Source organism: Allobosea sp. TND4EK4, from assembly GCF_900156025.1.
GTDB lineage: Bacteria > Pseudomonadota > Alphaproteobacteria > Rhizobiales > Beijerinckiaceae > Allobosea.
This window is the reverse complement of the sequence record NZ_FTMO01000011.1, coordinates 56,400-98,584: the sequence shown is the minus strand read 5'-3', so window position 1 is coordinate 98,584 and position 42,185 is coordinate 56,400. Positions and strand designations below refer to the sequence as shown.

Sequence of the window (42,185 nt, the reverse complement as noted above, 5' to 3'; positions counted from 1 at the left end):
TCTCCCTCCTGTCGCTCCACCCGCCTTACACGACGGCACCCCTTGACGCAAAAACATCTTTCTTTCGAAAATATGTTGTGAGATATAAATCGGGCCGTGATCCGAATGGAGGCTGTCATGTCCAATCCGAGAGAGAACCACCGCGAGGACGTCGCCGGTCGCGCGAATGTCGAGGATACGCCGGAGCTGCTGGCCTATTACGACGAGCTCGATAAGCTGGAGGCCGGCGCGCTCTGGACCGTCGCCAACAAGATCGAGCCCTGGCAGCCCAAGTCGAAATCCGTGCCGGTGCTGTGGCGCTACAAGGATCTGCGCGAGCATGTGCTGCGCTCGGTTCAGCTGGTGACGCCCGAAAAGGCCGGTCGCCGCGTGATCTATCTCAACAATCCCGGGCGGCAGGACGTGTCCGCCGCGGTCGGCTGGCTCTATTCAGGGCTGCAGGTGATGAATCCCGGCGAGGTCGCCTCGGCCCATGCGCACTCCGCCTCGGCGCTGCGCTTCATCATGGAAGGCTCGGGCGCCTACACCATCGTCGACGGCCACAAGATGACGCTGGGCGCCAACGACTTCGTGCTCACGCCCAACGGCACCTGGCACGAGCATGGCGTCTCGGCCGATGGTACGCCCTGCCTCTGGCAGGACGGGCTCGACATCCCGCTCGTCAACACGCTGGAAGCGAATTTCTACGCGGTCCATGAGGATCTGCAGCAGGCGGTCGGCTATCCCGTCGACGATGCGACCGGCAGCTGGGGCAATCCGGGTCTGCGGCCGCATGGCAAGGACTGGGACAAGCCCTATTCGCCGCTGCTGAAATACGAATGGGCGCCGACCTACGAGTCGCTGCAGCGCTACGCCAAGGTGACCGACGGCTCCGCCTTCGACGGCGTGCTGATGAACTACGTCAACCCGGTCACGGGCGGGCCCGTGATGCAGACGATCGGCGCCTCGATGCAGATGCTGCGCCCGGGCGAGAAGACCAAGGCCCACCGCCACACGGGCAGCTTCATCTACCAGGCGGCCAAGGGCAAAGGCTACTCGATCATCAACGGCAAGCGCTTCGACTGGCAGGAGCGCGACATCTTCTGCGTGCCGTCCTGGGCCTGGCACGAGCACGCCAACGCCTCGGGCAGCGAGGATGCCGTGCTGTTCTGTTTCAACGACATGCCGGTGATGAATTCGCTCGGCCTCTATCGCGAAGAGGCTTTCGGGGACAATGGCGGGCAGCAGCCGCTCGCAGCCTGAGGAAACGACCATGCGTCTCGTCACCTATCGCAGCGTCGTCGACGCTGCGGCCCGCCTCGGCGTGCTCGAAGCCGATCTCGTCATCGATGTGGAACGGCTGGGGGCCAAGGCCGGCCATGCCCTGCCCGCAACGATGCTCGGCTTCATCGATCTCGGACCCGCCGCGCTCGACGCGCTGCGCGACGCGCTGGATGCCCATCGCGGCCGCTGGCCGGTCGGCGCCGCCCTGCCCGCGAGCAACGTCAAGCTGCTTGCGCCGATCCCCCGCCCCCGCAAGAACATCTTCGGCATCGGCCTGAACTATGTCGAGCATGTCGCGGAATCGGCGCGCACGCTCGACACGTCAAAGGAGTTGCCGAAGCAGCCCGTGATCTTCTCCAAGCCTCCGACCAGCGTGATCGGGCCGGGCGATGCGATCGAGCACAATGCCAAGATCACCCAGCAGCTCGACTGGGAGGTGGAGCTTGCGGTCATCATCGGACGCACCGCCAAGCGGGTCAGCGAGGAAGACGCGCTCTCGCATGTCTTCGGCTACAGCGTGATGATCGACGTCAGCGCGCGCGACAACCGCCGGGCCGGCCAGTGGATCTACTCGAAGGGGCAGGACACCTTCGCTCCCTTCGGCCCCTGCATCGTCACCGCCGACGAGATCGGCGACCCGCACACGCTCGATCTCTGGCTGACGGTCAATGGGCAGACCAAGCAGAGCTCGAACACGAAGCACATGCTGTTCAAGATCCCGACGCTGATCTCCGACATCAGCGCCGCGATGACGCTGGAGCCGGGTGACATCATCGCTTCCGGCACGCCGGACGGCGTCGGCGCCGGCCGCACGCCGCAGGAATGGATGTGGCCGGGCGATGTGGTGGAGGCCGGCGTCGCGCGCATCGGCACCATCCGCCACCCGGTCGTGGCTGTCTGAGCCGCCGCCGCCTTCAACAAGGGAGCGGCCTCCGCCGCTCCGGACCAACCAGAAAAAGGGGACTTCACCGATGATGACGCTTCCGATCACGCGCCGGCTCGCTGTCGGCACCATCCTCGCCACGGCCCTCGCCGGGCCGGCCTTCGCACAGGACGGCAAGCCTGTCCGCATCGGCTTCATCACCACGCTGTCGACGCCGGCGGGCTATATCGGCGAGGACATCCGCGACGGCTTCCAGCTCGCGATGAAGGACGGCAAGCTCGGCGACGCGCCCGTCAAGCTCGAGATCGAGGATGACAGCCTGAAGCCGGCCAACGCCAAGCAGGCCGCCGACCGCATGGCGCAGTCGGGCGTGAAGCTCTTCACCGGCGTGAATTTCTCGAACGTGCTCGCCGCCGTCGTGCCGGGCGTGCTGGAATCGGGCGGCTTCTATGTCAGCCTCAACCCCGGCCCTTCGGTCTTCGCCGGCGAGAAGTGCAACAAGAATTACTTCGTCGCCTCCTATCAGAACGACGCGTTCCACGAGGCGGCGGGCCTCTCCGCCAACCGGCTCGGCTACAAGAAGGTCATGCTGCTGGCGCCGAACTATCAGGCCGGCCGCGACGCGCTGGAAGGCTTCAAGCGCACCTTCAAGGGCGAGATCGCCGGCGAGATCTACACCAAGCTCGACCAGACCGACTTCTCCGTCGAGCTGGCGCGGGTGCGCTCGGCCCAGCCGGATGCGATCTACCAGTTCCACCCCGGCGGAGCCGGCATCAACTTCGCCAAGCAATATGCGAATTCCGGACTCACCAAGACGGTGCCGATGCTGATCCCGAGCTTCTCGATGGATGCGCGCATGATCGGCGCGACCGGCGAGGCTGCCGACGGCATCTACGCTTCGGCGATGTGGACCACCGAACTCGACAATCCGGCCTCGAAGGCCTTCGTCGAGGCCTTCCGCAAGGCCTATTCGCGGACCCCGACGATGTATGCCCAGCAGGCCTACGACACCGCCAACCTGATCGGCAGTGCTCTGAAGGCCGTCGGCGGCGACATCGGCAAGGAGGCGGAGTTCCGCGCCGCCCTGCGCAAGGCCCAGTTCACCGCGGTGCGGGGCAAGTTCTCCTTCGGTCCCAACCAGCATCCGATCCAGGACTACTACCTGACGAAATTCGCCAAGAACGGCTCGGGCGAGATCGTCCAGACGATCGTGGAGAAGGTCGCGCAGGATTACGGCGACGCCTACGCCGCGCGCTGCAAGATGGACTGATCGGCGGCTCGACAACGCTTCGCGCCGCCGGCCGGGCCGGCGGCGCCCTTCCCCACCTGATGGCGGCTTCGCGATGATCCTCCTGATCGAGCAGCTTCTCAACGGGCTGCAATACGGCGCCATGCTGTTCATGCTGGCCTCGGGCCTGACGCTGATCTTCGGCATCATGGGCGTCATCAACCTGACCCATGGCTGCTTCTACATGGTCGGGGCGTATTGCGCCGCCTTCGTGGTGCTGCAGACCGGCTCCTTCCTGCTGGGGGCGCTCGCGGCCCTGGCGGGTGCCGGGCTCTATGCGGTCGCGGTGGAGCTGGCCGTGGTGCAATGGCTCTATCGGCGCGATCATCTCTACCAGGTGCTGGCGACGCTGGGTCTCATCCTCTTCACCAATGAGGCGGTGAGCCTGATCTTCGGCCGCCGGCCGCCGCTGATGGATATTCCCCCCTTCCTCCAGGGCTCGGTACCCGTCCTGCCGGGTCTGGAATATCCCGTCATCCGCCTCGCCTTCATAGGCATGGGCGCGCTCGTGGCCCTGGGGCTGTGGCTGCTCGTCAACCACAGCCGCGTCGGCATGCTGGTGCGCGCCGGCGCCGACGACCGCGAGATGGTCTCCGCCCTCGGCATCGATATCCGGCGCCTCTATACCCTGGTCTTCGGCCTCGGCGGCGTGCTCTGCGGGCTGGCCGGCGTGATGGCCGCGCCGCTTCTCGCCATCGAGATCGGCATGGGCGAGCGAGTCCTGATCACCACCTTCGTCGTCATCGTCATTGGCGGGGTCGGATCGGTGCGCGGTGCGCTGGTCGGGGCGCTCCTGGTCGGCATGGTCGACAGCCTCGGCCGGGCCTATATCCCGCAGCTGCTCCAGCTCTCGCTGCCGCCCTCCGTCGCCGATACGCTGGGCGCCGGCCTGGTCTCGGCCAGCATCTATGTGCTGATGGCGCTGGTGCTGCTGGTGCGGCCGCTCGGCCTTCTGCCGGCGCGGAGCTGAGCCGATGCCTTTGACGCTCCGACAGGCCGCGATCGCGCTCGGCCTCGCCCTCTTTCTGGCCGTGCCTCTGCTGGCGGAAGCCGGCGCCTCGCCTGCCCTTCTCGGCCTCGCCAACCGCATTCTGATCTACGCCATCGCCGCGGTCAGCCTCGACCTGATCATCGGCTACGGCGCGATGGTCAGCTTCGGCCATGCCATGTTCTTCGGCCTCGGCGGCTATGTCGTCGGCATCGTCGCCTACCATACCTTCGGCGGCGAGCCGCTCCTGGGACGGTCCGGCAGCAACGCCGCCCTCCTGGTCTGGCCGCTGGCGCTGGCCGCCTGCGCCCTGCTCGCGGTGCTGGTCGGCGGGCTGGCGCTGCGCACCAGCGGCGTCCAGTTCATCATGATCACGCTCGCCTTCGCGCAGATGGTGTTCTTCGTGCTCGTCTCGCTGCAGAGCTATGGCGGCGACGACGGGCTGATGCTGGAGCGGCGCAACATGCTGCCCTTCATCGACATCTCCAAACCGACGACGTTCTACTATCTCTGCCTCGCCCTGCTGGTGATCTGGACGGTGCTGTGCAGCTTCATCGTGAACTCGCGCTTCGGCCTCATCCTGCAGGCGCTGCGGCAGAGCGAGCGGCGCGCCGTCAATCTCGGCATCCGGCCCTTCCCCTTCCGGCTCGCCGCCTTCGTCATCTCGGCAGTGGGCACGGGGCTCGCCGGCGTGCTCTGGGCCAACTATGCCCGCTTCGTCACGCCGGACATGGCGGCCTGGAGCAAGTCCGGTGAGTTCATGGCCATCGTCGTGCTCGGCGGCCTCGGCACGCTGCTGGGGCCGATCGCCGGGACGGCCGTCTTCATCGCGCTGGAGCAACTCCTGTCGATCTGGACGGAGCACTGGATGATCGTGATGGGGCCGATCCTGACCCTGATCGCCCTGTTCGGCCAGCGCGGCATCGCCGGACGTGTGTTCGGAGGCCGCCGTGACTGAGACGACACCGGCCGCGACCCCGATCCTGTCCATCGTCCAGCTGCGCAAATCCTTCGGCGCGCTGGTCGCGACGGACGATGTCTCGCTCGACGTCATGCCGGGAGAGTTGCACGCTTTGATCGGCCCCAACGGCGCCGGAAAATCCACCCTGATCACCCAGATCTGCGGCGAGATCAGGCCCAGCGCCGGGCGCATCCTGTTCGAGGGGCGCGACGTGACGAGGCTCCCCGCGCCCGCCCGGGCGAGGCTCGGCCTCGGGCGAACCTTCCAGATCACCCAGCTCTGCAACGACTTCACCGCCATCGAGAACGTGCTGCTCTCGATCGAGGCACGCCATGGCGGTTCGTTCGACATGGTCTTCAACCCCCGCCGGAACCGCGCCAGCATGGCGCTGGCGGAAAGCTGGCTGGAGCAGGTCGGCCTCGCCGGCCGCGGCGAGCGGCCGGTCTCCTCGCTTGCGCATGGCGAGCGGCGCCAGCTCGAAATCGCGGTGGCGCTGGCGCGCGAGCCGCGCCTGCTGCTGCTCGACGAGCCGATGGCCGGCATGGGGCCGGAGGAATCGGCAGCGCTGACGCGGCTGCTGCTCGGCCTGAAGGGCCGCTACGGGATCCTGCTGGTGGAGCACGACATGGACGCCGTCTTCGCGCTGGCCGACCGAATCAGCGTCCTGGTCTATGGACGGGTCGTCTTCACCGGCGGCGTCGACGCGGTGCGGGATCATCCCGAGGTTCGCGCCGCCTATCTGGGGGATGCGCAGCCATGCTGACGCTCGAAGCTGTCGAGGCCGGCTATGGCCGCAGCCGCGTGCTCTTCGGCCTGTCGATGACGGCGCGCGCCGGCGAGGTCGTTTCGCTGATCGGCCGCAACGGCATGGGCAAGACCACGACGGTGCGGGCCATCATGGGGCTCAACCGGCCGACCGGCGGGCGGATCGATTTCGACGGGCGCTCGCTGTCCGGCCTCGCGCCGCATGCGATCGCCCGCCTCGGCCTCGGTCTCGTTCCGGAAGGGCGGCGCATCTTCCCCTCGCTGACGGTCGAGGAGAATCTCGTCGCCACCGCCCGCGCCGGCAGCGGCGGGGCCGGTGCCTGGACACTGGAGCGCGTCGTCACGCTGTTTCCGCGCCTCGGCGAACGCCGGCGCCAATCGGCCCGCACGCTCTCGGGCGGCGAGCAGCAGATGCTGGCGGTGGGCCGCGCGCTGATGACCAATCCGCGGCTGCTGGTGCTGGACGAGGCGACCGAGGGGCTCGCGCCGCTGATCCGCGCCGAGATCTGGCGCTGCCTGCATGAGCTGAAGCAGGCCGGGCAGACCATCGTCGTCATCGACAAGAACCTCGGCGAGATGGCCGCCCTGGTCGACCGCCATCACATCGTCGAAAAGGGCCGGGTCGTCTGGTCGGGGACGCCGGGCGAGCTCGACGCCTCACCCGAGCTCGCCCGGCGCTATCTCGGACTCTGACGGAGCGCATCATGGACGCACAGCCGGTTCTCTATCGCGGCATGGACCGCGCCACGCTGGAGCGCGAATACGATGCGCGCGGCAGCGTGCCCTCTTTCGACGCCGAATATGCCCGCTACGTCGCCGGCAGCGAGCGCGCCCGCGCCGAGCATCGCCGCCTCGCCGATCTCGTCTACGACGAGGCCAGCGGCGAGGCGCTCGACATCTACCCGGCCGAGCCCGGCGCCCCTCTGTTCCTGTGGATCCATGGCGGCTATTGGCGCGCCACCTCGAAGGACGACAATGCCTTCGTCGTGCCCGGCCTGAAGGCTCAGGGCTTCGCCGTCGCCGCCATGAACTACACGCTGGCGCCGAAGGTCACGCTCGACGAGATCGTCCGCCAGACGCGCGCCGCCATCGCCTTTCTCGACCGCGAACGGGCGCGCTACGGCTTCGGAGCGCTCGCCGTCGGCGGCTCCTCCGCAGGGGGGCACCTCACGGCCATGCTGCTGGCCGGTGGCTGGCAGGCGGGCCTCGGGCTGCGGGAGGACGCGATCACGGCAGCACTCGATCTCTCCGGCCTTCACGAACTGGAGCCTCTGCAGCACACGCAGGTGAATGGCTGGCTCGGCCTCGACGACGCGATGATCGCGCGCAACAGCCCGATCCGGCTCATCCCGGCGCAGAGCCAGGTGCGGCTCGTCGCGTCGGTCGGCGGCCTTGAAACCAGCGAGTTCAAGCGCCAGACCGAGGATTATCTGCGGGCCTGGACAGAGGCCGGACACGCCGGCGAGCGCATCGACATGCCGCACCACAATCATTTCGACATTGCGCTCAGTCTCGGGGAGTCCGAGAGCCGTCTCGCCCAAGCCATGGCGGCCGCTGTCCGGTAGCGAAGCGGTCACCCCGCGCCGGGGAGGGCCACGAAATCCCGGTGCATCGGCGTGAAGACATCGACGGGAACGCCGGCTTCGTCATTCACCGCGCATGGATCGCGTCGGGCGGCTTGGTGACGCTGTCGCGGGCGAAAAGGCGCTCGGTACGCCCCGAAATGGCGATGTCGAAGACGCCGCCTTCCACCATGGAGCGCTGGCTGTGCGCCGGGCCGACCGCGCCCGCCTCGAAGCGCACCCGCACCATCTGACGTCGCCGCAGTCGATCAGGATTTGGCGGGTCACGCCCTCCCCGGCTGACTCCCAGGCAAGGTCCGGATCATGCGCGAAGGGCTGGTTCCTTGCGATCCATGCCTGTTCCTTCTCAGCGCGCCAGCCAGCCCCCATCGACGGGCAGAACCACGCCGTGAATGTAGGCCGAGGCGTCGGAGGCCAGGAAGACCGCAGCGCCGCCGATCTCCTGCGGGTCGCCCCAGTGCCCGGCTGGAATGCGGGCGAGGATCGCCTCGTTGCGGACCGGGTCGGCCCGCAGGGCCTGCGTGTTGTTGGTCACGAAATAGCCCGGCGCGATGGCGTTGACGTTGATGCCCTTGGCCGCCCATTCGCAGGCGAGCAGCCGCGTCAGGCCGGCGAGCCCGCTCTTCGAGGCGGTATAGGAGGGGATACGGATCCCGCCCTGGAAGGAGAGCAGCGAGGCGATGTTGATCACCTTGCCGCCCTTGCCGTCCGCGAGCATGCGCTTCGCCACGCCTTGCGTCAGGAAGAACGTCGACTTCAGGTTGACGTCCATGACCGCGTCCCAGTCGGCCTCGGTGAAGTCGAGCGCGTCGGCACGGCGGATGATGCCGGCATTGTTGACGAGGATATCGAGCCGCGACCCGTCGGCCTTGGCGGCCGCATCGGCCTCCTCGACGATCCGGCCGATGGGCTCCAGCGTCGCGAGATCGGCCGCGATCTCATGGAAAGGCCTGCCCGTCGCGACAACCAGCGCCTTCGTCCGCGCCATGCTGGAGCGGCCGACCGCGACGATCCCCGCGCCGGCCTGCGCCAGCGCCAGCGCGATCGCCTGGCCGAGCCCCGTATTGGCGCCGGTGACGATGGCCGTGCGCCCGGTGAGGTCGAACAGCGCCGGCATCAGCGCAGGTCCCCCGTCGCGACCATGTCCATGTCGGTGTAGTCGACATTGTCGCCGCCCATGCCCCAGATGAAGGAATAGGCCTTGGTGCCGGCGCCGGAATGGATCGACCAGCCCGGCGAGAGGATCGCCTGCTCGTTGGCGACAACGAGATGGCGTGTCTCCTGCGGCTCGCCCATGAGGTGGAAGACGCGGGCGTCGGCCGGCACGTCGAAATAGAGATAGATTTCGCAGCGCCGGTCATGGGTATGCGAGGGCATGGTGTTCCAGATGCTGCCCTCGTCCAGCGTGGTGACGCCCATCACGAGCTGGCAGGTCTCGCAGACGCCGGGGATGATGTACTGGCGGATCGTGCGCTTGTTGGCCGTCGCCTGCTCGCCGAGTGCCAGCGTCCTGGCGTCGGCCTCACGGATCAGCTTCGTCGGATGGACGGCATGGGCGGGCGTCGAGAGCAGGTAGAACTTGGCGGGGTTCGAGGCATCCTCGCTGGCGAACGAGACCTCGCCCGCTTCCTTGCCGACATAGAGCGCGTCGCGCTTGGCCAGCGCGTAGTCCCTGCCGCCGACCGATACCTTGCCCGCCCCTCCGACATTGACGATGCCCAGTTCGCGCCGCTTCAGGAAGGCGTCGGTGCCCACCGCCTTGGGTGCCGGCAGGACGATGGGCGCGGATGCCGGCATGGCGCCGCCGACGACGACGCGGTCGAGATGGCTGTAGGTCAGCGTGACTTGGCCGGGGACGAACAGCGTCTCGATCAGAAAATGACGGCGCAGTTCCGCGGTGTCGAAGCGCTTGGCGGCCTCGGGATGCGAAACCTGGCGAATCTCGATGGTCATGGTCAGTCCTTCAGTGGAACCGGCGCGCAGCCGGAGCGGCAAGCCGCGCCGTTTCCCGACTTGTCGCTGGCGCGCCGACATACGCTCCTGCCTGCGCCCATGGTTTGTTGCGGCAGCGATTGTATGGTAGTATGTTGCGGTATGGTACACAACGGGCTTGGAGGTTTTCGGCTTGAGCCTTTCGTTGATGTCACCTGCCCCCGCCACGGGTGCTTCGGCGGCCGGCCGTGTCGAAGCCGAATTGCGGCGGGCGATCGTCGCGCTCGAACTGCCGCCGGGCACGCGCCTGTCGGAACAGGAGATCGCGCTGAAATACGGGGTGTCGCGACAGCCGGTCCGCGAGGCGCTGATCGGGCTGGCCCGGACTCGGCTGGTCGATGTCCAGCCTCAGCGCGGCACGGTCGTGGTCAAGTTCTCGGTCCGCAAGATGATGGAGGCCCGCTTCGTGCGCGAGGCGGTCGAGGTTGCGATCGTCCGGCAGGCCTGCCAGTCCTTCGCCGCACAGAGCCGCCAACGGATCGACGACCTGCTCGACATGCAGGAGAAGGCCGCCAGCCGGGACGATCACGGCTCCTTCCAGCGCTATGACGAGCTCTTCCATGTGGAGCTGACCGAAGGCGTCGGCATGCCCCTCGCCTGGGAGGCCATCCGGGATATCAAAGCGCATATGGACCGGATCTGCCAGCTTACCCTGCCGGGCGCCTCAGTGATGCTGACCCTGGTGGAGCAGCACCGGAGCATCATGGCGGCGATCGATGCGCGGGACGCGGCGCAGGCGGCGCTTGCGATGCGCCACCACCTCACCGAAATCCTCCGCGCGCTTCCGAAGACGGAAGCGCGCTATCCTGATCTGTTCGAGTGACCGACCGGCGGCCAGAGGCAGGGCCCGACGCCGCCCGGCGTTTCTCTTACGATGGTAGATCGACAGGCAAAGCTCGGGGAACCGTTCACTGCCCCGGAATGCGGCGGCGTGCGAGATGTTCGCTGGCTTCGGCGGACAGCTTCACGACGGCGCCAAGCCGCGCCGCCATTCGATCCGCCGTTTCCAGAGCCTCGCCAATGAGGGGCGACTTCCCGTACAGCGAGCCGGTGACGTCGCGGACGGCCCATTCGCCGTTGGACGGGCATACGGTGAGAGTCTGGGCCATGCGTCTTCTCCAGGCGAAATTATGTAACCCGGAGAGGAGCGAGATAGTTCCTGAAGGATGTGGAAGGTCGGAGACCGGGTCCCGCAGCCTCATCCCCCTCGCGCGCGCAGTCGGGCGCGATCGCGATCATCTATCTGGCGTCTGGACCATCCGACACCAGACGGCCGGTGATGGTCAGATGACGGTCGCTATATTGCACGACGAGCAGCTCGATATCGGCGCCGTCATCGCATCTCATGCGCAACGGGCCGGTATAGGCGGCCGGATCGAGCCTTGACGTATCCAGATGCAGATGGCCGGAGCGGACATCGCCGAAGCTGTTGCCGAACCGGTATTCGAGAGGCAGCTTGCGCCCGTCCCCGATGATCAGAAACCCTTTTCCAGTACGCATGACGGCTCTCCGCCTGGGCAGCGTCAAGACGCGCCGCCAGTTGTCATTCCACATGGCGATGGAGACAACGCCCAGCTATCATGGCAGACGCAGCCCGCCTGTCGCTGTCATTTGCTAGTCGTGGCCGAAATTCGTGCAGTCGGCGTCGATGCTGCGCCGGATCATCGAGCCGTGCCTTGCATGCCCCCCGTTGCGGGGCGCCTTTCCGAAGCGGCGTGATCGACCGCCTCGCGCCGGCCAGCCTCAGTTCTTCATGTCCTTTTCCAGCGCCGCCAATGCTTCGGGGAGACCTTTGGCCGACAGGGTGACCTTCACGACCTGCTGCGTCTGCGCCCGATAGGTGATCGCCAGATCGGACGTCGCGGCAAGCAGCGGCGCGAAGACGCTCTCGGTCACGGTCGCCGCGGCCGAGCACAGTGTCGGCCGGCAGGCGAAGAAGGAGGCCTCGAGGAGCGGAGGGCCGTCGCCGATGCCGAGCTTGGCTCCCGTCGGCAGCCAGACAATGATCGGCAACTGAAAGGCGATCTGCCAGCCGGCCTTGTCCGGGTGGCGACCGAACGCCAGGATCGCTGCGGTACCGCTGGCGCCGTTCTCGCCCTTGACCGTGGCCTGCGCCGAGACCTCGCACGCCTTCACGGTTCGGGTTTCGACCCGGCGACTCTCGCAGCGCAGCAGCCAGTCTCCATAGCTGGAGCTCGTCGTCGACACCTCGCCGCCCGCCCCCTGCGCCGAGGCCGCCTGGACAGCGAGCATCGCGAGGAGGCCGAAGCCTCCGCACGGGAGCCATGACAGCAGCGCGGCGCGGCGCGGAAGCTGCCTCCTGAGCCGCCTCACCATTTCACGCTGAAGCCGGCCTTCATCGACTGTTGCGTCGCGTGGGCGCTGAGATTGGCGCGGTAGTCCACGAAGAGATCGGCATTGCGCGACAGCTTCACCGCAATGCCGGTGCCGAGCCTGGCGCCGGTGCGACCGGCCGTAGCCGACGAGGTCGGGAAACTCACGCCGTGCAGGCCGGGCCGCATGTCCGTGCGGGCATCCGCCAATTCCTGCGTCAGGTAAGCCTCCGCATAGGGACGGATCTGCAGCCCGTTCAGCACGAAGCTGTCCTTGATACGCAGCCCGACCCGCCCCTGGACGGCGTTGCGGCTTTCGCCGCCATAGGTCAGCGCGACCAGATCGGAACCGCTTTCGGTGAGGCCGGAGCGCCCGACATAATCCCACGCCACGCCGGCGATGGCATCGATCGATGTCGTGCCGAGCCTGAAGCCATGACCGGCCTCGACATCGGCCGAGACGCTGAAGCCGCGACCGTTCGACTTGAGAAGGTTGGCACCGTTGAAGAGGTCGACGCGGCGCTGAATGTCGTAGCTGTCGACGCCCGCCCCGGCGATCACGTTCAGGAAGCTGCGCCCGAAGGCGAAGCGGCCATAGCCGTAGCCCTGGTAGCTGACGGCGTCGCCCTGCCCCAGCGCGTTGGCGTCGGTCCGCGAAGCGGTCACCGCGAAAGCGCCACCGACCAGAGCATTCGCACCGATCTCCCGGTCGAGGCCGAGAATGAAGGAGCCGATCTTGTAGCCATAGCCCAGCGCCCGGGCATCATGACCGACATGGCCGAAGGAGCCGTATGTCTCGCCCCAGAACCGCGTCGCCGCCGTCAGACCCTTGCCAGCCTCGTCCTTGTCGTCCGCGCCGCGCAGGCGGCGACCGATAGCGTCGCGCGTGGTGCGATTGCCCATCAGCACCGCATCGAGCGTGTCGTTGTGGACCTCGCCGCCGATCTGCTGGAACGCGTTGGCGAGCCCCTGCCGGTTCAGACCTGCGAGGGCATTGAAGAATCGGCCGCGCGCGTCGAGGGCGAGCGATGCCGCCCCCGGCCTCACCGTATCGAGGGCCGAAGCCGCAGCCACGCCGTTGAGAAGGCCGCTGCCGGTCAGAAGGCGGCCATAGCTGTTGGGCGTCAACGCCAGGACAACCTGGTTGGACGAGTAGATCACGTCGAACCTGCTGTTCTCCGGCATGCCGTCGATGGGCTGCTCGATGGCACGGAAAGCGCCCGTGACACCGCCCTCGGCGGTAACGACGGCGAAGCGGTCCCCGATAACCGGGTTGAAGCTGTTGGTGGCCGCTCCCGTGATGCCGCGCAGGCGCGGTGCGATCGTACCGTCGGCCGTATAGACGCTGCCCGCGCCGGTGAGCAGGACAGTATCGAAATAGCCAGCCCCGGCGCCGACGGCGCGGCCGTCGATATCGAGCTCGATGCGGCTGTTCGCCGTCTGCGTGACGCTGCCGCCGAAGACGAGTTGGCCAGGCGAGTTGCCGGGCGACAGCGAGCCCGAAATCACGGCGTTGCCAAAGACCGCGCCGTTGCCACCGAGCGTGCCGGAACCGGCGACGTTGACGTCACCGGTGAAGCTCGTGTTCAGCGCGAGCGTGCCCTCGTTGACGCAGGCCCCGCCGGCACTCGAGCTCGCAGCGCGCATGTCGAGCCGGCCCGACCCGGACTTGATGAAGCAGCCCGACCCGCTGACCGCACCGGTCAGAACCACGCTGCTGGACCCGGTGTTGAAGGCCGTATTGGAGCCGGCGACGTAGACATTCTGCGAGACGGTCATGTCGCGCATGGTGTTGAAGCTGCCATTGTCCTGCAGGAGGATCTGGCCGCCCTGGCTGCCGATCGCCGCCTGCGACGCGACGTTGACGGAGCCGCCCTTCACCTCGATCAGCACCTGGCTGTTCGAACCCGACAGGGTCAGCGTGCCGGCGCCTGTCTTCTGGACAATGCCCGCGCCGGTGATGTCGCCGCTGATCGAGACGTCATGGCCGTCGGTGTCGATCGAGGCCTGTCGCGTATTGTTGATGAAGAAGCTGTGGGCGATATCGAAAGCGCCGAGAGTGCGGAAAGTGGTGCTCTCGTTGATGCGCACCAGGCCGCTGGCGGCGCCCAACGCGGCATCGGACGTGATCGCGAGCGTGCCGCCGGCGATATTGATGCCGTTCTGGCTGTTGTGACCGGTGAGGACGAGGATGCCGGTGCCCTGCTTGTTGAGCGTGCCGGAACCCGAAACCGTGCCGTTGAGAATGACGGTGTTGGCGCCCGTGTCGATGGCCGAGGAGCCGCTGCCGAGGACAATCGACTTGGCCGAGGTGAAAGAACCGCCGGCCGCAAGCGTCGCATTCCCGATCGAAACGCCGCCGGCGCCGAGATTGGCGTCGTTCGACACCTGCACCGTTCCGGCAGCGATGGCCAGCCCGTTCTGGGTGTTGGTGCCGCTGAGCACGACGGTTCCCGCGCCGGCCTTGGTCAACGCGCCAGGGCCGGAGAGATTTCCGGAGAAAGTGACGTTCTGTCCGTTGCTGTCGATCGTGCCATTGGCGGCTCCGACGACGAAATCGCTCGAAACCGAGCCTGTCCCGGCAGTCACCCTGAGCGTCCCGCCGTCGAAGGTGTTCGTCACAGTGCCGGCCGTGAGATTGTCGGTCGTATAGGAGGCTTGGGCAGTGTCGATGTCGGGAACGGCAGGCGTCGTCCCGCCGACGCCCAACTGGCCGTTGGCATCGATCGTGAACGTGCCGGAATTGATGGCCGGGTCGGAAGGCTGCCAGTTCGCCGTGAAGGACGAGCCGGCATTGTAGCCGAAGGTGTAGGTCCCGGCGGCAAGGTCCGTAAACGTGACGGACTGGAAAGCGTAGATCGAATGCCCTGCAATGGTGCCGGTGAGACCGCCATTGCCATCGGGCACGAAATAGTTCTGTCCGGCAACGAGGCCAGCCGGCAGCGTGCCGTCGGGCTGACCAAACGAAAACAGGGTGAAGGTCTGGGTTCCGACCAGATTCCCGCCGGAACTCAGATCGAGCGCGCCCTCCGCCGCAGAAAGCCCGCTCGAATGCCAGCTCCCGTAGAAGATTTGCGCGGTATAAAGTCCCGCACCACTCCCGGGATTGACCAAGAATCCGAGTGAATCAGTATGGGCCGCGGCGATAGTCGCGCAAACGAACACGCTTCCGCCCGCGATTGCACCCTTTAAATACTTTAATTGACTCGACATGATCTGCCCCGACGCGAATCATTCCGCGCAGAACCACAGAAACATGGTGTGGTATGCTCGCGGAAGAGTCTCTGCACGCAAAACGTGAAGCGTGGCAGCGGCGCAACAGATGCTGACGTGGGGGAATCCGGCTCAACCTTGCGGTGTACCGGCAGGTCGCGATCGGGCCCTGAATCCAAGCCCTCTGCGGGGTCATGCGACAACAAGATGCTTGCCGACTACGGCGCATCGGCGAGATGAGTTAGCCGACAAATTATCGCTTCCAAGCGGTCGGTGCGCGGCGTCTCGGGACAAACGCTCCCGCGCAATCGAAAGACAAGGCCAAGCACTCCTGCGTGGATTTTTGGGCAACACCCAATCGGCGGAGACGGCGAATGATCTTGCACGAAAATATTCGCCCCGGCCAAATAGAAACGGCCTTCAGAGAGACTATCTGCGGCGATTCTTACAGAAACAAGCGGCCTCACCTCTGAATTTGGACGCCGCGGTGGCAGCAAAATCTTTTCCAGATTTCTTCGACTACATCTGATCGCGCCGGTTTCGCTCGTCTGCCCAGGCGAAATCAGGCGGCCTTTTTCTGCATTCCCATAACGCATGTTAATGTCGGTCTCGACCAGTGCATCATGATGGTGCCATCCCAAAGGAGGCGCTCTGTGAATTGCGAAGCCCGGGGGGGTGTGCAACGAGACGAACTTGCCGAGAGACTGGCTCCCATAGCGCGACGCGTCAGCCTGCGCGCAGGCGCCGAGCTGCAGCTCGGCGATATGGTCTACTTTCCGGTCGATGGCGTCGCCACGATCGTTCTCGAGCGGGAAGACGCGCGCTTTCAAGTCGGATTTGCCGGTCGTGGCGATGTCATTGGACTGCATGGCCTTTTCACGGCAACCTTCCCGACCCTCCGGGCCGAGGTTTTCAGGCAGGGCTCCTTCATCTGTGTCGGGATCAAACCCCTCGCCCAGATGATGGCCTCCGACGAGAAGCTGAAGGAACGTCTTGCCGTCTATGCGCTCAAGGCGACCGCACATTTCCTCGACGAGGCGGCCGAAACGGTGGCGCTGACCCTGGAGCGGCGCGTCGCCCGCTGGATCGCCCGCTGCCAGGCGGTGGTCGGCAGCGGCTTCATCTCGGTGACGCATCATGAGCTCTCACGGGCTCTGGGGGTCCGCCGCTCGGGCGTGACTGTGGCTCTGCATGTGCTGGAAGGCGAGCGCCTCATCCGCTCGAAGCGCGGGCGGATCGAAGTCCTGGATCCCGTCGGCCTCATGGCGTTCGGGCAAACCGGCGCCGAAAGCCCGCCGCATCCCGGGGCACGCTCGGCGGGAGCGACACCCCGAGCAGAAGCAGCCTGCCTCGCGCAAGGCGTTTCTCCATGACGGCAGTCGGCCTCCATTAACATTGGGTTTGCTTATGCTGTTGGCTTAGCGCCTAGCTTGCACTCCGCTTCCGGGGTGACTTGATGGACAGGCTCGGCCCACTGCTCAAATCGCTGGGGGCTCGCGCCGTGCTGACGCCCGAGCAGGAAACACTGCTGCTTTCGATGCGGCGACATGAACGCGCCTACCGACGAGGCGCACCCATCATCATGAGCCGGTCCACCCTCACGGAATCCTGCCTGCTGGTCGATGGCATCGCCGCCCGCGAAACCGTCAGCCGCGAGGGTAAACGGCAGCTCAGCGCGCTGCATTTCGCGGGCGACTTCGTTGACCTGCACGGCTTTGTCCTCAAGGAGATCGATCACGGCGTGACGGCCCTGACGGATTGCACGGCTGTGTTTGTGCCTCACACCGAGATCACGCGGGTTATTGGGCAGTCGCCGGCGCTTGGACGGGCGCTGTGGATGCTGACGGCGGTCGATGCCGCGATCCAACGGGCCTGGATCGCCTGCCTCGGGCGCAGCCCGGCATTGACCCATCTCGCTCACCTGCTCTGCGAGATCTATCTTCGGCTCCACCTCGTCGACCTGGCCTGGGGCTATCGCTTCTCGTTAGCGATTACGCAGGTCGAACTGGCAGATGCGCTCGGCCTTTCGCCGGTGCACATGAACCGGACGATTCAGGAGCTAAGGGCGACCGGCCTCGTCAGCTGGAACGGTTTCGACGTGGCGATCCAGAGCTGGGATGGACTGCTGGCGCTCGCCGAGTTCGACGGAACCTATCTCAATCTCGTGCAGAGGTTTCGCTGACAACTGGAGGCCCCTGCCAGGCCGGAACAAGCCCCGGCCCGATCCGTTTCATCACCGAGCGCTGGGGGCGGACCTCATCGAACGGAGATTTCAAATGGGTTGGTTTTCCAAGGACATCGCCACGATGGACGATCTCTTCGTCCATACGCTGCGCGACATCTATTATGCTGAGCACCAGATCAAGAAGGCCCTGCCGGACATGATCGCCAAGGCGACGAGCCCGCAGCTCAAGCAGGGCTTCGAGATGCATCTGCGTGAGACCGAGGGCCAGATCGGCCGGCTGCAGCAGGTCTTCAAGCTCCACGGGGTCGAGGAGAAGGGTGTCACCTGCCCCGCGATCGACGGCATCATCGAGGAGGCAAACGACATCGCCGGCGAGGTGGCCGACAAGCAGGTTCTGGATGCCGCTCTGATCGCGGCAGCCCAGGCCGTGGAGCATTACGAGATCACCCGTTATGGCACCCTCGTCGCCTGGGCGAAGCAGCTCGGCCGTGACGATTGCGCCGCGCTCCTGAAGCAGAACCTCGACGAGGAAGCCGCGACGGACGAGAAGCTCACCAAACTCGCCACTGGCGGCATCAATCGCAAGGCCGCCTGAACTGACACCCAAAGGCACCACGCAGGCAACCCGCCGGATCGCTCCGGCGGGTTTTGGTCGCGTGGATACTGCGCCTGCGTCTCAGATGATCGGCTGACCGCCGGTGACCGCAATCGTGGCGCCGGAGACATAGCTCGAGAGCGGATCGGCCAGCATGACATAAGCTGTCGCCAGCTCGGCCGGTTGGCCCGGCCGCTTCATCGGCACCTGCTTGCCGAACTCGGTGACGCTGTCGCCCGTCATGGTCGAGGGGATGAGCGGGGTCCAGATCGGGCCGGGCGCCACAGCATTGGCGCGGATGCCTTTCTCGGCGAGCAACTGCGCCAGCCCGGCCGTAAAATTCTGGATCGCACCCTTGGTCGTCGCATAGGCGAGCAGGCTCGGGTTGGGCTTGTCGGAATTGATCGAGGCCGTGTTGATAATGCTCGATCCCGCCGGCATATGCGGCACCGCGGCCTTGGTGAGGTAGAACATCGCATGGATGTTCACCGCGAAAGTGAGCTGCCACTCCTCGTCGGAGATATCCGCGATGTCCTTGAACGTCGCTTGATGCGCGGCGTTGTTGACGAGGATGTCGATGCCGCCCAGTTCCGATACCGCCTTGTCGACGATGCGACGGCAATGCTCGGAATGCTGGATATCGCCGGGGACGAGCACGACCTTCTGCCCAGCCTTCTCGACCCAGCCGGCGGTGTCCCGCGCGTCCTCATCCTCGTTCAGGTAGGAGATCAGCACATCGGCGCCCTCACGTGCAAAGGCGATGGCGACGGCGCGGCCGATGCCGCTGTCTCCGCCGGTGATGACAGCACGTCTGCCCTTCAGGCGGCCGGAGCCGGCATAGCTGTTTTCGCCGTGATCGGGCCGGGGCGTCATGGCGCCGGTCAGACCCGGCATCGGCTGCTGCTGTTCCGCGAAGGGCGGCTTGGCATGGGCGGTCATCGATTTCTCCTTGGCTGACGGTCGGATGGCGTCACGAGCTCTTGGTCTTGTGCTCCGGCTTGCCCTTGCGCTTGGTCGAAGCCATGTCATCGAGCTCGCGCTCGCTCATCGACTTCTCCATCGATTTGGAGGCGCCCTTGAGCTCGGTCTTCTTCATATCGCCGCGCTTGGCGGCGAGAGCTGCGCCGGCGGCCTTCTGCTGAGCGGCGGATTTGGCAGGCATGGCGGTCTCCTTCCGGTGGACTGCTGTTCGTCAGGGCGGGGTGGGCCGGCCGGCCAGGACGGCTTCTTCGTCGGGATGGCGATGAGCCCAGTCCGCGATGAAGGAGCACGCCGGCACGATCCGCTCGCCCCGGCTGCGCGCATGATCGAAGACGGCTTTCGCCAGGCGCGAACCGATGCCCCGGCCGCGCAGGGCTGCCGGCACCTCGGTGTGCGAGATCACCAAGCGGCCGTCGATGCGGCGATAGACGGCGAAAGCCTCGCCACCATCCGTTTCCAGGACGAAACGATTGGAGGCGGGATCGTCCCGGAGTCGCTCGGCCGACGGAACCGGCGGCATGTCTTCGAAGCTCGGCATGACAGCAGAACCAGACGGGGCCCCTCGCGGTTCCATGTCCGGCGATGCAGAGCCGCAGCCGAACGATCCCAGGAAGGCCCCTCATGACCCAGTCCATCTTGCCCGCTGATCAGGCGCTGCCCGGCCTGGGTGGGGCCACCCGCTTCGAGGGCGCCCATTTCGATGACGCCGATGCGCTGGCGGAGCGCCTGGTCGGCTTCGCCCTGGAGAAGCGCATCCGGCTCGCCACGGCGGAGTCCTGCACGGCCGGGCTGATCGCCCACATGCTCTCGCGCCCTGCTGGCTCGGCCTCGGTGCTGGTCGGCGGCTTCGTGACCTATACCAAGGATGCCAAAACGCGCTTGCTGGGCGTCTCGCCCGACCTTTTCGGCGCAGCAGGCGCAATCGATCCGGACGTCGCCAAGGCGATGGCGCGCGGCGCCCTCGAGCGCAGCGGCGCCGATTGCGCGATCGCGGTGACGGGTGTCACCGGCTCCGAGCCGGATGAGGATGGCAATCCGATCGGCCGCGTCTTCACGGGGCTGGCGACGCCCCAGGGGACTTACGCGCTTCATTGCGAGTTCGGTGCACTCGCTGCCAAGGCTCTTACACATTTGGCGGTGCAGGCTGCCCTGCTGTTCGCCCTCGCCCGTCTCGGCGAGAGGCGCGCGAGAGATACCCTGGCCCATGCGGCCCAGGCCGGCAGGTAAGGGGTCGTTCCGGCGCCGACGGAACGGAAGCGGCAAGCGCTTGTTGTCACCCATATCTCCGCCGCAACAGAGGGAATCTCGAGCATGATGTTCGTCGAGCAGATTCGTGAAGGACTTCAGGTCGTCGGCTCGGACGAGCGTCCCATCGGGACCGTCGAGGCCATCGTCGGCCAACTGCTTCGCATCAGGGACGGAGATCCGGCTACGGAAGGCAGCCGGCACTTTCTCGACCTCGCCTTCGTCGTCGCTGTCGACGGCAACCGGGTCAAGCTGCTGCTGCCCGCGGCGGAGGCGAAGGAGAGGTGGTCGGCCGAAAGCGACTGACCAGGGCAATGACCAGGACAGCGCCAAGCCGCTCTGTCGGTCGCTACGCGCGCCTCAAAGCTTGAGGCGCAAGGACCGGCGCGGGTGCATCGCCCATCGTCCCCCGGACGCCGACCGGCAGCCACCACGGCGGCATGTCGAGGGCATGCCAAGCAGCCGGGGAGGATACCTCCTCGGCTGCTTGGCTATCTTGGACGGCTCTTCTTGTGTCCTAAACCGCAGCACGCCGTCTTGGCCTCGGCGCCGGTTCTGTGCCTTTTCTCGGGGCGGCGACAGCCTCAGGTCTGCGCTTCCAGCTCCGGCGTTTCCTCGCGTTCTAGATAACGCTCCGTCAAATTGCCGAGGTTCTCCAGGAGCCAGCGCGCCATCTCCTCCTCCTCGCGGAGGATGTTGGCGCAGGTCGTGCTCGTCTCGGTATCGCCGAGCTTGTCCGCTGCCGCGATCAGGACCCGGTAGGTGGCGACCTCCGGCTGCTCAAAAGCATAGCTGGCCATGGCACCCTTGATGATCTCGTCGCCCATCATCATCCCGCCGACGCCCTGCCCGAAGGCCATGACCTTCCCGGCGATGTCCTTCAACGTCGAGGTGTCGCCGCCGCGGCGCTCGATGCAGCGCTCGATCTGCGCGGCCTGGGAGCGGGTCTGATCGAGATGCATCTCGATCTTGGCGCGAACATCCGGATAGTTCTGGATCCGGCCTGCCATGGACGAGAGCATGGTCTCGGCCTGCTGTTCCATCGCATGGGCGTCTCGAAGCCATTCCATGTAGCGTTCTTCGGCTGTGGCCATCTTGTCCTCCTTGTCTGATGGCGGAGCAACGAGACATCGCGGCGTGCGTTCGGCGCGGTGCGGGAGCGTACAGTGAAGAACGGGCCGCGATCGAGGCGGCGACGGAACCGGGCCGGCCCCGATCCGTTCGCTCCCTCAGGAGGACCCATGTCACACCACATCAGTACTGCCGCTGACGCGCCTCTTGCCGGCAACAGCGACGCGCCGCGCGAGATCGACACGCCCCGCCGCCCCGGTCAGCCGGGCGAAGAGGCGGAGCGCCGGCCCGGGCCCAACCCGCGTTCGCCGAATCCGACCGGGCCCAACCCGCCCTATGACCCGGCCGACCACGGCGGCCCGGCTGCCGGCAAGCATGGCGACGGCCGAGAGGACCGAACCGAACACGAGAGGCCGGCGCCATGACCGAGAAGAGCAACGACGCTGACCGCAAGCTCCGGGAGGATGCCCGGTCGGGCACCCCCGCGCAGCGCGACGCGCAGGGACAATATGCGCCGAAGGGCGGCAAGCCGAATGCTGGAGGTCTGGACAGTGCCAACCCGGTGGTGCTTTCGGGCGACGGCGACGCCACGGTCGGCAGCGGTCACGGCCGTGACCGCGACCCCGAGGGATCGAAGTCAGGCTGACATTCGTGCTCGGCGGCTCAGGACGCCGCCGGCGCCGGCCCCTTCAGTCCTTTTGAAGCTTGCCGAGGAATTGGGGAACGCCTGAGAAAGGCAGATCGTCGACATTGAGATCCCCCTCCGGCATAGGCGATTTCGAGAGCGGCCCCTCCGACGCTTGCTCCATCTCGCGCGCGGCGCGTCCGATATGGGCCGGCGGCTCCATCTCCTCCTGCAGATGCCATTCGACTTTGTCGCGCGGCTCATCGGCGCGCCGCGCCAGTTCGGCCATCCAGTCCTCGTCCGGATAGCGGGCATTCAGTTTCAGGGCCCAGTCCCGACCGTTCATTGTCCGCTCCATTTGCTTCCGTTCGTGGGGAGAACGGCCCTGCCGGCCCGTCGGAGCGGGAATGTACGGCTGCGCACCTTCGAGGCCGGCGGCAGAACAGCAGCGGAAGCCGCCCGGTTAGTCCCGACATTTTCCGGCATCGCCTGAGCGACGATACAAGGGCCCGTTCGATGAAAGCACTGCGCTGGCACGGCAAGAGCGACATCCGTTGCGAAACGGTCCCTGACCCACAGATCGAGGATGCGCGCGACGTCGTGATCAAGGTCACCTCCTGCGCGATCTGCGGTTCCGACCTGCACATCTATGACGGCTATACGCCCACCATGGAGGCGGGTGACATCGTCGGCCACGAGACCATGGGCGAGGTCGTCGAGGTCGGCAGCGGCGTCAGCAAGCTCAAGGTCGGGGACCGCATCGTGGTCCCGTTCAACATCGCCTGCGGCGAGTGCTTCTTCTGCCAGAAGCAGATGTTCTCGCTGTGCGACCGCTCGAACCCGAAAGCCGAGGAGGCCCGCAAGCTGATGGGCCAGTCGCCATCCGGGCTGTTCGGCTATTCGCATATGCTCGGCGGTTTCGCGGGCGGGCAGGCGGAATATCTACGGGTGCCCTATGCCGATGTCGGTCATATCAAGATCCCGGACGGCATTCCCGACGAGCAGGTCCTCTTTCTCTCCGACATCTTCCCGACCGGCTACATGGCTGCCGAGAATGCCGAGATCGAGCCGGGCGATACGGTCGCGGTCTGGGGCTGCGGGCCTGTCGGCCAGTTCGCCATCCAGTCGGCCTGGATGCTCGGAGCCGGGCGCGTCATCGCCATCGACAACGTGCCGGAACGGCTTGCGCTGGCCGCCGGGATCGGGCGGGCCGAGACCATCAATTTTGACGATGTGAAAGTGTACGACCGGCTGATGGAAATGACCGCGGGGCGCGGGCCGGACCGCTGCATCGACGCTGTCGGGGCCGAGTCGCATGCCACAGCGACGCTCGACGCCGTCGTCGACAAGGTGAAGGCCAGCCTCTACCTCGGTACCGACCGGCCGCACGTCCTGCGCGAGGCGATCATGTGCTGCCGAAAGGGCGGGACGATTTCGATGCCGGGCGTCTATTTCGGCTTCCTCGACAAGGTGCCGATGGGCGCCTTCATGAACAAGGGCCTGACCCTGAAGACGGGGCAGACGCACACGCACCGCTATCTCGGCCCGTTGCTGGAGAAGATCCTGAGCGGCGACATCGACCCTTCCTTCGTCATCACGCACAGGGCGAGCCTCGAGGACGGGCCCGAGCTCTACCGCAAGTTCCGCGACAAGGAAGACGGCTGCATCAAGGTCGTGATGAACCCGTGAGGGCCAGTGCCGATGGCGTGTTCATTGCCATCGCACCAGCTTGGTTCGGACAACGCCTGCGCTAACGGCCACGCGCCAGCTCAGCCCCGCGGGCCGAAGGGCGGCACGTCGACCAGCGTCGCAATCAGCCGCAGGAGCGCCCTCTGCTCCGGCCGAGCCTTGCTGCCCTCGGCGAGGAATGCGCTAAGCTCGATATGGCTCAGTTGCCCGCCGGCGGAACCATTGGGCTGGTGGATGACGAAGGCATTGCCGTCGACCGGCTCCCGGCCCAGATACCAGCAATCGCCGTCCGGGCTGCGGTAGAGTTCGCGTCGTTCCGCCATCACGTCATCGCCTTTCGCACGGTCTCTACCGAGTCGCTCTCTCGTGTTCCGCTTCGCCGCGACGCTATTTGGAGTCGCGCAGGCTGTTGAACATCTGGGTGATGGCGTTGTGGCCACTGGGAGGCCGGACAGGCTGCGCGGCCTTGCCGGCGAGAACGATCTGGCCTTCGCCGATCACCCGCTCGCGGCCGTCCTTGTCCTTGATCCGGTATTGCGGCTCGCCCTGAAGAGTCGATGGCAGCAGGCGGGTGACGGCGTATGTCCCGACCGCGTTCTGATCGAAGAAGCCGAAGGAAAGCTCGACCTCGTCGCCGAGGGAATGTCGATGTGTCATGGGGGGCTCCGTCGCGCATGCAGCCTCGAGAGCTGAGATGCAGAGTAGCACGCCCGGGCCCTGCACGGGGAAGAAATCGGCGCGCCGCCATTATCGGCCCCCCGCGCGGGTCGAGGCCGCCCACCAGGGCGCAGGTGCAGCCGGGATGAACCGGGGCGCAGGCCCCTCTCAAGCCCCGTCTTTGAAGGAAATATCAGCCCCCAAAACACCCGAAGCCTTTTATCTTTCTGCCTCACGGAATAATTTCCTTGCATCCCAGAAATATATCTCTATGTTCATCTTATCGATATTGCTTGGTTGGCTTTTGTTTTTTTCGCGTCCTCGACGCGGCACTGATGATCCCCCTTTCGAAATCGTTCTGAACTCGTGCGGCATCCTGCCGCCGAGCGACAGAGTTCTGCCAAAGGAGGGTTCTCATGACCACCGGCACCGTGAAATGGTTCAATTCCACCAAGGGCTTCGGCTTCATCCAGCCGGATGACGGAAGCCAGGACGTGTTCGTCCACATCTCGGCCGTGGAACGCGCAGGAATGCGCGATCTCCAGGAAGGCCAGAAGATCGGCTTCGAGGTCGCCCGCGACAACCGCTCGGGCAAGATGGCCGCGGAGCAGCTTCAGGCTGCGTGATCAGGCCATTCATCGGAGGTGACCACGGATGTACTGGCACCTGCGACGAGAGCCATAGGAGAAGGCCGGGCCCATGCTCGGCCTTTTTGTTTAGGGCCTGACCGCTCCGCGCCCGACGCGAGCGCATCTGTTCGGCCGATCGGGCTGCCGGGACATCAGCGTCGGATTCCGGCCCCTCTGCCAACTCAAGGAGAAGCCACATGCTTCAACCGTCCAAGCAACGCATGACCGCGGACAACCAGTTCCTCAAGCTCCAGACCCGCACGCTCTCCCGCGGCAGGATGACGTCGGACATGGACAGCATCATCCAGCAGCGTGTCGAGAATACCGCCCGCCTGCGGGAACTGCGCCTCGCCAAGGAAGAGCAGGATCGCGCGATCGCGCTGGCCTCGCCGCCCGTCAAGAAGACCCGGCGCAAGCCTGCCAAGTAGACCGCATTCCGGGCGAGCGGCCACCGATGGCTGCCCGACCGCAAGCAGGGCTCGCTTGCTCCCTGCCGCCGCAGGCTGGAACGGCAGCGGATGCCGGCCCGCCGTCACCGCACGACTTGCCGGCCAGGCGCCGCCCTGCAGCCATGGCTGCTTGCCTAACCTCGCCGCGCATGCGCCTTGCGATTGCTCCGAAACAGTTGCCTTGTACAGTTCGCTATCGCGAATCGGAGGCGTTCGCGATCGCTCTTGGGGGGCCGAGGCTTGGCTCAGTCATCAGACACGATCCTCGTCTTCGGGTCGCTCAATGTCGACCTCGTGACGCAGGTCCGCAGCATTGCCCGCCCTGGCGAAACGGTGCTGGCCGCGTCCTATGAGACGCTGTGCGGCGGCAAGGGAGCCAATCAGGCCGTCGCGGCCGCCCGCGTTTCCGCGCCGGGACGCGTCGCCATGGCCGGGCGGGTCGGAGCCGATGGCTTCGGCCGGATCTGCCTGGACAACCTCGCCGCCAACGGCGTCGACATCGGCCATGTGATGCAAGCTGCAGAACCGACAGGTTGCGCCTTCATCTCGGTGGATGCGCGGGGCGAGAACGCCATCACCGTCGCAAGCGGGGCGAATGCCGCGGTCTCCGCGGCGGATGCACCGCTGGCTCCAACGGGCGCCACGCTGATCCTTCAGATGGAGGTTCCCCTCGCCGCCTCGCTCGCAGCGGCGCGGCAGATACGCGAAGCCGGCGGACGCGTCGTCTGGAACCTTGCGCCGGTGCCACACGAACTCGACCGCGAGGCGCTGCGCCTGCTGCTCGCCGCCGCCGACATCCTGGTCGTGAACGAGCATGAGGCGGTCGCGGCTGCGACATGCCTCGGCAACCCCGAGGCGGGGCTCGAGGCCGCCGGAAGCCTGCTCGCCACCACCGGGCACGTCACCTGCGTCGTCACTGCGGGAGCCAAGGGCGCCATCGCATTCCATCCCGACGGAAGCCGCATCGACGCAGCGGCCGCCGCCATCGAGCCCGTGGATACGACGGGCGCCGGCGACACCTTCGTCGGCATCCTCGCCGCGTCGCTGGCCGATGGCATGGACTGGCCCGCCGCGCTGGCCCGCGCCTGCAAGGGAGCGTCGCTCGCCTGCCTCGCCCATGGGGCGCAGACGTCGATGCCGACCGCGGACGCTTTGCTCCAGCGAGGCTGAGCCGATCGCGGCCAGGGGCCATTCATCGCGCCGGCAGGTCCGCGCGCAAGGGTTGCATTCGGCCCCACCCGGAATTATGGGCCGCATCAAGGCGTAGGAGAGCAGAATGCCTTTTCGCTCGTTGTCCGACCCGGTCGATCTCGCGCGGGCCCAAGGCGCGTTGGAGAAAGCCTGGACCATGGTGAAGCATGCCGAACCGGGCGCCGATCCCGAGAAGGAACGGCAGCGCCTGGCCTACATCGTCGCCGGCCTTGCCGAACTTGCGCTGGATGAGGACGAACTCGCCAACCGTGCGGCCGAGCGCTTCCGCAAATCCTCCTGACGCGTCTCCAGCGAGGCCCTTCTTCAGCCTCCCGGGCTCACCCGGTTTCGCCGCCGGTGCCGAAGCCTGTCCCCGTCACTTCACGGCGCCGGCGGTCATGCCGCGAATGAATTGGCGCGACATCAGGATGTAGATCACGGTCAGCGGCAGCGCCGCGATCGTCAGGCCGGCGAAGAGCATGCCCCAATCGGTGGTGTATTCGCCCATGAAGACCGAGAGGCCCTGCGGCAGCGTCTTGCGCGAATCCGACTGGATAAAGACCAGCGGGAAGAAGAAATCGTTCCAGGTCGGCACCGCATTCTGGATCGCGGCGATCACCATCGGCGGCACCGAGAGCGGCAGCATGATCGAAAGCATGATGCGCGGCTCGGAGGCACCATCGATGCGCGCGGCCTCCTCCAGCTCGACCGGCAGCGTGCGCAGGAAGCCGGTCATGATGAAGATCGTCGAGGGCAGGCCCATCGCCGTGTAGATCAGGATGAGGCCGATGCGGGTGTCGAGCAGGCCGAAATCGCGCATCTGCAGGAAGAGCGGGATCACGGCGAGCTTCAGCGGCAGCATCAGCCCGGCGAGGAAGAACATGAAGATCGCGGAATTGCCGGGGAAGCGGTAGCGCGCCAGCGCGTAGGCGCCCATCGTCCCGAGCAGCAGCGTCAGCCCGATCGATGTCCCGGTGATGACGACGGAGTTGACGAAATAGCCGGGCAGGCTCGTCTCGCCCCAGATGCGCCGGAAATTCTCGACATAGGCGAAATCCGGCGGCGAGAACGGCGCGTCAAAGATCTCGACCGTGGTCTTGAAGGCCGAGAACACCATGATGACGATCGGATAGAGCATCAGCACGGTGTTGCCGGCGAGGAGCGCGGCCGCGATCAGGCTGCCGGTGCTGCTGCGCGGAAAAAGCGGGTCGTTGACGTCGGCAGGCCGCCTCACAGCGCGATCTCCCGCTTGCGGAGATATTGCGTGATGACCGTCGCGAACGCGGCGATGAACAGGAACATCAGCACGGCCAGCGCATTGCCGTGTCCGAAATCCTGGATGCCCGCCGTCTGGTTGCCGAAGGCGGTGCGATAGAAATAGAGGCCCAGCACGTCGGTGGAGCCGTAAGGGGAGCCATCGATGCCGGCCATGATGTAGGGCAGCTCGAACCAGTTGAAGGCGCCGATGAAGAGAAGCGTCAGGGTGATGGTGGTCGAGGGCGTCACCAACGGCCAGACGACGCGCGTCAACATCTGCCAGCCGTTGCAGCCGTCGAGCTTGGCCGCTTCCAGGATCTCACGCGGGATGCGCTGCATGCCGGCGAGATAGACCAGCGCCGGAAAGCCGACCCAGTGCCAGGCATTGGCTAGCACGAGCGCCGGAAGCGCGGTCGTCTCCTGGCCCAGCCAGGGCTGGCGAAGGGCTCCGAGCCCCGTCATCTCCAGCAACTGGTTGACGATGCCGAAATTGGGATCGAGGAACAGCTTCCAGAGGAAGCCGACCAGCACGGTCGACAGGATCACCGGCATGAAGATCGCGACCCGGTGGAAGCGGTAGCCATAGGGCTCGCGATAGATGAGCCAGGCCAGCAGGAAGCCGGCCGTATTCTGGACGACGAAGAGCGCGACGAAAACGAAGAGGTTGTGGCGGAAGGCACGCCAGGTGAGCGCCGCGAAATGCTCGCCGAACAGCACGTCCCGGAAATTGCGCAGGCCGATGAACTCTCCCTGCGCCATGCCCTCCCAGCGGTAGAAGGCCGAGCTTAGCGCCAGGAGCAGCGGCCAGACCACGAAGACCAGCATCACCGCCATGGGCGGGACGATGAGGAAGGCGATCCAGGCGGCGCGCTTGCGCCGCTCACGGACTCTGAAGCTGGTCGTCATGCCATCAACGCTTCTGGCGGCAATCGGGGCGGCGTCGCGCTGCCGCCCCGGCTCGCTCATTTCCTGAACGGGGCGTAATAGGTGGCGATGCCCTTGGTGATGTCCGCACCGACCTCGGCCGGCGTCGCCTTGCCCGCCAGCATCTTCTGCACGCCCGCCTGCAGCAGCACCGAGCCGGTCGGCTCCTGATAGCGGAAATTGACAAGCATGATGTAGGACATCGCGCTGCCGTTCAGGGCGGCGACCTCCTTGAGCAGCGGGTTCTCGAAGCTGACGCCCTTGATCGGCGAGATGTTCTGCAGGTCGTTGGAAAAGGCCGTGCCGAATTCGGGCGTGCCGAGGAAGCGCAGGAATTTCAGCGCCGCATCCTTGTTCTTGGACGCCGCGTTGATGGCGTAGCCACCGTCGTAATAGAGCGCGACGAGCCGCTGGTCTCCGGCCTTGGCCACAGGGGAGGCGAAGAGGCCGAGCTTGAGCTTGGGGTTCTGGCGCAGGAAGTTCGCGATCTCGAAGGAGCCGCCGGCGAACATCGCCGCGCGCCCGGCGGCAAAGAGCTGCTGCGAGGCCGCATAGTCAACGCCGGAGAAGTTCGGCGCGAAATAGTCCTTGATCTCGTTGAGCTTGGTCAGCGCGCCGACGAAGCGGGCATCGGTGAAATCGGCCTTGCCCGCCAGCACGTCCTGCTCGAATGGCTTGCCGATCTGCGAGGCGAGCAGCGCGCCGACGATGGTCTCGTTCTGCCAGGAGGTCGCCGTGCCGTTGCCGAAGGGGGTGATGCCCTTGTCCTTCAGCGTTTTCGACACCGTCATGAGCTCGTCCCAGGTCGCGGGCGGCGTGACGCCGGCCTTCTCGAACAGCTCCTTGTTGTAGATGACCAGCATGGTCTGCGAGGCGAGCGGCACCGCATAGAGCTTGCCGTCGGCGCGCATCGTCTCGGCGGCGAGCGCGGAATCCGGGAAGTTGGCCAGCTCCGGGACCATCGTCTTGTCCAGCGGCACCAGATAATCGGGCTTGCCGACGCCGAGCGTGCCATAGGAGCGCGCCTGGACGATGTCCGGGCCGGTCCCGCCGGCCAGCGCCGTCGACAAGACCGTGTTGTAGTTGGCGGCCTCGAAGGCCTCGAACTTCACATTGATCTCGGGGTGCGTCTTGCGGAACGCGGCGATGAACCTGGCATAGGCCGCCTTGTCCTCCTGCCGCCAGCTCCAGACCGTGATGTCTTCGGCGCGCGCCGGCACCTGGGCCAGCAGCGTCGCGGCAAAGACACCCAGCGCCACCCTGGACAGCATCCGCCTGAGGCGGGATGGCCTGCGATTCTGATCCGACATGCTCGTTCTCCCTGTTTTTTCTTCGCTGCTATCGCCCGGCCGCAGGCTGGAGCACCAGTGCGGTCGCGTCATCATGGATCTTGACCCGGGCGTAGCGGCGCGCCTGCCCGTCCTCGCGCTCCAGCCGCCGCAGCTCCGCGATCAGGCTGTCGACGCCCCTGTCCTTCACGGCCCGCATGAGTTCGACCTCGCCATAGCGCTGCATGACGTCGACGAGGCGCATGAAGCCGTCCGAAGCCAGGAGCAGCGTCGCCTGCGCCGAGACCCGCTGCGAGACGAAACGCAGGCCCGGCCGCCAGGGCAGGCTGGGATTGATCGCCCAGTAGCCGCCCTCGCGGTTGAGCCAGCGGCGGTTCTCGATGATCTGCGCCAGCGCCTGCGGAGCAATGACGACGCCGTCGCTGTGGCCGGCGGCCTGGGCGGCCGCGATGGTGCGCGCCTCGAAAGGCGCGACGCGCTCATCCGTCCACCGCGTCAGCCGCCCCTCGTCCTCGACCAGGACGGAGACGTCGCCAAGCAGCATCGCTTCGACGCGGAAGAGTTCTCCCTCCGGCCGGATGCGCAGGAGCGCGAAGACGGCCGAGGGCCCCTCGCCCGGCGGCCGCTCCGGATGGCCTTCTCCCAGGGCTGCATAATCGGCAGCCAGACCGCTCTCCAGCATCTGGGCGACGTCAGGCAGCGACATGGCGTCCAGCGCGGCAGCACCCAGACGGCGGTCGGCGGCGCTCACCAGCCAGGCGCCTTCGGAGAGATCGGTCACGCGGGGCGGACCGGAGAAGAAGGCGGAACCGTCGAGAATCCAGGCGTGGGCGCCTTCGGTGCCGGCCAGATCGTCGTTGAAGGGCGCGCTTCCCCGTTCGCTCGCCCGAGCCAGCACCTGCCAGCCACAGCGGGAGGACCGGGCCTGCCCGTCATCGGCCCATGCGCGCGGAGCCGGCCGGGTCATCGCGGCGGTTCCTTCGACAGGGGTGCGACCATCAGCGCCTGCATGATAATACCACTATAGAACCAATTTAGACGCTTCAAGCCCGGAAACGGCAAATCCGGTGCGGCCGCAACCTTCCCCCTCCCCAGGGCGCGCGAGCGGCCATGGCATGAATTCTGAATAGCAGGGGGCTCGAGCCACGTTTCCCGGGCGAAGTGCCGAGTTTGCGGATTCTCATCGTCGACACCAACAAGGTCCGCGCCGCGATTATCGAGGAGGGCCTGCGCGAGGCCGGCTACACCGATCTCGTCCGCGTCGCCACCACGACGGGGCTCGTCGCCGCCATCGAGCAGCACGATCCCGATGTCGTCGTGATCGACCTGGAGGATCCCAGCCGCGACGCCCTCGCCGACATGTTCCTGGTCAGCCGCCATATCCGGCGGCCAATCACGATGTTCGTCGACCAGTCGGATTCAGCCTCCATCGAGGCTGCGGTCGAAGCCGGCGTCTCCGCCTATATCGTCGACGGGCTGAAGAAGGAGCGCATGCAGCCGATCCTGCAGACCTGCATCAGCCGCTTCAACGCCTTTCGGAAGCTGCGGGAAGAGCTGGAGGACGCCCGTTCACAACTGGAAGAGCGCAAGACGATCGACCGTGCCAAGGGCATCGTCATGCGCATGAAGGGCCTGTCGGAAGAGGAGGCCTATGCGCTGATGCGGCGCACGGCGATGAACGAGAAACGCAAGCTCGCCGACATCGCGCGCTCCCTGATCACCGCCGCGGAGATGCTGAAATGACGATGCTGCACCTGCGGGTCGGCTTCATGCCTCTGGTTGACTGCGCGCTGGTCACACTGGCGAAAGACGAAGGCTTCGCCGAGGAGCAGGGCCTGAATCTCGAACTGGTGCGGGAGGTGTCCTGGTCGAATCTGCGCGACAAGCTGAATGTCCGCCTGTTCGACGCGGCCCATATGCTCGGGCCGGCCGCGATCGCCGCAACCCTCGGCATCGGCGGCGTCAAGGCGCCGATGTCCGTGCCGATCGGGCTCAACCGCGACGGCGCGGCCATCACCGTGTCGCTGCGCCGCTTCGAGGAACTGTGCCGGCATGCACAGGGCGACATCGCCGACCCGGCCGTTTCCGCCAGGGCACTCGCTGCGATGGTCGCACGCCGCTCGGCCTCGGGCCTGCCGCCACTGACCTTCGCCGCCGTTTTCGGCTTCTCGATGCACACTTATCTGCTGTGCGAATGGCTCGCCAAGGCTGGCCTGCGGCTCGGAGAAGACGTGCGTTTCGAGGTGGTCCCGCCGCCGCAGACAGTCGAGGCGCTGACGAGCGGACGGGTGGACGGCTTCTGCGCCGGTGCGCCGTGGAATTCGGCCGCGGTCGAGGCGGGGATCGGCGCGATGATCCATGCAAGCGTCGATCTGCGCCGCGATTGCCACGACAAGGTGCTCGCCTGGCGGGCTGACGACGCGACGAACCGCCCGACCGCCGTCGCCAAGCTCAACGCCGCGATCCTCGCCGCCAGCGACTGGGCGTGCCGTCCCGGGAACGCGGCCCGCATGGCGCAGCATCTCTCGGCCCCCGACCGGCTGGGCCTGCCGCAGGCGCTGCTCGAGCGCATCCTGAACCGGGAGCTGGTTCAAGGCGGCGGCCGGCCGCCGCGCCATGTCGCACACTTCATCCGCTTCGATCTCGCGGCTCTTCGCCCGGCGCCCGAGGATGCCGACTGGGTCCTGGCGGGAATGGAGCAGGCGGGACAGACCCGGGTTTCCGAGGAGATGAGGGCGATGGCGAGAAGCGTCTTTCTGTCTCCCGCCTTTTAAAGCGGCATCAGGAGTTTCTGCCCAATCCCTGCTCAGACGGTCATTCGTTGTGCAGCGCAATGGGCGGCGTCTGGCGGACTGGCGTCCCGCAACTCATTGAAAATCCAAAGAGGGTTTTCGAGTCGGCTTTGGCACGATCCTTGATAGGATTGGTTCACGCGGCCAACGCTGCCCGCGCCATCCCCGATTTCGGAACACAGCAACGTCGCTGTCGAACGTGCCTGCACAGGGCGCATTCGCGCGGCGTTTTTCGCGTTCGGGATGGCGTACGGCGGAGCATCACAGCGAGGGTTTGATGAGCAAGGCAGTCGAGAGCGAAGCGACCACCATCCTGAGCCGGCCGGGCCGGCGGAGCCTGATGAAGCTGGCGGGAACGGCGGCGCTTCTTGCGGCAGCGCGCACGGCGCTGCCTTCGGGCGCCTTCGCGCAGACGGCCGGGCCCGAGGTCAAGGGAACGCGCCTCGGCTATATCGCGCTGACCGACGCCTCGCCGCTGATCATCGCCAAGGAGAAGGGGATGTTCGCGAAATACGGCTTGCCCGACATGGACATCGCCAAGCAGGCGAGCTGGGGCGCGACACGCGACAACATGGCGCTCGGCTTCAAGAACAACGGCATCGACGGCGGCCATATCCTGCGTCCGAAGACGCATCTCTATTCCACCGGCAAGGTCATGCAGAACGGCCAGCCGTTGCCGATGTACACTCTCCTCAACCTCAACGAGGACGGGCAGGCGATCTCGGTCTCGAACGAATACAAGGACCTGAACGTCCAGAAGGATGCCTCGCCACTCAAGCAGGCCTTCGAGCGCAAGAAGGCGGCCGGCAAGGAGCTGACGGCCGCCATGACCTTCCCGGGCGGGACCCACGATCTGTGGATCCGCTACTGGCTCGCCGCCGGCGGCATCGACCCCGACACCGACATCAAGGTCATCGTCGTGCCGCCGCCCCAGATGGTGGCGAACATGAAGGTCGGCACCATGGATTGCTTCTGCGTCGGCGAGCCGTGGAACGAGCAGCTCGTCAACCAGGCCATCGGCTACACCGCCCTGACCACCGGCGAACTCTGGTTCCGCCATCCGGAGAAGATCCTCGGCATGCGCGCCGATTTCGTCGACGCAAACCCGAAGGCGACGCAGGCCATCATCATGGCGGTGATGGAAGCCCAGATGTGGGCGGACAGGATGGAGAACCGGCAGGAGCTCGCCGAGATCGTCGGCAAGCGGCAATGGTTCAACGTGCCGGTCGGCGACATCAACAAGCGCCTCAAGGGCGACATCAACTACGGCAACGGCCGCGAGGCCAAGGGCACCAATCTCTACATGAAGTTCTGGGGCGAAGGGGGCTCGACCTCCTATCCCTGGAAGAGCCTCGACACCTGGTTCGTCACCGAGAACATCCGCTGGGGCAAGTTCGAGCCGACGATCGACATCAAGGCGCTGGTCGACAGGACCAACCGCGCCGATCTCTGGCGGGAGGCGGCCAAGACGCTCGGCGTCGCGGGCGCCCCGACGGCCGATTCGCGCGGCGTCGAGACCTTCTTCGACGGCATGAAGTTCGATCCCGCCGCGCCGATGGATTACCTCAAGGCACTCAAGATCAAGCGGGTGGCCTGAGCCATGGCCGAGCCGCTCGTCATCGTCGGCAAGGGCATGGCCGCGACGCGGCTGGTCGAGGAACTCGGCCAGCAGGCGCTCGGCCGCCATGCCATCGCGGTGATCGGCGAGGAGCCGCGGCTCGCCTATAATCGCATCCTGCTCTCCCCGTTTCTGGCGGGCGAGATCGCGGCGAACGACCTCGAGCTGAAGCCCGCCGCGTGGTGGCGGGCGCGCGGCGTCTCGACCTTCTACGGCAGGGCCGTCACGGCGATCGACCGGGCGGCCCGGACGGTGGCGCTCGCCGGCGGGCTCTGCCTGCCCTACGGCAAGCTGGTCCTCGCCACCGGCTCCAAGCCCGTCCGGCTCGCCTGTCCGGGGGCCGAGTTGCCCGGCATACAGACCTTCCGCGAGATGTCCGATGTCGGCGCGATGCGGCCGCAGGCCGAGCGGGGCGCCCGAATCGTCGTCATCGGAGGCGGGCTGCTCGGGCTGGAAGCCGCGACGGGACTCGCTCGGGCGGGCGGGCGCGTCACGCTCGTCCATCTCGCCGACCGGCTGATGGAGCGGCAGCTGGACGCCGAGGGTGCGGCGATGCTGGCGACCGCCATCGACTATCGCGGGGTCGAGATCCGCCTGAACAGCGCCACGGACCACTTCATCGGCACCGACAAGGTGGAAGGAGTGGTGCTGAGCGACGGCAGCGTCATCCCCGCCGAACTGGTCGTCGTCGCGATCGGTGTGCGCCCGAACGCCGATCTCGCCCGGGCGGCCGGGCTCTCTGTCGAGCGCGGCATCCTCGTCGACGACCGGCTCGCGACGGAAGACCCGGATATCTTCGGGCTCGGGGAGTGCATCCAGCATCGCGGTCAGGTCTATGGGCTGGTCGAACCGGCCTATGAGCAGGCCCGCGTGCTGGCCGCCGGTCTCGCCGGCAAAGACGCGCATTATGCGGGTTCGCTGCTGGCGACCAACCTCAAGGTCTCCGGCGTCGGCGTATTCTCCGCCGGCACCGTCGAGGCGGATGACGGGTGCGAGACCATCGTCCTGCGCGATCCCGATGCCGGGGTCTACCGCAAGTTCGTGCTGCGCGAGGGGCGCCTCGTCGGCTGCATCCTCGTCGGCGAGACCCAGGGCGCGCTGTTCTATCTGCGGCTCATCCGCTCGGGGCAGGACGTCTCCGCGCTGCGGACCGACCTGCCCTTCGGCGAGAGCTACTGCGTCCGGGAAGCTGCCTGATGCGGCACGACGCGCCCCTCGCCCCGACCGCGACCCGCACCACCTGCCCCTATTGCGGCGTCGGCTGCGGCGTGCTGGCGACGGCGGATGGCAAGGGCGGCGCCGCCGTCGCGGGCGACCCGGACCATCCTGCCAATCGCGGCCGGCTCTGCTCGAAGGGCTCGGCGCTGGGCGAAACGCTGGCACAGGGTCACCGTGTCCTGCACCCGCTCCGGCGGAACGCGGCTGGCGGCTACGACGCTGTGGGCTGGGACCAGGCGCTCGACGGGGCCGCCGAGGGGTTCAAGGCGGTCATCCGCGACAATGGACCGGAGGCCGTCGCCTTCTATCTCTCGGGACAACTCCTGACCGAGGACTACTACGTCGCCAACAAGCTGGCGAAAGGGTTCATCGGCACGCCGCATGTCGATACCAATTCGCGGCTCTGCATGGCCTCGACCGTCGCGGCGCAGCGGCGCGTCTTCGGCTCCGACACCGTGCCCGGGTCCTATGAGGACCTTGATGCCGCCGACCTGATCGTGCTGGTGGGATCGAACACCGCGTGGTGCCACCCCGTCCTGTTCCGGCGCATCCAGGAGAACCGGGCCGAGCGCGGGGCCAAGGTCGTGGTGATCGATCCGCGGGTCACCGCGACGGCCGAGGATGCCGATCTCGTTCTGCCCCTGAAGCCGGGCATGGACAGCGTGCTCTTCGCGGGGCTTCTCGTCCATCTCGCCGATCATGGCCTGATCGCGCGCGATTACATCGAGCGCCACGTCGCCGGCCTGGACGAGACGCTGGCGAATGCACGGGACATCGCCGGCAACAGCGCGGCGGTCGCCGCCCGCACCGGGCTGCCCGAGGATTCCGTCAAGGCCTTCTTCACGCTGTGGGGGCAGACGCCCGCCGTGGTCACGGCCTGGAGCCAGGGCGTCAACCAGTCGGCACAGGGTACCGACAAGGTCGCCGCCATCCTGCACTGCCACCTCGCCACGGCGCGGATCGGAAGGCCGGGCTGCGGACCGCTCTCGCTGACCGGCCAGCCCAATGCGATGGGCGGGCGCGAGGTCGGCGGCATGGCCAACACGCTCGCGGCCCATATGGGCTACACGCCTGCCGAAATCGAGCGCGTACAGCGCTTCTGGGGCGCGCCGGCCATGGCCCAGCGCGAGGGGCTGAAGGCCGTCGCGATGATGGAGGCGGTGGCCGATCGGCGCATCCGGGCCCTGTGGGTGATGGCGACCAATCCCGCCGTTTCCCTGCCGCGGGCCGACGCGGTCCGCGCCGCGCTTTCCGGGCTCGACCTCTTCGTCATCTCCGAGAACGTCCTCTCCAACGATACGCTCGCCGCGAAGCCGCATCTCATCCTTCCGGCCGCGGCCTGGGGTGAGAAGGACGGCACCGTCACCAATTCCGAACGTCGCATCTCACGCCAGCGCGCCTTCCTGCCGCTGCCGGGCGGGGTCAAGCCAGACTGGTGGATCGTCTGCGAGGTCGCCAAGCGCCTCGGCTTCAGCGACGCCTTCTCTTTCCGGGGGCCGCACGCGATCCACGCCGAGCACGCGGCGCTCTCCGCCTTCGAGAACGAGGGGACGCGGGACTTCGACATCGGCGCCCATGCCGGGCTGAGCCTTGCCGCCTATGACGCGCTGGCACCGGTGCAATGGCCTGTGCCATGGGACAGGCCGCAGGGCACGGCGCGGCTCTTCGCCGATGGCGGGTTCTTCACCGGCGATGGCCGGGCCCAGATGCAGGCGCTCGCCGAGCCCGCGCCGGCGAGCGCGACCGATGCGCGCTTCCCGCTTCGGCTCAACACCGGACGCGTGCGCGACCACTGGCATACCATGACCCGCACGGGGCTGAGTCCGCGGCTGAGCGCGCATACCGCGGAGCCCGCGGTCTCGGTCCATCCCGCCGACGCGTCCCGATACGGGTTGGTGGAAGCCAAGTTTGCCCGAATCGAGACGCGCGAAGGCCAGGCCATCCTCAAGGTGGCGACCGATACGGGCATTCCGGAAGGCTCGCTCTTCGCGCCGATCCATTGGTCCGCAGAAACGGCATCGGACGCCCGCATCGGCGCCGCGGTGCAGGCACTTGTCGATCCGTGCTCCGGCCAGCCCGAGTTGAAGGCCACCCCGGCCTCGATCGGCCCCGTCACCTTCACCTCGCAAGGCTTCGTGCTGTCGCGCGACGCCTTCCCGCTGCCGGAGGGGAGCTGGTGGGCGCGGCTTGCCGTCGAGGGCGGCGAAGGCCGGCTCTTCGCCACAAACGAGACGATCGCCTCGGCGATGGCCCTGGTCCGCGCCCGATTCGGAGAGGAGGGCCTGGTCGAGCTGATTGATCGGGAGGGTGGCGGTTATCGCTGCGCGGTGGTGCATCAGGGCCGGCTGCTGGCCGCGCTCTTCCTCGCGCCGACCGGCCGGGCGCCGCTCTGGGACACGGTCAAGGCCGTCTTCGCCGACCCCACTGCCGAGATCGGGCATCGCTTCGCCCTGCTGGCCGGCCGCGCCGCCAGCGGAACCGAACCCGGCCCGACGATTTGCGCCTGCTTCGGCGTCGGCCTCCATGCCATCCGCGCTGCCTTCGCGGCCGGCGCGACATCCGCCGAGGAGATCGGCCTCAGGCTGAAGGCCGGAACCAATTGCGGCTCCTGCCTGCCAGAGATCCGCCGCATCGGCGCGCGGGCGTTCAGCACGGAGGCCGCATGATTTCGTCAACCCTTCCCACCGCAGGAGAGACCGCATGAGCGCCGCCCTGAAGAAGGACACCGCTCCCGCTTGTGTCGTCACCCTGGCCGGAGCACCGGCCGGGGTCCCGGCTCCGAGCGTCCTGCAGATGCCTCACAAAAGCAAAAGCAAAAGCAGTTTCCGGCCGCCGCTGCGCGCCTGGCTTCGCTCCGCACTGTCCACCGTGGTGCCGCCCCTGATCACGGTCGCGCTGATCCTGCTGTTCTGGCAGCTCGCAGCGCATGGGCCGCAATCGGCCCTGCCCACGCCGACCAAGATCTGGGAGGAGGCCCGGGACCTGATCGTCGAGCCCTTCTTCTGGAACGGCTCGCAGGATATCGGCTTGGGCTGGCGCATCCTCGTCTCGCTCCAGCGCGTCGCGATCGGCTTCAGCCTGGCGGCCATCGTCGGCGTGCTGCTCGGCACCCTCGTCGGGCAGTCGGTCTGGGCGATGCGCGGGCTCGACCCGGTGTTCCAGGTGCTGCGGACGGTGCCGCCGCTGGCCTGGCTGCCGCTCTCGCTCGCCGCGTTCCGCGACAGCCAGCCATCGGCGATCTTCGTGATCTTCATCACCGCGATCTGGCCGGTGATCATCAACACCGCCGTCGGCATCCGCAACATCCCGCAGGACTATCGCAATGTCGCGCAGGTGCTGCGGCTGAACCAGGTCGAGTTCTTCTTCAAGGTCATGGTGCCTTCGGCGGCGCCCTACATCTTCACCGGCCTGCGCATCGGCGTCGGCCTGTCCTGGCTTGCCATCGTGGCGGCTGAGATGCTGACCGGCGGCGTCGGCATCGGCTTCTTCATCTGGGACGCCTGGAACTCCTCGCGCCTCTCCGACATCATCGTGGCGCTGGTCTATATCGGCGTGGTCGGCTTCCTGCTCGACCGCCTCGTCGCCCTCATCGGCCATGTCGTCACCCGCGGCACTGCGACGAACTGAGGAGCGCAAGGATGAGCTATCTCAAGATCGACCATGTCGACAAACGCTTCCAGCGCGGCAGCGTCTCCACCGAAGTCCTCAAGGACATCAACCTCGTCATCGAGAAGGGCGAGTTCGTCTCGATCATCGGCCATTCCGGCTGCGGGAAATCGACCCTGCTCAACATCGTCGCGGGGCTGACGCCGGTTTCGGCCGGGGCCGTGCTGCTGGAAGGCAAGGAGGTCAACGCGTCCGGGCCGGAGCGCGCGGTGGTGTTCCAGAACCACTCGCTGCTGCCCTGGCTCACCGTCTACGCCAATGTCGCGCTCGCGGTGAACAAGGTCTTCGGGGCCACGAGGAGCAAGGCCGAGCGGCATGACTGGATCATGCACAATCTCGATCTGGTGCAGATGGCCCATGCCAGGGACAAGCGCCCGGCGGAAATCTCCGGCGGCATGAAGCAGCGCGTCGGCATCGCGCGGGGGCTGGCGATGGAGCCCAAGATCCTGCTGCTGGACGAGCCCTTCGGCGCACTCGATGCGCTGACGCGCGCGCATCTGCAGGATTCCGTGATGCAGATCCACGCCGCGCTCGGCAACACCATGATCATGATCACCCATGATGTCGATGAGGCGGTGCTGCTCTCGGACCGCATCGTGATGATGACCAACGGCCCCTCCGCTCATATCGGCGAGGTTCTCGACGTCCGGCTCGCGCGGCCTCGCAAGCGACTCGAGCTGGTCTCCGACCGCACCTACATCGCCGCGCGCGAGGCGGTGCTGAAGTTCCTCTACGAGCGCCATCGCTTCGTCGAGGCGGCATGACGGACGGGCCTGTCATGAGCGACGACTTCACACCCGACCAGAAGCGCTATCTGGAAGGCTTCATGAGCGGCATGCAGTCCGCCCGCACGGCGCGCGGGCTCGCCCCGCTCGGCTCCGGCGCCGGCAGCGCGGCATCCGCGCCGGCCGGTCCGGACAAGGAGCATCTGGCGGCGCAGGCGCGGACGGTCGCGGCCGGCGGCAAACTCTCCGATCCCGAGAAATGGAAGGCGGCCGAGCATCCCTTCGACGCCTATGCCCGCTTCAAGACGCAGGCCGAGAGCGGCGCCTATCCGAAGCCGGACGACAATTTCCGCTGGCGCTATCATGGGCTGTTCTACGTCGCCCCGGCCCAGAACAGCTATATGTGCCGGCTTCGCATCCCCAACGGCATCCTGACACATTGGCAGTTTGCGGGCGTCGCCGATCTCGCCGAGCGGCTCGGCGGAGGCTACGCGCACGTCACCACCCGCGCCAACCTGCAGGTCCGCGAGATCACGGCCGAGAATGCGCCGGGCTTCATCGAGGGACTCAGCGATCTCGGGCTGACCGCCAAGGGCTCCGGCGCCGACAACATCCGCAATGTCACCGGGTCAGCGACCGCCGGCATCGACCCGCTCGAGCTGCTCGACACCCGCCCTCACGCCAGGGCCTGGCACCATCACATCCTCAACGACCGCTCCCTTTACGGGCTGCCGCGCAAATTCAACGTCGCCTTCGACGGTGCCGGCTCGATCGCGACGCTGGAGGACACCAACGATATCGGCTTTCAAGCGGTGGAGGTGATCGAAGGCGCGAGCTTCGAGGCCCAGCCGGTCGCGCCCGGCATCTGGTACAGGCTCGCGCTCGGCGGAATTACCGGCCACAAGGATCTGGCGCGGGACACCGGCGTGATCGTGGCACCCTCGGACGCCGTCGCGGTTGCGGACGCCGTCATCCGCATCTTCACGGCCAACGCCAACCGCGCCGACCGCAACAAGGCACGGCTGAAATACATCCTCGACGACTGGGGGTTCGACCGTTTCCTGACGGCCGTCGAAGAGAAGCTCGGCCGGAGGCTGGTCCGCATCGATGCCGCGTTTGTCGCGCCGCGCCCTGCCTACGACCGCCTCGCCCATGTCGGGGTGCACCGGCAGGCGCAGCCTGGATTGAACTGGATCGGCGTCGCGCTGCCGGTCGGCAAGCTCACCGTCGCGCAGATGCGCGTCATCGCCGCGATCGCCCGCGACTGCGGCGACGGCGATATCCGCCTCACCGTCTGGCAGAACCTGCTGATCTCTGGCGTACCGGATGCGCGCATCGACGACGTGCTGGCGAATCTGCAGGCGGCGGGGCTTTCCGCCGAAACCTCGGCGCTGCGCGCCGGGCTCATCGCCTGCACGGGCGCCACCGGGTGCAAATTCGCCGCCGCGCACACCAAGGAGGATGCACTCGCCATCGCCGCGCATTGCGAGCCGCGGATGACGCTGGAGCAGCCGGTCAACATCCACCTCACCGGCTGCCACAATTCCTGCGCGCAGCACTATATCGGCGATATCGGGCTGATCGGCGCCAAGGTGCCGGTGAACGAGGAGGGCGACACCGTCCCTGGCTACGACGTCTATGTCGGCGGCGGCTATGGCGTCGATGGCGGCATCGCCCGGGCATTTCGCGAGAAGATCAAGGCGGAGGAGGCGCCGGCTGTCGTCGAGGCGATCCTGCAAGTGTGGCAGGGGCATCGCGCTGCCCCCGAGGAGAGCTTCGTCGCCTTCGCGCGCCGCCACGACATCGAGGCGCTGCGGGCGCTGGTGGCGCAGACGGGAGAAGCGGCGTGACCGTCCAGTCGCCCACCCCCCTCGTCCAGGTCATCCCGGAAACCGCGCCGTTCAGCGAGGAGCAGCGCTCCTGGCTCAACGGCTTCTTCGCGGGGCTACTGGCGCTCGACAATGCCGGCGTCACGGCTCTGTCTCCTTCGGAGAACGCTGCGGTGATGAGCCAGGCGGAGGATGACGGGGCGCCCTGGCATGACCCCGCCATGGCGCTGCCCGAGCGGCAGAGGCTGGCCGCAGGCAAGCCATTGCCGCGCCGTCTCTTC

The 42,185-nt window shown here is 66.8% G+C and carries 49 protein-coding genes (1 of these 49 only partly in view); 30 read left to right on the top strand and 19 right to left on the bottom strand.

What is annotated here, in order from left to right:
• Nucleotides 1–117: 117 nt before the first annotated feature.
• The 8 genes from BW981_RS16530 (at nucleotide 118) to BW981_RS16495 (ending at nucleotide 7,713) form a co-directional block, all read left to right on the top strand.
• Entirely contained in the window at nucleotides 118–1,242 is a 1,125-nt protein-coding gene (locus tag BW981_RS16530; RefSeq protein ID WP_076441207.1) for a cupin domain-containing protein, read from the top strand.
• 10 nt (nucleotides 1,243–1,252) lie between these two features.
• Nucleotides 1,253–2,164 carry a fumarylacetoacetate hydrolase family protein gene (locus BW981_RS16525; RefSeq protein WP_076441205.1) on the top strand — a complete coding sequence of 304 codons (912 nt, stop codon included), beginning with the start codon at nucleotides 1,253–1,255 and terminating at the stop codon, nucleotides 2,162–2,164.
• 70 nt (nucleotides 2,165–2,234) lie between these two features.
• Nucleotides 2,235–3,416 (top strand): ABC transporter substrate-binding protein, encoded by a 1,182-nt coding sequence (locus BW981_RS16520; RefSeq protein ID WP_348521412.1) that lies wholly within the window; start codon nucleotides 2,235–2,237, stop codon nucleotides 3,414–3,416.
• 73 nt (nucleotides 3,417–3,489) lie between these two features.
• The gene (locus BW981_RS16515; protein ID WP_175624156.1) at nucleotides 3,490–4,404 is read left to right on the top strand and encodes a branched-chain amino acid ABC transporter permease; all 915 of its coding nucleotides are present in this window, start codon (nucleotides 3,490–3,492) and stop codon (nucleotides 4,402–4,404) included.
• Between the two features lie 4 nt (nucleotides 4,405–4,408).
• A complete protein-coding gene (locus BW981_RS16510; RefSeq protein WP_076441178.1) occupies nucleotides 4,409–5,380 on the top strand; it encodes a branched-chain amino acid ABC transporter permease in 972 nt (323 codons plus the stop codon).
• A complete protein-coding gene (locus BW981_RS16505; RefSeq protein ID WP_244560353.1) occupies nucleotides 5,373–6,146 on the top strand; it encodes an ABC transporter ATP-binding protein in 774 nt (257 codons plus the stop codon). The genes BW981_RS16510 and BW981_RS16505 overlap by 8 nt, the downstream gene beginning before the upstream one ends.
• Nucleotides 6,140–6,841: an ABC transporter ATP-binding protein gene (locus BW981_RS16500; RefSeq protein ID WP_076441176.1), complete on the top strand. Its 702-nt coding sequence runs from the start codon at nucleotides 6,140–6,142 to the stop codon at nucleotides 6,839–6,841. Before BW981_RS16505 ends, BW981_RS16500 begins: the two co-directional genes overlap by 7 nt.
• 11 nt (nucleotides 6,842–6,852) lie before the next feature.
• Nucleotides 6,853–7,713: an alpha/beta hydrolase gene (locus BW981_RS16495; RefSeq protein ID WP_076441174.1), complete on the top strand. Its 861-nt coding sequence runs from the start codon at nucleotides 6,853–6,855 to the stop codon at nucleotides 7,711–7,713.
• A gap of 85 nt (nucleotides 7,714–7,798) precedes the next feature.
• Here BW981_RS16495 and BW981_RS23140 read toward each other — a convergent pair whose 3' ends face one another.
• The 3 genes from BW981_RS23140 to kduI form a co-directional block, all read right to left on the bottom strand.
• Entirely contained in the window at nucleotides 7,799–7,960 is a 162-nt protein-coding gene (locus tag BW981_RS23140) for a cupin domain-containing protein (protein ID WP_175624155.1), read from the bottom strand.
• A 117-nt stretch (nucleotides 7,961–8,077) separates the two neighbouring features.
• Nucleotides 8,078–8,848 carry a 2-dehydro-3-deoxy-D-gluconate 5-dehydrogenase KduD gene (gene kduD, locus BW981_RS16485; protein ID WP_076441172.1) on the bottom strand — a complete coding sequence of 257 codons (771 nt, stop codon included), beginning with the start codon at nucleotides 8,846–8,848 and terminating at the stop codon, nucleotides 8,078–8,080.
• A complete protein-coding gene (kduI, locus tag BW981_RS16480; protein WP_076441198.1) occupies nucleotides 8,848–9,684 on the bottom strand; it encodes a 5-dehydro-4-deoxy-D-glucuronate isomerase in 837 nt (278 codons plus the stop codon). The genes kduD and kduI overlap by 1 nt, the downstream gene beginning before the upstream one ends.
• Nucleotides 9,685–9,871: 187 nt before the next feature.
• Here kduI and BW981_RS16475 point away from each other — a divergent pair, with 187 nt between their 5' ends.
• Nucleotides 9,872–10,546 (top strand): GntR family transcriptional regulator, encoded by a 675-nt coding sequence (locus BW981_RS16475; RefSeq protein WP_076441170.1) that lies wholly within the window; start codon nucleotides 9,872–9,874, stop codon nucleotides 10,544–10,546.
• 85 nt (nucleotides 10,547–10,631) lie between these two features.
• Here the strand turns inward: BW981_RS16475 and BW981_RS16470 are convergent, their stop codons facing one another.
• The 5 genes from BW981_RS16470 to BW981_RS23135 all read right to left on the bottom strand — a co-directional run bounded on the left by BW981_RS16470 (nucleotide 10,632) and on the right by BW981_RS23135 (nucleotide 16,138).
• Nucleotides 10,632–10,832, bottom strand: coding sequence for a hypothetical protein (locus tag BW981_RS16470; protein WP_076441168.1), 201 nt, complete (start codon nucleotides 10,830–10,832; stop codon nucleotides 10,632–10,634).
• Nucleotides 10,833–10,962: 130 nt separating this feature from the next.
• Nucleotides 10,963–11,223: a hypothetical protein gene (locus tag BW981_RS16465; RefSeq protein WP_139333806.1), complete on the bottom strand. Its 261-nt coding sequence runs from the start codon at nucleotides 11,221–11,223 to the stop codon at nucleotides 10,963–10,965.
• A 243-nt stretch (nucleotides 11,224–11,466) separates the two neighbouring features.
• The gene (locus BW981_RS16460) at nucleotides 11,467–11,976 is read right to left on the bottom strand and encodes an invasion associated locus B family protein (protein WP_175624154.1); all 510 of its coding nucleotides are present in this window, start codon (nucleotides 11,974–11,976) and stop codon (nucleotides 11,467–11,469) included.
• 77 nt (nucleotides 11,977–12,053) lie between these two features.
• Nucleotides 12,054–15,170 (bottom strand): autotransporter outer membrane beta-barrel domain-containing protein, encoded by a 3,117-nt coding sequence (locus BW981_RS16455; RefSeq protein ID WP_076441162.1) that lies wholly within the window; start codon nucleotides 15,168–15,170, stop codon nucleotides 12,054–12,056.
• A gap of 317 nt (nucleotides 15,171–15,487) precedes the next feature.
• Entirely contained in the window at nucleotides 15,488–16,138 is a 651-nt protein-coding gene (locus tag BW981_RS23135; protein ID WP_175624153.1) for a hypothetical protein, read from the bottom strand.
• A gap of 90 nt (nucleotides 16,139–16,228) precedes the next feature.
• Between BW981_RS23135 and BW981_RS23130 the strand changes: the two genes are divergently transcribed.
• From BW981_RS23130 to BW981_RS16440, 3 genes are all read left to right on the top strand, one after another.
• Entirely contained in the window at nucleotides 16,229–16,642 is a 414-nt protein-coding gene (locus BW981_RS23130; RefSeq protein WP_175624152.1) for a Crp/Fnr family transcriptional regulator, read from the top strand.
• An 83-nt stretch (nucleotides 16,643–16,725) separates the two neighbouring features.
• The gene (locus BW981_RS16445) at nucleotides 16,726–17,451 is read left to right on the top strand and encodes a Crp/Fnr family transcriptional regulator (RefSeq protein ID WP_076441158.1); all 726 of its coding nucleotides are present in this window, start codon (nucleotides 16,726–16,728) and stop codon (nucleotides 17,449–17,451) included.
• A 94-nt stretch (nucleotides 17,452–17,545) separates the two neighbouring features.
• Nucleotides 17,546–18,049 carry a YciE/YciF ferroxidase family protein gene (locus tag BW981_RS16440; protein ID WP_076441156.1) on the top strand — a complete coding sequence of 168 codons (504 nt, stop codon included), beginning with the start codon at nucleotides 17,546–17,548 and terminating at the stop codon, nucleotides 18,047–18,049.
• Between the two features lie 81 nt (nucleotides 18,050–18,130).
• Here the strand turns inward: BW981_RS16440 and BW981_RS16435 are convergent, their stop codons facing one another.
• Genes BW981_RS16435 through BW981_RS16425 form a run of 3 tightly spaced genes read right to left on the bottom strand, consistent with a single transcriptional unit; the run spans nucleotide 18,131 to nucleotide 19,568 of the window.
• Complete coding sequence (locus BW981_RS16435; RefSeq protein ID WP_076441154.1) at nucleotides 18,131–18,988, bottom strand: SDR family oxidoreductase; 858 nt, start codon at nucleotides 18,986–18,988, stop codon at nucleotides 18,131–18,133.
• Nucleotides 18,989–19,019: 31 nt separating this feature from the next.
• Nucleotides 19,020–19,211 carry a DUF3008 family protein gene (locus BW981_RS16430; RefSeq protein WP_076441152.1) on the bottom strand — a complete coding sequence of 64 codons (192 nt, stop codon included), beginning with the start codon at nucleotides 19,209–19,211 and terminating at the stop codon, nucleotides 19,020–19,022.
• Nucleotides 19,212–19,241: 30 nt separating this feature from the next.
• Nucleotides 19,242–19,568: a GNAT family N-acetyltransferase gene (locus BW981_RS16425; protein WP_210188681.1), complete on the bottom strand. Its 327-nt coding sequence runs from the start codon at nucleotides 19,566–19,568 to the stop codon at nucleotides 19,242–19,244.
• A gap of 83 nt (nucleotides 19,569–19,651) precedes the next feature.
• Here BW981_RS16425 and BW981_RS16420 point away from each other — a divergent pair, with 83 nt between their 5' ends.
• Together BW981_RS16420 and BW981_RS16415 are read left to right on the top strand one after the other, a co-directional pair.
• Nucleotides 19,652–20,257 carry a CinA family protein gene (locus BW981_RS16420; protein ID WP_175624151.1) on the top strand — a complete coding sequence of 202 codons (606 nt, stop codon included), beginning with the start codon at nucleotides 19,652–19,654 and terminating at the stop codon, nucleotides 20,255–20,257.
• 84 nt (nucleotides 20,258–20,341) lie between these two features.
• Nucleotides 20,342–20,581 carry a DUF2171 domain-containing protein gene (locus BW981_RS16415; protein WP_076441150.1) on the top strand — a complete coding sequence of 80 codons (240 nt, stop codon included), beginning with the start codon at nucleotides 20,342–20,344 and terminating at the stop codon, nucleotides 20,579–20,581.
• A gap of 278 nt (nucleotides 20,582–20,859) precedes the next feature.
• Here BW981_RS16415 and BW981_RS16410 read toward each other — a convergent pair whose 3' ends face one another.
• Nucleotides 20,860–21,369 (bottom strand): ferritin-like domain-containing protein, encoded by a 510-nt coding sequence (locus BW981_RS16410; RefSeq protein ID WP_076441148.1) that lies wholly within the window; start codon nucleotides 21,367–21,369, stop codon nucleotides 20,860–20,862.
• A 147-nt stretch (nucleotides 21,370–21,516) separates the two neighbouring features.
• On the opposite strand from BW981_RS16410, the gene BW981_RS22655 reads away from it, so the two are divergent.
• Both BW981_RS22655 and BW981_RS16405 read left to right on the top strand, forming a co-directional pair.
• The gene (locus BW981_RS22655) at nucleotides 21,517–21,771 is read left to right on the top strand and encodes a hypothetical protein (RefSeq protein ID WP_139333805.1); all 255 of its coding nucleotides are present in this window, start codon (nucleotides 21,517–21,519) and stop codon (nucleotides 21,769–21,771) included.
• Nucleotides 21,768–21,992: a hypothetical protein gene (locus tag BW981_RS16405; protein ID WP_076441146.1), complete on the top strand. Its 225-nt coding sequence runs from the start codon at nucleotides 21,768–21,770 to the stop codon at nucleotides 21,990–21,992. Before BW981_RS22655 ends, BW981_RS16405 begins: the two co-directional genes overlap by 4 nt.
• A gap of 43 nt (nucleotides 21,993–22,035) precedes the next feature.
• Here the strand turns inward: BW981_RS16405 and BW981_RS16400 are convergent, their stop codons facing one another.
• A complete protein-coding gene (locus BW981_RS16400) occupies nucleotides 22,036–22,260 on the bottom strand; it encodes a hypothetical protein (protein ID WP_139333804.1) in 225 nt (74 codons plus the stop codon).
• A 227-nt stretch (nucleotides 22,261–22,487) separates the two neighbouring features.
• Between BW981_RS16400 and BW981_RS16395 the strand changes: the two genes are divergently transcribed.
• Nucleotides 22,488–23,660: a zinc-dependent alcohol dehydrogenase gene (locus tag BW981_RS16395; RefSeq protein ID WP_076441142.1), complete on the top strand. Its 1,173-nt coding sequence runs from the start codon at nucleotides 22,488–22,490 to the stop codon at nucleotides 23,658–23,660.
• Between the two features lie 80 nt (nucleotides 23,661–23,740).
• Here the strand turns inward: BW981_RS16395 and BW981_RS16390 are convergent, their stop codons facing one another.
• Nucleotides 23,741–23,983 carry a hypothetical protein gene (locus BW981_RS16390; protein ID WP_076441140.1) on the bottom strand — a complete coding sequence of 81 codons (243 nt, stop codon included), beginning with the start codon at nucleotides 23,981–23,983 and terminating at the stop codon, nucleotides 23,741–23,743.
• Between the two features lie 64 nt (nucleotides 23,984–24,047).
• Nucleotides 24,048–24,317, bottom strand: coding sequence for a hypothetical protein (locus BW981_RS16385; protein ID WP_076441138.1), 270 nt, complete (start codon nucleotides 24,315–24,317; stop codon nucleotides 24,048–24,050).
• A 416-nt stretch (nucleotides 24,318–24,733) separates the two neighbouring features.
• On the opposite strand from BW981_RS16385, the gene BW981_RS16380 reads away from it, so the two are divergent.
• The 4 genes from BW981_RS16380 (at nucleotide 24,734) to BW981_RS16365 (ending at nucleotide 26,887) form a co-directional block, all read left to right on the top strand.
• A complete protein-coding gene (locus tag BW981_RS16380) occupies nucleotides 24,734–24,943 on the top strand; it encodes a cold-shock protein (RefSeq protein WP_076441136.1) in 210 nt (69 codons plus the stop codon).
• 200 nt (nucleotides 24,944–25,143) lie between these two features.
• Entirely contained in the window at nucleotides 25,144–25,374 is a 231-nt protein-coding gene (locus BW981_RS16375; RefSeq protein WP_076441134.1) for a hypothetical protein, read from the top strand.
• A 261-nt stretch (nucleotides 25,375–25,635) separates the two neighbouring features.
• Nucleotides 25,636–26,565 (top strand): ribokinase, encoded by a 930-nt coding sequence (locus tag BW981_RS16370; protein ID WP_083712415.1) that lies wholly within the window; start codon nucleotides 25,636–25,638, stop codon nucleotides 26,563–26,565.
• Nucleotides 26,566–26,671: 106 nt separating this feature from the next.
• Nucleotides 26,672–26,887, top strand: a complete 216-nt coding sequence (locus tag BW981_RS16365; protein ID WP_076441132.1) for a hypothetical protein — start codon at nucleotides 26,672–26,674, stop codon at nucleotides 26,885–26,887.
• Nucleotides 26,888–26,962: 75 nt separating this feature from the next.
• Here BW981_RS16365 and BW981_RS16360 read toward each other — a convergent pair whose 3' ends face one another.
• The 4 genes from BW981_RS16360 to BW981_RS16345 are packed head-to-tail and all read right to left on the bottom strand — an operon-like array spanning nucleotide 26,963 to nucleotide 31,023.
• Nucleotides 26,963–27,820: a carbohydrate ABC transporter permease gene (locus BW981_RS16360; RefSeq protein ID WP_076441130.1), complete on the bottom strand. Its 858-nt coding sequence runs from the start codon at nucleotides 27,818–27,820 to the stop codon at nucleotides 26,963–26,965.
• Complete coding sequence (locus BW981_RS16355) at nucleotides 27,817–28,749, bottom strand: carbohydrate ABC transporter permease (RefSeq protein ID WP_076441190.1); 933 nt, start codon at nucleotides 28,747–28,749, stop codon at nucleotides 27,817–27,819. Before BW981_RS16355 ends, BW981_RS16360 begins: the two co-directional genes overlap by 4 nt.
• A gap of 56 nt (nucleotides 28,750–28,805) precedes the next feature.
• Nucleotides 28,806–30,077 carry an extracellular solute-binding protein gene (locus BW981_RS16350; protein WP_210188680.1) on the bottom strand — a complete coding sequence of 424 codons (1,272 nt, stop codon included), beginning with the start codon at nucleotides 30,075–30,077 and terminating at the stop codon, nucleotides 28,806–28,808.
• 28 nt (nucleotides 30,078–30,105) lie between these two features.
• Nucleotides 30,106–31,023, bottom strand: coding sequence for a hypothetical protein (locus BW981_RS16345; RefSeq protein ID WP_076441127.1), 918 nt, complete (start codon nucleotides 31,021–31,023; stop codon nucleotides 30,106–30,108).
• Nucleotides 31,024–31,217: 194 nt separating this feature from the next.
• On the opposite strand from BW981_RS16345, the gene BW981_RS16340 reads away from it, so the two are divergent.
• The 9 genes from BW981_RS16340 to BW981_RS16300 form a co-directional block, all read left to right on the top strand.
• A complete protein-coding gene (locus BW981_RS16340) occupies nucleotides 31,218–31,799 on the top strand; it encodes an ANTAR domain-containing response regulator (RefSeq protein WP_076441125.1) in 582 nt (193 codons plus the stop codon).
• Nucleotides 31,796–32,830 carry a CmpA/NrtA family ABC transporter substrate-binding protein gene (locus tag BW981_RS16335; protein WP_076441123.1) on the top strand — a complete coding sequence of 345 codons (1,035 nt, stop codon included), beginning with the start codon at nucleotides 31,796–31,798 and terminating at the stop codon, nucleotides 32,828–32,830. The genes BW981_RS16340 and BW981_RS16335 overlap by 4 nt, the downstream gene beginning before the upstream one ends.
• Before the next feature lie 295 nt (nucleotides 32,831–33,125).
• Nucleotides 33,126–34,445, top strand: coding sequence for a CmpA/NrtA family ABC transporter substrate-binding protein (locus tag BW981_RS16330; protein WP_076441122.1), 1,320 nt, complete (start codon nucleotides 33,126–33,128; stop codon nucleotides 34,443–34,445).
• A 3-nt stretch (nucleotides 34,446–34,448) separates the two neighbouring features.
• Entirely contained in the window at nucleotides 34,449–35,663 is a 1,215-nt protein-coding gene (locus tag BW981_RS16325) for an NAD(P)/FAD-dependent oxidoreductase (RefSeq protein WP_076441120.1), read from the top strand.
• Nucleotides 35,663–38,350 (top strand): nitrate reductase, encoded by a 2,688-nt coding sequence (locus BW981_RS16320; protein ID WP_076441118.1) that lies wholly within the window; start codon nucleotides 35,663–35,665, stop codon nucleotides 38,348–38,350. Before BW981_RS16325 ends, BW981_RS16320 begins: the two co-directional genes overlap by 1 nt.
• 34 nt (nucleotides 38,351–38,384) lie before the next feature.
• Nucleotides 38,385–39,311 (top strand): nitrate ABC transporter permease, encoded by a 927-nt coding sequence (gene ntrB / locus BW981_RS16315; protein WP_076441116.1) that lies wholly within the window; start codon nucleotides 38,385–38,387, stop codon nucleotides 39,309–39,311.
• Between the two features lie 11 nt (nucleotides 39,312–39,322).
• Nucleotides 39,323–40,114, top strand: a complete 792-nt coding sequence (locus BW981_RS16310) for an ABC transporter ATP-binding protein (protein ID WP_076441114.1) — start codon at nucleotides 39,323–39,325, stop codon at nucleotides 40,112–40,114.
• Nucleotides 40,115–40,128: 14 nt separating this feature from the next.
• On the top strand, nucleotides 40,129–41,925 hold the full coding sequence (locus BW981_RS16305; RefSeq protein ID WP_076441188.1) for a NirA family protein: 1,797 nt from the start codon (nucleotides 40,129–40,131) through the stop codon (nucleotides 41,923–41,925).
• Nucleotides 41,922–42,185 carry the 5' end (the start) of a sulfite reductase subunit alpha gene (locus tag BW981_RS16300; RefSeq protein WP_076441112.1) on the top strand. Its footprint extends 1,323 nt past the window's final position, so 264 of the gene's 1,587 nt are visible here — the first part of the coding sequence; it begins with the start codon at nucleotides 41,922–41,924; its stop codon lies beyond the right edge, outside the window. Before BW981_RS16305 ends, BW981_RS16300 begins: the two co-directional genes overlap by 4 nt.

Bases quoted from the DNA above. Each gene is read 5' to 3' on its own strand.
- BW981_RS16405 (WP_076441146.1), top strand. From the start codon at position 21,768: ATGACCGAGAAGAGCAACGACGCTGACCGCAAGCTCCGGGAGGATGCC.
- BW981_RS16500 (WP_076441176.1), top strand. From the start codon at position 6,140: ATGCTGACGCTCGAAGCTGTCGAGGCCGGCTATGGCCGCAGCCGCGTG.
- BW981_RS16465 (WP_139333806.1), bottom strand. From the start codon at position 11,223: ATGCGTACTGGAAAAGGGTTTCTGATCATCGGGGACGGGCGCAAGCTG.
- BW981_RS16410 (WP_076441148.1), bottom strand. From the start codon at position 21,369: ATGGCCACAGCCGAAGAACGCTACATGGAATGGCTTCGAGACGCCCAT.
- BW981_RS16525 (WP_076441205.1), top strand. From the start codon at position 1,253: ATGCGTCTCGTCACCTATCGCAGCGTCGTCGACGCTGCGGCCCGCCTC.
- BW981_RS22655 (WP_139333805.1), top strand. From the start codon at position 21,517: ATGTCACACCACATCAGTACTGCCGCTGACGCGCCTCTTGCCGGCAAC.
- BW981_RS16375 (WP_076441134.1), top strand. From the start codon at position 25,144: ATGCTTCAACCGTCCAAGCAACGCATGACCGCGGACAACCAGTTCCTC.
- BW981_RS16305 (WP_076441188.1), top strand. From the start codon at position 40,129: ATGAGCGACGACTTCACACCCGACCAGAAGCGCTATCTGGAAGGCTTC.
- kduD (WP_076441172.1), bottom strand. From the start codon at position 8,848: ATGCCGGCGCTGTTCGACCTCACCGGGCGCACGGCCATCGTCACCGGC.
- BW981_RS23140 (WP_175624155.1), bottom strand. From the start codon at position 7,960: ATGGTGCGGGTGCGCTTCGAGGCGGGCGCGGTCGGCCCGGCGCACAGC.
- BW981_RS16330 (WP_076441122.1), top strand. From the start codon at position 33,126: ATGAGCAAGGCAGTCGAGAGCGAAGCGACCACCATCCTGAGCCGGCCG.
- BW981_RS16385 (WP_076441138.1), bottom strand. From the start codon at position 24,317: ATGACACATCGACATTCCCTCGGCGACGAGGTCGAGCTTTCCTTCGGC.
- BW981_RS16475 (WP_076441170.1), top strand. From the start codon at position 9,872: ATGTCACCTGCCCCCGCCACGGGTGCTTCGGCGGCCGGCCGTGTCGAA.
- BW981_RS16390 (WP_076441140.1), bottom strand. From the start codon at position 23,983: ATGGCGGAACGACGCGAACTCTACCGCAGCCCGGACGGCGATTGCTGG.
- BW981_RS16445 (WP_076441158.1), top strand. From the start codon at position 16,726: ATGGACAGGCTCGGCCCACTGCTCAAATCGCTGGGGGCTCGCGCCGTG.
- BW981_RS23130 (WP_175624152.1), top strand. From the start codon at position 16,229: ATGATGGCCTCCGACGAGAAGCTGAAGGAACGTCTTGCCGTCTATGCG.
- BW981_RS16510 (WP_076441178.1), top strand. From the start codon at position 4,409: ATGCCTTTGACGCTCCGACAGGCCGCGATCGCGCTCGGCCTCGCCCTC.
- BW981_RS16515 (WP_175624156.1), top strand. From the start codon at position 3,490: ATGATCCTCCTGATCGAGCAGCTTCTCAACGGGCTGCAATACGGCGCC.
- BW981_RS16320 (WP_076441118.1), top strand. From the start codon at position 35,663: ATGCGGCACGACGCGCCCCTCGCCCCGACCGCGACCCGCACCACCTGC.
- BW981_RS16335 (WP_076441123.1), top strand. From the start codon at position 31,796: ATGACGATGCTGCACCTGCGGGTCGGCTTCATGCCTCTGGTTGACTGC.
- BW981_RS16355 (WP_076441190.1), bottom strand. From the start codon at position 28,749: ATGACGACCAGCTTCAGAGTCCGTGAGCGGCGCAAGCGCGCCGCCTGG.
- BW981_RS16325 (WP_076441120.1), top strand. From the start codon at position 34,449: ATGGCCGAGCCGCTCGTCATCGTCGGCAAGGGCATGGCCGCGACGCGG.
- BW981_RS16345 (WP_076441127.1), bottom strand. From the start codon at position 31,023: ATGACCCGGCCGGCTCCGCGCGCATGGGCCGATGACGGGCAGGCCCGG.
- BW981_RS16470 (WP_076441168.1), bottom strand. From the start codon at position 10,832: ATGGCCCAGACTCTCACCGTATGCCCGTCCAACGGCGAATGGGCCGTC.
- BW981_RS16430 (WP_076441152.1), bottom strand. From the start codon at position 19,211: ATGCCTGCCAAATCCGCCGCTCAGCAGAAGGCCGCCGGCGCAGCTCTC.
- BW981_RS16520 (WP_348521412.1), top strand. From the start codon at position 2,235: ATGATGACGCTTCCGATCACGCGCCGGCTCGCTGTCGGCACCATCCTC.
- BW981_RS16350 (WP_210188680.1), bottom strand. From the start codon at position 30,077: ATGTCGGATCAGAATCGCAGGCCATCCCGCCTCAGGCGGATGCTGTCC.
- BW981_RS16395 (WP_076441142.1), top strand. From the start codon at position 22,488: ATGAAAGCACTGCGCTGGCACGGCAAGAGCGACATCCGTTGCGAAACG.
- BW981_RS16400 (WP_139333804.1), bottom strand. From the start codon at position 22,260: ATGGCCGAACTGGCGCGGCGCGCCGATGAGCCGCGCGACAAAGTCGAA.
- kduI (WP_076441198.1), bottom strand. From the start codon at position 9,684: ATGACCATCGAGATTCGCCAGGTTTCGCATCCCGAGGCCGCCAAGCGC.
- BW981_RS16365 (WP_076441132.1), top strand. From the start codon at position 26,672: ATGCCTTTTCGCTCGTTGTCCGACCCGGTCGATCTCGCGCGGGCCCAA.
- BW981_RS23135 (WP_175624153.1), bottom strand. From the start codon at position 16,138: ATGCAGTCCAATGACATCGCCACGACCGGCAAATCCGACTTGAAAGCG.
- BW981_RS16310 (WP_076441114.1), top strand. From the start codon at position 39,323: ATGAGCTATCTCAAGATCGACCATGTCGACAAACGCTTCCAGCGCGGC.
- BW981_RS16420 (WP_175624151.1), top strand. From the start codon at position 19,652: ATGACCCAGTCCATCTTGCCCGCTGATCAGGCGCTGCCCGGCCTGGGT.
- BW981_RS16530 (WP_076441207.1), top strand. From the start codon at position 118: ATGTCCAATCCGAGAGAGAACCACCGCGAGGACGTCGCCGGTCGCGCG.
- BW981_RS16380 (WP_076441136.1), top strand. From the start codon at position 24,734: ATGACCACCGGCACCGTGAAATGGTTCAATTCCACCAAGGGCTTCGGC.
- BW981_RS16415 (WP_076441150.1), top strand. From the start codon at position 20,342: ATGATGTTCGTCGAGCAGATTCGTGAAGGACTTCAGGTCGTCGGCTCG.
- BW981_RS16435 (WP_076441154.1), bottom strand. From the start codon at position 18,988: ATGACCGCCCATGCCAAGCCGCCCTTCGCGGAACAGCAGCAGCCGATG.
- ntrB (WP_076441116.1), top strand. From the start codon at position 38,385: ATGAGCGCCGCCCTGAAGAAGGACACCGCTCCCGCTTGTGTCGTCACC.
- BW981_RS16495 (WP_076441174.1), top strand. From the start codon at position 6,853: ATGGACGCACAGCCGGTTCTCTATCGCGGCATGGACCGCGCCACGCTG.
- BW981_RS16440 (WP_076441156.1), top strand. From the start codon at position 17,546: ATGGGTTGGTTTTCCAAGGACATCGCCACGATGGACGATCTCTTCGTC.
- BW981_RS16460 (WP_175624154.1), bottom strand. From the start codon at position 11,976: ATGCTCGCTGTCCAGGCGGCCTCGGCGCAGGGGGCGGGCGGCGAGGTG.
- BW981_RS16425 (WP_210188681.1), bottom strand. From the start codon at position 19,568: ATGCCGAGCTTCGAAGACATGCCGCCGGTTCCGTCGGCCGAGCGACTC.